The sequence below is a fragment of the Enterococcus infantis genome (genome assembly GCF_049166715.1).
Lineage (GTDB): Bacteria > Bacillota > Bacilli > Lactobacillales > Enterococcaceae > Enterococcus_C > Enterococcus_C leclercqii.
The window spans coordinates 115,343-157,319 of record NZ_JBMHFB010000009.1 but is presented as its reverse complement, the minus strand read 5'-3'; the positions used below and the strand labels follow the sequence as shown (position 1 = coordinate 157,319).

Genomic DNA, 41,977 nt, shown 5'->3' with positions numbered 1-41,977 from the left:
TCTTGGTGAGTGTGTTTTAGTCGACTTCATTCTATCAATTTGGGTATCTCTTTTTCTATACTTCGCATACAAAAAAGTGTTGGAAGAAAATCGGAGATTTTCCACCAACACTAAATATTGTAGAACCAAAAAAGACCGGGCCATCATCGGCTCGGTCTTTTTGAACTACCTCTATTCATCTATCAGAAAACGTTCGAAAATGTCATTTCCAATCAAAAGTCCCGTCTCGGTCAAGCGGATGCGGTCACCAGTTACTTCCAATAAACCAGCTTGTTGTTCTTCAGCCAAAACCTTTCCGTAAACCTCTTGAATGGAACGCTGAAATTTTTCAGCAAAGCGGCTGGCAGAGACCCCTTCTTTGAGTCGCAACCCTAAAAACATTTCTTCTTCCATCTGACTTTTTACAGTGAGGGTTTCTTCGTCATATACCGGCAACTTGTTTTCTCTAAGGGGACTCAAATAGTGCTGAATTGGCCCAAAATTTTTGTACCGTGTATCTCCTACATAACCACTAGCACCCGCTCCAAAACCAAAATAGTGCTCATTGTGCCAGTAGACTTTGTTATGCTCAGATTCTTTGCCAGCCAATGCAAAATTACTAATTTCGTATTGCTTGCGACCAGCCTTTTCCATCGCCAAAATCGTTTCTTCGAACATTTGGCTTTCTTCTTCTTGATCTGGCAGTGTCAACCGCCCTTGCCTTATCCAATTCATGAACATCGTCTTGTTTTCCAGAATCAGCGAATATAGTGAATAATGGGGTAGATCCAGCTCAATTGCCCGCTGCAGTGTCTCTCTAAAGCCTGCTAAGGTCTGACCCGGAAGCGCATAGATCAAATCAATGGAGACATTGCGAAAATCAGCTTTTTCCAAAAAGGCCATTGTTTCATAAACATCTGCTGAGGTATGTCGGCGACCAATTTTTTTCAGCAGCCGATCATCAAAGGTTTGGACTCCCATTGAGAGGCGGTTAACCTGATAATTTTGCATTACCGCAAGTTTATCAGCAGTCAAGTCCCCGGGATTTGCTTCAACTGTAAATTCTGTCACAGTCTCCATCGGAAAACGCTCGACAATTCCCGACAACAGCCGTTCCAATTGTTTTGCAGTCAATGATGTGGGTGTGCCTCCACCAACATAAAGAGTTGGTGCACTTTTGATCGGTGTCTTTTCCAGTTGCAGCGTCATTTCCCGCAACAGCATTTCGATATATTCATCCACTGGCTGGCCTTCCAAAAAAACTTTGTTGAAGTCGCAGTAGTAACAGATATGTTCACAAAAAGGGATGTGGATGTAAGCTGAGATATCCTGCCCTGTGTCATGGCTCATTTAATGTTCCTCGCAGTCCAAAAGATTTGCAGTTCAGTCTAGCATTATCTCAGACAAATAGCAATCTGCCGGCAGCTCATCAAACCTATCTAAAAACTTCCTGAATTTTACAGGTAGTGCATTGTTTTAGGAAATGAATCCTATCTTTTTGATAAAGACACATGTGACAATTTTTCATTCCAAGATACCAAATTTAAATCCTTTGTCTCGATAAAATTGAATGATTCGCGGTAACGCTGCGACAGTTACCTGCTTATCTGCAGCATCATGCATCAGCACTACTCGCAATTTGACATCCGGATATTCCGTAATTGATTTTTCCTGGTAGGCAACCATTTCGTCTGCCGTTTTAGGTCGGGTGCTCGCCGGTTCTGCATCCCCACTCATTGCATTCCAATCCACCCAGTGCAGCCCTTGAGCAGCCAGCGCATCATCAGCTTGCACCATATTATGCCAAGACATATGTCCTCCAGGATAGCGCCATGAAGTTGTTTGAAAATCTTGTCCCAGCTGTTTTTTCAACGCTGCTTGTGTATCTTCGGCTTCTTTTGCAATGCGGGAAGAATCTGCTGTCCTGCCAGGATACAACTTATCATAGTCATGATCAAAGCTGTGGATACCAATACTGTTGCCTTCTGAAATTTGTCGCTCAAGAATATCCTTCGTCTTGTCACCAATTGTATTGCCAACAACAAAGAAAGTAGCGTGAACTTGCTCTTTTTTCAAAACATCCAGAATTTGCGGCGTAACTTCATGATTGACTCCATCATCAAAGGTTAAAAAACAAAGGCGTTGACCGTCGTTGACTGCTCGTCCATCGACAACATCTTGAACCCATTTAGGATCATAAGCATAGTCTTTTGCAGCCTCGTTATGGTTTTTTCCTTTAGCCACGCGTAATTTTTTCGAATCTTTTGTTGCTGCCTCAACATCTTCATCATTGTCATTTGTTTTTGACGTTGTGGTTTCGGAGGCAGCTGTTTTTTCTTCTCGATCCTTGGTGGTATCAGAGGATGGCGCTTGTTCTTTTTTTACTTGGGCATTTCCTGTCTGATTTGCAGACAATTTGCCACGATTTGCTTGAAAAATGCCATATAATGCGACTGCGGCCAGCAATAAAACTACTGCGCCGATCAGAACTGGCGCTGCTTTTTGAAATGAATTCTGCTTTTTTCCATGTCTGCCATTGCGTTTGTTTTCCGACATCCCGACTCCTCACTTTCATGTAACTCAAGTATCTTGAAACTACCACTCGGGTTAGACTCGGGTCAACCGATAACAGCCGAAAATCACCTCAATATCCCCCAAAATCGGCTAACAGTTTTGCAAGGTCTTAAAAAAGCCCGCCTTTAGCCTGTTTGGTAGAAACTGATGGCAGCCAAAAAAACCGAGGTGCATTAGCACACTCGGTTTTTGGTCTAAGCTTATTCTATTTCTTCAATCGGATTTTCGATAAAGTAACGACGAGTCGCTGCTTCATCTTCTTGTAGTTGGTCGATCAGTCCTTGGGCGCCGTCGAATTTAACTTGCCCGCGGATCAGGTGCAACCAACTCACGCTGACCTGTTCGCCATAAATATCTTGATTGAAGTCCAGAACATAGATCTCCATCGTCAATTGACGACCTTCACCGAACGTATCGTTATGGCCAATCGAGCCCATTGCTGGATAGCGTTTCCCAGCGATAGTCATTTCACAGACATAGACACCTTCCATGGGCAATCGGGCGTAATGACTAAATTTGATATTGGCAGTGGGATAACCCAGCGTTCGTCCGCGAGCTTCCCCATGAACGACAACCCCATCGATACTGTAAGGATAACCCAATAAGTGGTTAACTTCTTCCATCCCACCGACTTCCAACAAGTCCCGAATCCGAGAAGAGCTGATCTTATCGCCCTCCTCAGTTTCTTTAGCGACCGTGATTACATCAAAGCGCCCCTTGGCATAGCCTGGCAAATGGGCCACATCAGCGATATCTTTGGGTCCATAAGTATAGTCAAACCCAGAGACTGCCGCTTGTGCGTGTAACCCCACGATGTATTGATCGACAAAATCTTGAGGTGGCAAATGGGCAAAGTCAGAAGTAAACTCAATTTCATACAAGTAATCGACGCCCAGCCATGCCATCAGTCGTTCTTTTTGCGACAGGCTGGTGAGATATTTCAAGTCTTCTTTTCCCATCTTTTTGAAAACAACAGAAGGATGGTGGTTAAACGTCATCACGGCTAATTTCACACCTAGTTCGTCTGCTTTTTTCTTCCCGGCTTGAATGACCTTTTGATGTCCTCGGTGAACACCGTCAAAAAAGCCTAGAACCAAAACGACTTTCTCCTTGGGAATTTCACTTTGATCATATGGGTGTCGGATTTTGATGATTTCCATTAGTTGTTCTCCATCTCCGTTCGCAATACTTTCAAGGGTTTTAACCCCTCTTTTTCTTTGGGATTTTTTTCATAAATGCTGACAGCAGTCTCTTTGTAAAACACTGCGATTGGTCCTGCAGGCATTTCCGGCAGTTGCAGTTCAGTGATGGTCAGTCGGCTACCGTTTTTAACTCGCTGCCACAGAGACTCATCAATGTCCACTCGCAGCATATCCTTCAGTGCATATTCCAAAGGCAGTAAAATTTCTGCCAGCTCCCCACGCTCAACTGCCTGGGCAACTTCTTCTAAAGTAACTGCACGGCTCTGATCAAAGCCCCCACTGGCAAGTCGTGTGAGATCTGTCATACAGGCCGCAACACCTAGCTTAGCCCCGGTATCCACTGCTAACGTTCTGACATAAGTCCCTTTGCCACATTCGACACGAAAACGCCACGACTGAGTCTGTCTTTCCTGATCATAAACGGGCTCACTGATTCGTTCAAAGGCGGCGATATTTGCCTTGCGCTGCGGTCGTTCCACACTCTCGCCGGCACGGGCATATTCGTAGAGTCGGCGACCATTTACTTTGACTGCAGAGTACATCGGCGGAATCTGAGTGATTTCTCCCAGAAAACCTGCCATCACCTCATCAATTGCTTCCACAGAAAAAGGTTCCTTAATCGGCGTCTCGTCAATCACTTGTCCATAACGATCTTCGGTATCCGTCGCATAGCCCAATGTGATCTCCCCTTCGTAGATCTTGCCACTGTCTTGCAAAAATTCAATCACTTTGGTCCCTTTTCCAACACAGATGGGCAACACACCATCCACCTCCGGATCAAGGGTCCCTCCGTGTCCAATTTTTTTCATATGTAATATTTTGCGCAACTTAAAGACACAGTCATGACTGGTCATGCCCCGCTCTTTCCACAAAGCCAAGATACCGTCCATCGGTAGCACCTTCCTTTCAACCTTGCTATTATAACAGAAAACTTCAAAAATAAACCGGCTTTCCCTTCTATTAAACCTGGATATTTAACTTTTTTTGAAAACTCTCCCCAAATCCTTTTCTGCAAAACTGAAAAGGGTCTGTGACAATAGTTGAATCACCGTCCTACAAAGCGAACAACACCAAACGTGAGCCCTCAAAAGCCGACGATCTTCCATTAACACCATTGGAAGATCGTCGGCTTTTCACTGCTAAAAATTTCAAAGGCTGACTAAACTTGATTTCATTAAGGGAAGTCAGCCTAATTCACTTTTTCTTGACACGTATGGTCATGTTCTTTCTTCGGACTAAGACATAAAGAGGGGCACAAATTTTTCTCATCTGTATACTTTTTATTAATTGTGGTTAAACATCCGCTGTTTAGCAACTGGAAATTACTTATTCACATTCCCTTTATTACTTATCCAGCGACCGTTACTGGAAATAGGCCAACAGCGTTCCAGCTGCGATTGCCGATCCGATAATCCCGGCAACGTTGGGACCCATGGCATGCATTAAGAGATAATTGGAAGGATCATTTTTGAGTCCTTCTTTATGCACGACTCGCGCTGCCATTGGAACTGCCGACACCCCCGCGGCACCAATCATCGGGTTGATTTGTCCTTTGGTAAGTTTACACATGAGTTTGCCAAACAATACGCCGGTTGCCGTTCCAATCGCAAAGGCGGCTAACCCTAAGAAAATAATCTTCAATGAGGTGACAGAAAGAAAAATGTCCGCTTCTGCTTTTGCCCCAACTGTCAACCCCAAAATAATCGTAATGATATACATCATTGCATTTTGCAGCGTTTCGGTAATCTTAGGAACCACTTGCGATTCTCGTACCAGATTGCCTAACATCAGACAACCAATCAATGTCGTGGCGGCAGGAACCACTAACGCCACAAAAATCGTAGTAAAGATAGGGAATAAAATTCGCTCCTTTTTAGTCACGGTCCGTTGCATGGTCATTTTGATCTTCCGCTCTTCAGCAGTCGTCAAGGCATTGATAATCGGTGGTTGAATAATCGGTACCAATGCCATGTAGGAATAAGCCGCAATGGCGATGACACTCAGTAAATGAGGAGCCAGCCGAGTCGTCAAATAAATAGCAGTTGGCCCATCTGCACCACCGATAATTCCCACTGCAGCAGCTTCCAGTCCAGTCATTCCCAAGGCAATAGCACCAAAGAATGCAGCAAAAATTCCAAACTGGGCCGCCGCCCCCAATAACAGGGTTTTGGGGTTGGCGATTAGCGGCCCAAAGTCCGTTGATGCTCCTAAACAGAGGAAGATCAACGGTGGATAGATTCCCAAATTGGTTCCTTGATACAAGTAATACAACAAGCCACCAGGTTCTACATCTGTGGGCCCAGCAAAAATCCCGGTAAAAGGCAGGTTCACCAGTAAGATTCCAAATGAAATTGGCAAAAGCAGGTAAGGTTCATATTCTTTGAAAATCGCTAAATACATAAAAATCAGTGCGATGGCAATCATTACCAGATGGCGCCAAGTCAATCCGGCAAATCCAGAAGTCTCCACCATGTTTCGCAAGATATCACCCATCTGAAGTCCCCCCGCCCGTTACCAATTTATGAATCAATTCCAGCGCTCCCCACAGCGCCATTAGTACCAGAAAGACGATACCCATCGAGACAATCGTGACCATTCCGGCTTCTAGCAGATCCATCTTCATCTTTTCTCACTCCTTCTTTGCTTTTTAAATGTTTTGCGATTTTGACGCAAAACATTATTCATTTGACTTCAACGCTTCAATCATATCCACCTTTTTCAGTTTGAAATACACTACAATACCGACTACTAAGGTAAAGAACAGCGTGATTAAGGTCGCATAGAGGTAGCTCAACGGATGAACATCCGGAGAAAACATCAGCATATCAAGTTCTACTGTCTGCAACACATACCGATGTTCGAAAAAGCCTAATACGAGTCCTGCCACGATCCCCAAGACTGTCAAAATGATATTTTCCCGGTAGATGTACATCGTCAGCTCGTTATTATAAAATCCTAAAACCTTAATCGTGGACAATTCTCTAATTCGCTCAGAAATATTGATGTTATTCAAGTTATACAATACGATCAATGCCAGAAGACCTGCAGAAATAATTAAAACCCAGACTACGATTGTCAACACGCCCACCGTATCGTCCAATGCATCAGAAGAATCCGATAAGAAGGTCACATTTACAACTTTTGGATTGGCCATCAGTTGGTTAGCAATCGCCGTTTGCTGCTTACTTGCAGGTTGGTGGTCAAACAATAGAAACTCACTGTTATATTGTGGTTCCTCGTGAAAGATTTCTTTGAAGTATTCTGGTGTCACATAAGCAAAATGTCCGACATAATTCTCAGCCACCGCGGAAACTTTTAATGAATATTCTTTACCTTCAGAAGACTTCAGCTGAAGCTTATCTCCCACTTCAATGGCAAAAAGAGCGGCTAATTTTTCATCAATGATGGCGCCATCGTCTGTTAATTGGTACTTTTCACCGGTTTTGCGATCGTTGAAAAGCAGGAAACTACCGGCATCCTCAGGCTTTTGTGGTACATAAACTGAAACATCTTGAGGATTTTGGCCTTCGCCAGATAAAGTCAGTGTTTGAGCAGAGATTGGCAATGCCTCTTTGAAACCATCCAATTTTTTTAATGCCTCTTCATAGTGTTGTGTCTGTTCATCTGTGCTGTGGTCATTAAAGGTAACCACTCCCTGATACTGCCAGAGCTTCTCAAACTGAAGCGGCACCATATCCCCTATGGAATCTCGCAGACCAAAACCAGTCACGATCATAGAGGTGCAACCGGCAATTCCAAAAATCGTCATCAACATCCGCGATTTATAGCGAAATAGATTACGAACCGTTACTTTTTGAATAAAGCTCATGCGCTGCCAGACCGGTGTGAGCCTTTCCAGCCAAACGCGACGCCCTGCTTTGGGGGCTTTTGGTCTTAAAAGAGCTGCAGCGGAACTGCGCAGATCCAACCGCAACGTCAAAAGCGCGATACCAACCGTACAAATGAGCGCTACAACAGTTGCAACAATGGTATACGACAAATACCAGGGAGTAGTGAATTCTTTCATATTGTATAGCTGGCCATAAGCATTCACGATAATTGTTGGAAACAGGTAAAAGCCTAGTGCCAAACCGGCGAGGGTTCCTAATAGTCCGGCTGTCAGTGAATACAAAATGAACTTTTGTGCGATTTCCGTATTTTTATAACCCAGCGCTTTGAAGGTGCCGATTTCGCTGCGCTTTTCTTCAATCATTCGAGTCATCGTCGTCAAACTGACCAATGCAGCAATCAAAAAGAAAATCACCGGAAAAACTGTAGCTAGACTGGAGATTCGATTGGCATTTTGTTTGTATTCCGTATACCCGGGATTGGTATCCCGATCAGAATAGAGATAATCCGCCGGTTTCATTTCCGCAAGCTGGCGGGTTTGATTTTTCAACTGCAGCTGAGCATCCAGCAATTTGGGCATATTTTCAGAGGTTTGCTCTTGATAGTGAGCAACATTTTTCTGGTATTCTGCCTCGCCGTTAGCCAACTCCTGTTTGGCTTCTGCCAACTGCTCTTCACCGGCGGCTTGTTGTTCTTGCAGAGTCTGACGTTGCTGTGCCAACTCTTCCCGGCCAGCTTGCAGCTGTTTGTCCGCTTCTTGCAACTGCTCTTCCACTTGCTTTAGCTGCTGTCCTTTTTCTGCCAGCACTTCGGGATTTAGTTTTGCTGCTTCTTCGGCGTATTCCGCTGCTTCTTTTTGCCATTTTTCTGCTTCGGCAGCGGTGGTCTTCGTGTATTCTCCAACCACGGTTTCAAAAGTTGATAGATCTGCTGCCTTACCGGACTGGCTCACTTTTGCCAATGCTGCTTGCAGCGCAGCATTATCAGGAAGTGAATTGACAATTTCTGTCCAAGCCCTCTGTTTAGCGGCGATGGTGTTTTCCATCTGGCTAGCGGCAACCTTTTTGGTAGTCACAATGTCTGCCAGCAAACTTTGCAACTGTTTCAATTCTTGCTGCAACTGCTCGGCGCCTTCTGTGACTTTGTCGATGTCACCTTGCTTTTCGAAAAACGCTTGTGACTGTTCATTGGCTTGATCCAACGCTTGCCACTGTTTGGTCAGCTCCTCTTGTTGGCTCTTCAGCTGACTCTGCTGTTGCTCCAATTGTGTCTGGGCCAAATCCAGTTGTTCTTGTCCCCGGGCAAGCGCCTCTTGCAGCGTTTGCTCTTTTTCTGTTAGTTGCGTCTTGCTATCATCCAGCTGTTTGCGAACTGCTTCAAGCTTTTCTGCACCGGTATCTAGCGCCTTTTCGCCTTCATCAATCTGCTTTTTGACATCCGTTAATTTTTCCTCAGCGGTTGCCTTCACTTCTTCTAACCGATCTTGGGGACGCTGTTTCAGTGTTTGTTTCAGGCTTTTGATTCCGTCATCCACGGCTGTTTGATAATCTTCTGAATACGCAGTTGCCGCCACAGCCTTTTTGAATGACACTAAGATTCTACTGTAGGTTTCGAGGTCAAGATCCGCACTTTGAACTACCGCAAAATAGTCAATAGTCCCACTCCCCACAGTCGTATTGCCCCGGTTCAGGTTTTCAATAAATTCCGGCGAATTCACGAACCCGACAACTTTCAGCTGGTGCTCTTTCAACTGATTTGGCAAATCGTCTGCCTTTTCAATTGTTAGCGTATCACCAATCTGATAATCTCCTTGTAATTGGGCTACCTGATCCAACGCTACTTCGCCAGCTTTTTCAGGGAGACGACCGGCGACGATTTTGTATTGATTCAACGAATCCTTGGCTTCATGACCGAAAAAGCGAATCACTTTGTTCAGCTTCGTCATGTTCAAATCCAGCATATACTGTGGCTGTGCCTGTTCAACCTGTGGATTTGCTTCTAAAAGTTGTTGATCAGTGTCCGTCAAACCCAGCGTAGAAATTACCGAAACATCTGCCAACTGCTGCCTTTGATAATAGTCGTTTGCTGCATTAATCATATCCGGTCCGGTTGCTCCGATTCCAACAAAAAAGGCGACACCTAAAAAGATGATCCCTAAAATTGATAGAAAACGAGTCGGAGAGTTGCGAACCTCTCTTATAGCAGTCTTCAATAAGGCACGTTTCTTCATTTTAGCCAACACCTACCATTCAATCGCCGAGATGGGCGTCGGAATTGGATTTTCTTCAATACTGCGGACCTTTGCATCATTGATACGGATGACACGATCTGCCATGGGAGCAATTGCCGAATTATGAGTAATGATCACTACGGTCGTCCCCATCCGACGCGAGGCATCCTCTAATAGTTGCAAGATCTGTTTTCCTGTCTCGTAATCCAAGGCACCGGTGGGTTCGTCACACAACAGCAGTTTTGGCTTTTTCGCCAAAGCTCTGGCAATCGTCACCCGTTGTTGCTCTCCACCGGAAAGTTGCGCAGGAAAATTATCCATTCGTTTTCCCAGGCCGACTTTCAGCAAGGTGTCTTCGGCATTTTCAGCATCCGCTACGATTTGAGCCGCCAGTTCGACATTTTCTTTTGCTGTTAAGTTTGGCACCAGATTATAAAATTGAAAGACAAATCCCACATCATTGCGCCGGTATTCAGTCAATTGTCGATCATTGAAATGGGAAATATCCGTGCCGTCAACCGCGACTGTTCCAGAATCACAGGTATCCATTCCCCCTAGAATATTCAAGACAGTGGATTTTCCTGCACCGCTGGGACCTAAGATTACAGCGATTTCCCCTTTCTCGATGCCAAAGCTCACTCGATCATTGGCGACGATAACTGTATCTCCCATATGATATTTTTTTACTTCGTCAATCACTTCGATATAACTCATTCAAATACCCTCTAATCTGTTTATTCTCTTACTTATAAGTGTAACATACCCTTTTATGATAGCGCTAACCTAAACTCCTCCATCGTTATTTAATGCACCTTATTCAAGAAGCTTGCAATTTTTGATACAGCTCGCTTAAGAAAATAACTAAATCAGTTCTTACTTTCAGCGAGGAATCTGTCATGCACCAAATTTCTTAATGGATTCCTTCACAAACTCTTTTGTATCGAGTCGTCAAATTTCTTTTTTCGCTAGTAATACCAGCCTTCAAAAGAAGACAATATAAAAAGCCTTCCGACAGCGCGTCGAAAGGCTTGCTTTCAATTGTAAATTTTATGCTTCGTAACGTTTTTCACCGTCTAAATAAGTTTCAGTCAATGTCATATCAGGAGCCAAGACGATGAAATCTGCATCACGGCCTTTAGCGATACTCCCACAACGGTGGTCAATCTTACAGCTAACTGCGGGTACCCAAGTAGCCATCATCACTGCTTGTTCTGGCGTTGCAATCCCCCAGTCAACAACGTTTTTCACAGCTTCTTTCAAACGCAGAATTGAACCTGCCAGATTGCCTTCTTTCAGACGAGCGGTCCCGTCTTTAACAACAACAGGGAATTCACCAAGAATGTAGTCTCCATCTGGCATACCACCAGCCATCATACAGTCAGTAATCAATGCGACATGGTCGTGGCCAGCTTTTTCCATCAGAACTTCTGCAGCTTGTGGATGTACATGGTGCCCATCACAAATCAGTTCACTGAAAACGTGTTGCAATGTTAATAACGCCCCAACCATTCCCGGTTCCCGATGGTTCAACCCCCGCATACCATTGTAGGCGTGAACAAATACACTTGCCCCGGCTTCGACAGCTTCAGTTGCTTCTTCCAGCGTCCCATTACTGTGACCCAATGCCACAACGACGCCTTCATCTGTCACACTTTTGACAAATTCTTTGACACCATTTCGTTCTGGAGCCAAAGCAATTTTCTTGATGATACCACCAGAAGCTTCTTGCCATTCATGGAAAGTAGCCAAATCCGGATCGCTGAAATAAGAAGGGTTTTGAGCGCCTTTGTGTTCTTCAGTGAAGAACGGGCCTTCAAAATAAATTCCTTGAATCTTAGCACCTGTTACGTCGTTTTGAACCGTACCAATAGTAGCTGCAACATCTTTCAAACGTTCTTTTGTTGAAGTCAATGTAGTCGGCAAAAATGATGTAACACCACATTCTAACAATCCTTCAGACATGACTTTCAAACCGTCTGCATCGTTATCCATCACATCGTGGTTTTTATACCCGTGAATATGGGTATCTACTAGTCCTGGTGCGATCCAGTAACCGGATTTATCAATTACTTCGCTCGTTGCTTCTGGTAATTCCTTAAAATAGTCACCGAATTTTCCGTCTACCAATTCCAAATAGCCGGCTCCGCGAGTATCAGAATTCATAAAAAATTTGTCTGCATACACAAAACGTCTCATGAGTAAACCGCTCCTTTATAAAAAATCTGTTGGGATAACCGGCAGAAAATATTTCCTCTAACCGGTCCGTCCTTCTTTCTTAAAGGTACTCCTAATTTTTTTTTAAGTCAAGAAAGGTCTACACCACTTTTGAAATTTTAAATGCTTCTGATATAATGCACATCCCCAGAAGCCTCAAAGTATTTTTTTGCTTCTCCGTCATTTCCCAGCTTTTCATAGATCAACCCTGCTAGTAAAAAAAGTTCATCTAAATAATAGTAGCTTTTCTGTTTTCGAGCAACCTCGATTCCCTCTTTGGCAATTTTTAACCCTTGTGAGTACTCCCCTTGATTATGTAAAAAATGGGCATAGTTATAAAAAACTTTGGCCGCCATATTGGACATTCGTTCCGGCGGAAGCTCATAAAAAAGCTGCAAACTATAGGCCAGATTTTCCCTGGCCGTCTGTTCTTGACCAAGTTCCTCGTATACCCGCCCGATGCAGCTGATCAGTTGAATTTCAGTGGCAGACACGTTGGCTTTTTCTAGGCGAAAAGTATAAGCCAGTCCTTGTTTGAGATCCTCTAGCGCTAGTTCGTGATCTTGGTCTTTAAAAAAGCGGCAACTCCCCAGATAGTAATAGTAAAGTTGTAGATCCATATCCAAATACAGATGATTTAAGAGATTGGGCTTTTCCAACAAGTGCTGCAGCTTGTCATAATCCTTATGAAAAAAGCAATATGCCATTTGTTCCAAGAGTTCATGGAGGTGCTGGACTTCTGTTGAATGCATCGACATCACTTGATCGATAGTCACACCCATTCGCTGGCACAATTGCGCCATGACCAACACATTCGGAATTTCACCGTCATTTTCTATTCGACTCAAAACACTTTGTGAGCAAATATTTTGTGACAACATTTTCTGGGTCATTTTCCGTTGTTTACGGATTGTTTTAATCACTTCACCGAAAGATAATTTTTCCTTTTCCACAGTTACGCCGCCTCCCCCAAAAATATGTAAAAATTACATGTTTCCTTTGTTCGTTTTATCACATAGTAATGTGCTTTTGATAGTCATTATTAAGTAGAACGACTATTAGAAATTTTTCAATCAACCTGTACCACATAAGAGCGTAGAGTCCTCGTTTTTATGAAGGTCCCTTCGCTTAGCCTTTTTGTCGAGGGAGTGATAGTTTCTGTTTTTAAAACTTCCCCCTGCTCACACAACTTTTCAATACAGGATGTTTTACTTCTGCTTACAAGCCCAGTATACTATTGCACTGCATTTGTAACCACTTACACATTTGTAATATCCTCGATTTTAAGTATCATCAACGCGAGAATACTTATTTTCCAAGGAAAATCCGGGATTTGACTAGTCGCACCACTTTAACTCCTTTTTAATAGTTCCAATACAAAACGATCAGATTCACTTATGTGTATTCGCATTTGCTCTTTTACGACTTTTCACACATACTATCGAAAAGTTCTTCATTTTATCGAGGGATTTTAAGTAGAGACTTGTATGTTTATGGGGGGTTTGTATGGAAGCAAAAGAGAACGTTATTTTTAAATGGCACGAACAAACATTTAAAGGACAGGTGGAACGAGAATATCAAAATGCTTTTCTAATCAATGTTATTGAACCTTACGACAAAGAAATTGCCGAGAAATTCGCCAACCGCGTCGTCGTGAGCAAAAAAGCTTGTCGAAACATTGACTGATACCTATCGAAAAATCAAAAAAAACCGCTTTTTCTGATCCTCGCTGCTCTACAGCTACAAGATCAAGAAAAAACGGTTTTTTCAATCTAGTCCTTATTGACGATAATCTGCCAAAAACGCCCGCATGCTTTGGGCTGTCTCTTTTAAATCATCCAACTTCGGCAGATAAACAATTCGAAAATGGTCCGGTTGCTGCCAGTTGAAGCCGCCCCCATGAACCAATAAAATATGGTGTTCATGTAAGAAGTCAAGAACAAATTGTTCATCGTTTGTTATATTGAATCGCTTGATATCCAATTTGGGAAAAATATAAAAGGCGGCTTTCGGTTTAACCGCAGAAAGACCCGGAATATCATTGATCGCATTGTAAATATATTCCCGCTGCTCATAAATCCTGCCTCCAGGCAACAGCAACTCATCAACACTTTGATAGCCACCCAAGGCAGTCTGAATGATCTGTTGCGACAAAACATTCGAACACAGGCGCATGGAAGACAACATGTTCAGCCCTTCAATATAGTCCTTGGCACCAGATTTATCACCGGAAAGCACCATCCAGCCCACCCGAAACCCTGCAACACGATGGGATTTTGATAAACCGTTTAACGTAACGACCATGCGATCCGGTGCTAAGGTAGCGATTGGGATATGCACCAGCCCATCCATCACTAAGCGGTCGTAGATTTCATCAGAAAAAATCAAAAGATCGTGTTCACGGGCGACATCCACGATTGCTTCCAAAATTTCTTTTGGATACAGAGCCCCGGTAGGATTGTTGGGATTGATCACAACGATAGCTTTCGTTTTGGCGGTTACTTTGCTGCGAATATCCTCGATGTCAGGGTACCATTCACTCTGCTCATCACAGATATAATGTACTGGTTTTCCTCCTGCTAATGACACAGAAGCCGTCCACAGCGGATAATCTGGTGTCGGCACTAAAACCTCATCACCATTGTTGCAAAGCCCTTGCATACACATCGTGATCAATTCGCTGACGCCGTTACCTGTATAAATATCATTGATTCCAACATTGGGAAAACCTTTCAACTGACAATATTGTTGAATTGCCTTGCGAGCAGCAAAGATTCCTTTTGACTCAGAATAGCCTTCTGATTCTCGAACATTCATGATCAAATCTCGTACAATCTCGTTTGGTGCTTCAAATCCAAAGGGTGCCGGATTTCCGGTATTCAGTTTCAGAATGCTGATTCCGGCTTCCTGCATCCGTTCGGCCTCTTCCAAAACCGGTCCACGAACATCATAGCTGACACCATCCAGCTTAGTTGACTTTTCAAAATGCTTCATCTGAAATCCCCCTTAACAGTTATGTTTTACTTTTAAATCTGATGCTGTCTTACTAAGTTTTCTATCGAGAAAAACCCCTCGATACGTCGATTGCTGTCTTCGAATTCACTAAGCACAATAACAGCGGTTGCTGATATCTTCCCGCTAATCGCAGCTTATACCAACTTTAATCGAGCTGTCGCAAAATTGCAACAAGCATTTCCAATTGTTCTTCTTGTCGACAAAAAACGACTCTGCCCTAATGGCAAAGTCGTTATCTGATTATTATGCGGAAGATGGGACTCGAACCCACACGAGCTTGCGCCCACAAGATCCTTAGTCTTGCTTGTCTGCCAATTCCAACACTTCCGCAACACTGTCCCTGTTATCTCAGCGACTTCATAATCTTACCAATGGCGACAGTCTTTGTCAAGGATAACTGTCAAAAAGCCCACTACTTTCTCTTAACGAGCCAGACTACTACTAAGAAACAGATGTGTTACACTATAGACAAAAGTCATAAGATGGTGAAAAGGAGGATTGTCCCTTGGATAAAAAACAATTTGACGGCGAGTTCAACTTCATCGGTATCTTAGCCGGAGTGGGGATCGGCTTGATTTGTGAGAATTTGCTTTATGGTCTGATGACAGGCATCATTCTTGGGATTGCTTTGGATTGGCTTGCAAATATCATCCTTTTATGGCTGGACCAAAAAAATGACAAAAATCAAAACTCTTGAAGAACCCCTTTGATCAAAAAGAAAATGAAATAGCAGCCAATTAAAAAAGAAAAAACAGACAAGTGCTTTCCCATAGTTTGAACTGTGGGCGCACCTGTCTGTTTTTTTTCTTACAAGACGGTTGGATCGAAACGATACGTCACCGCACCATCGTGGTGAGCCTCACCAACAAAATACTTGCGGTCTTCTCTTTTCAACCAAGCTTCTCGAAACAGCATAAACTGCTCATGAGAAACTTCAATTTGATCGATTTCACCGGATTTCAGTTTATCCAACTGCGTTTCGTAGGATTCCATAACATTTCCCTGCCTTTTTCAAGATTCCACTTTCGAGATAGCCATCTTCTCAGCGATCTTTTCTCGAAAAATAACCGTTCTTATCGGAATTGTCGGCTTCTTCAATCATTCCCGAAAGACTACGATCCAATACACTGCGTCGTCGTTCATCACTTGACACAGTTTCTTGCTTGCTATCAGCTGAAGTGTTTTTCGTATTTACAACTTCTTCAGCAGGAAACTTACTGACAGAAGGAGCATCTTCTTTTTTTTCCTGGTAAGCAGCTACTTCGGTATCAAAAGTCAAAAAGTTTTCCTTAGGCTTCTCCATTGAAGCGAGCAATTCCGCTTTAGAGACTTCCCCTTCTTTTTTCTCAGGAATCACTGAAGCCGGGATATACTTCGGTACAAAGTAGGAGCGCCCAGAATATTGCCGCTTCAAAGAACCATCTGCTCCACTGCGTTCCGCCCTGGTCGTGGGATTTCGTAGCGAAGACGTACGGGGCTCTTTGCCAAAAAGCGAGGTGCGGCCTACTGCATCGACCTCTACTGGCGCTTTCCGACTATAATCCGGCAAATTGTCACGGTGCTTTTTCAGCTCTTTTTTCTGATTAATCGTCAGTCCCTGTTTATCCATCGTTTCCCGTCGCGAACGCCGCAATGTACGATCTGGTGCTTCGGAGCGTTTTGAAAACGCACTTTCCCGTTTGCGTTCGACTGGATCTGGTTGACGATCGAAGTCTTTTTCATCCGTGATCAGCCAGCTCCGATCGTTAGCAAAGAGATTGCGCTTTTCCTCTCGCTGGATCTTGACTCCCTCGTCATCATTATAGGCAGGAAAGCGGTAGTGCTTCCGTCTGATATCTGAATAGTTGCTCATGCTCGTCATCCTTTGTTTCTGATTTCCCTCATTCTATCACAAAACTTCGCGATTCGCGGACTTTTAGCGCAAATCTTCAATCGAATCTCCCAGTAATCACATATGAATGATTGGCCATAATAAACTGCCCATCCAGCAACTCCTCTAAGCGCTCCTGGTCCAGAGGTAACTGACGGTAGCTGGCAAAGTCAGCTGCATTGATAACAACATCGACATCCAATGGGTTCAATACCGCCAAAACAAAATCAGTTTTATCGTAACGCAAAATACCAAACAGTTTTTCACTGAAGATCAAATCAAATTCGCCAGTTTGCAAGAGCCGATTCTCTCGTCGCAGTTTCAGCCAGCTTTGACAAGCTTGATAGCACACCTCATCGATGGTCTCCCAGGGGAAAAATTTGCGATTATCAGGATCTTTACCGCCAGTCAGGCCAGCTTCATCTCCGTAATAGACGCAAGGAACCCCCGGAAAAAGCACCAATAACGCAAAAGCCAAAGACAATTTGTCCCGATTGCCGCCCAACTGGGTCAAGATGCGCTCGGTATCGTGGGTCCCGACATTGTTCAAGCTGTTGTAAAAGACATCTTTGGGATAATTCTCCTGCAGCCGTGTAAAGTCCAGCGCGACATCTTTTGGCGCGCATTGTTCTGTCAACAAGGCAATCGTGGCGGTTCGCAGCGGATAGTTCATGACCCCTTGCAAGTGATTTCCTAAAATGTATTGCCGTCTCACACCATAAGAAATTTTATTTGAGGCATCCTCCCAAACTTCTCCCAACAAAATCTGGTCTGAAAAAGAGTCGAGATTTCCGCGAATCCCAGCGATAAAACCATCGGGTAGTTCATCGGCTACATCTAAACGCCATCCGTCCACCCCCAAATGGTTCCACTTGCTTAAAACACCGTCTTTTCCATAAATAAATTCCTGAAACTCTTCATTGTCTTTATCTACTTCTGGAAGATCTTTGACCCCCCACCAAGAGCGATAATCATTCGGGTAGGAGGTAAACGTGAACCACGGGAAATAACGACTGTGGATATTTTGATAGGCACCGACGTCTTCGCCATAAGTACCGTCGTAGTTGAAATAGCGACTATTGCGACCCACATGGCTAAACACACCATCCAAGATCACATGAAACCCTTCGTTGTGAAGAATTTCCAACAGCTCAGAAAATTCCGTTTCAGTACCAAGAATTCCGTCGACTTTCAGATAATCGGCTGTATCATAGCGATGATTGCTGCGGGCCTCAAAGATAGGATTCAAGTATAAGGCATTGACGCCTAATTCCTTTAGATAAGGAATCTTCTCTTTGATACCGGCAAAATTGCCTCCGTAAAAGTCCCAACGTAAAATTTCACCTTGTGTATCTTTAACATACAGTGGTTCATCAGTCACCTTGCCATATATAAACGTGTTTGGCTTGGGTGAGTTGATGCTCCCGTCTGGATTTCCGTTTCGAAAACGGTCAGGAAAAATTTGATAAAACACTGCTTCCCGATACCAGGCTGGCGGAGTTTCTGCCTTTTCAAAGCAGGTGACCTGATACTCTTTGATTTCTTCCAAGTGGTCCACCAAATGGCCATGACCATTTTCGCCACTCCAACAATAATATCGAATAAAGCGCTGTTGATTGTGAGCCAAATACTCCAACTCAAAATGATAAAAGTACAGCCCCTTGCCATCATTGAAAAAGAATTCAAACTCGTAAAATCCTTCTTCAGCTGGTTCCATTTGAATGCGATGGGTCTGCTTTCCTTCAGGAGTGATGATTAGAAAAACGCGGGCGATTCCAGGGTCGTCTGCTTGGATAGCAAAGCGGACAAAGGCCCCTTCGGCAACTGCACCGAAAGGACTTTTGAATTGCTTTTGCCATGGATTGAAATAGATTTTCCCCATCTTTTTTACCTCTTTTTCTTCGTGAAGGTTGCCACGGGTTCAATCTGCCAAATATCATCAGCATAGCGCATCACTGTGTCGTCTGAGGAGAAGCGACCTGCATTGGCGATATTAATCAAACTTATTTCCTGCCAACGGGTTTTGTCCGAATACAAACAATCGATCTTTTCCTGTGCTTCAACATACGACTGAAAATCCCGCAGCAGAAAATACTCATCATTGTACTTCAAAAGAGAGTCGTAAATTTCCTGTCCTTCAAAATGAATGTTGGGAATGGAGCCGTCAATGAAGGCATTCAAGACGCGCTGCAGGATAGGAGAGTCTTCATAAATTTTCAGCGCAGAATAGTCGTTGTTTTCATAGTAGGCATACACTTCTTCTTCTGTCAGACCGAAAATTACGATATTTTCGTCACCTACTGCATCACGAATTTCGACATTGGCTCCGTCTAGAGTAGCGACGGTAATTGAGCCATTTAACATCAGCTTCATATTGCTGGTTCCAGAAGCCTCTTTAGAAGCCAATGAGATTTGTTCACTGACATCTGCTGCCGGGATAATGTGCTCCGCCAAGGTCACATTATAATTTTCCAAAAAGACAATTTTGAGTTTGCCATCGATGTCCGGGTCATTGTTGATCAGATTTGCACATTCGTTGATGACCTTGATGATTGACTTGGCATAGGTATAACTTGGTGCAGCCTTGGCTCCAAAGATGAATACCCGAGGATTGATTGCTTTTTGGGGATCTTCTTTCAAATCAAAGTAAAGCTTCAAGATATGCAACAGATTCAGTAATTGCCGCTTGTAAGCGTGGAGCCTTTTGATCTGGACATCAAAAATAGCATTTGCTGAAACCTCGATTCCCGTTGTGTCTTTGATATAGCGGGCCAATGCTTTTTTGTTAACCAATTTTGCATCTGCCAACTTTTGTAAAACACTGGCATCATCGGCATAGTTTTTCAGCAATTTCAGGTCATCGCTGTCTTTGCGCCAGCTGGTACCGATTGTTTCATCCAAAACTGTTGACAGGGCTGGATTGGCTAATTGGGACCAGCGACGTTGGGCAATGCCATTAGTCTTGTTATTGAAGCGCTCCGGAAACAGGACATAAAAATCGTGCAAGACGACTTCTTTCAACAGATCAGAGTGAAGTTTCGCCACGCCATTGGTGCTGTGACTATAAATAATCGACAGATGCGCCATGTGTACCTGACCATTTTGAATAATGCGGGTTCGCTGAATCAGCTCATCATCATGGAAGCGACTGTACTCCTCCACAAACCTGCGATCCAATTCTTCAATAATCTGATACATACGCGGCAAGGTGGTTTTCATCAGCTCCACTGACCATTTTTCCAAAGCTTCTGCCATGATGGTGTGGTTAGTATAGCTCATGACCTTGGTGGTAACCGAAACAGCCTTTTCCCAACTCATGTCATACTCGTCCATCAAAATGCGCATCATCTCCGGAATACATAAAGCCGGATGGGTATCATTGATGTGAATCGCGATATACTCATTTAACAAAGTCAAAGGCTTATTCAATTTTTTGAAGTAGCGCATAATACTTTGTACCCCGGCCGAGACAAAGAAGTATTCTTGAGCTAAACGTACCAGTCGCCCCCGCTCGTTGGAATCATCTGGATACAAGACAGCTGTTAAGTCTTCAAACTGTCGTCGATCTTCAATGCTGCGGTATTTGTCTTCTTCAGATGCAGGAATCTCTACGCTCCACAAGCGCAATGTATTAACAATCTGATTTTCATAACCCAAAATGGCTGTATCATAGGGAACTGCCCGTAAGGTACGAACATCTTCGTAAACCGGCTTCAAACTACCGTCTGCCATTTCCTGCATCCAAACATTGCCACCAAAACGAACATCTACTGCCTTGGAATCTTTCCGCACCTCCCAGATATTACCGGTTCGCAGCCACTCATCCGGCAACTCAACTTGATAACCGTCAACAAAGCGCTGTTTGAACAGGCCATAATCATAGCGGATGCCGTTGCCATTGCCGGGCAGTCCACAAGAAGCGATGGAGTCCATAAAACAGGAAGCCAAACGACCCAAGCCCCCATTTCCCAAGGCCATATCTTTTTCTACTGCTACCAGATCATTTAAATCAATCGACAACTCTTCCAAGCCCTTTGTTACTGTGTCAAGGATTCCTAGATTCAACAAGTTGCTTTTCAGCATTTTTCCAGGTAAAAACTCAATGGAAAAATAGTAAACCTGTTTTTGCTCAGCGGTCAGATAATCTTTCCAGGTATCTGTCCAAGCGTTGGAATAGTATTTTTTTACCACGCTACCTAATACGTAAAACAATTCCTGGGGGGAGGCATCTTTGATATCCATTGCATATTTCTCTCTTAAACGCTGCTTCAACTCTTTTTGAAAACCTTTAACCGTCATTGTCATTTTCACCACTCCAATTGTCCGAGAATCACCGTTTTGGCCCATTGCCAAAAGTAGCACAACGTTGGCCACTTTCGGTTGTTTTATAAACGTACTTGTTTTCGAAAAAATGGTGACAAGGTCCTCACTTGTGCTGTAGCAGAAGTATTCGGATCATTGAGTAACAAAAGCGCTACATGCAGCAAATGCTACAGCTCTTTTCTCATTTGATCCGAACAAATCACTGCTGTTTTACAGCACAATGGACCCGTCGCCATTATTCGCTTATTTCATTTAATGTGTTAGTTGACACTTTGGTAAAGTGCTAAATACTCTTCACTGGCAGTCTGCCAACTAAAATCTGTTCTCATCGCCTGTTTCATCAGCCGCATCCACGCAGGCTGTGATTGATGGTACAAGGTGATTGCTTTTTCCATCGCCTTCATGCATTGATAGCTGGAGAAATCACTAAAACCAAAACCAGTTCCAGTACCAGTGACGGGATTGAAAGGAATTACGGTATCCTTCAACCCGCCGATTTCATGGACAACCGGCAAGGTACCATAGCGCATCGCCATCATTTGCGACAACCCACAAGGTTCAAAAGCAGAAGGCATTAAGAAAATATCTGCTCCGGCATACATCTGTTGTGCCAATTTGACATCAAAGGAAATGCTCACCGACAGCTTATCCGGATGCTGGGCTGCAAAATAACGGAAGCCTTGTTCAAAATCCGGATCACCAGTCCCTAAAAGCACCAGTTGGACATCTTGCAGCAATAAATTCGGCAGTTCTTCTAAAAGCAGATGGAACCCTTTTTGGCGAGTCAAACGACTGACGACTGCCATCAATGGCACATCCTCCCTTACTGGCAGGCCCATCGTTTGCTGCAGCTCCGCCTTGTTTGCTGCCTTGCCACTGAGATCGTCAGCGGAAAAATGATGGGTAATCAGCGGATCGGTTTCCGGATCATTTAGATCATAGTCGATTCCATTTAAGATTCCTGAAAGCTTACCCGACTCCATCCGCAAGATGATATCAAGACCCGCACCAAATTCCGGTGTTTTGATTTCTTCTGCATAGGAGGGACTTACCGTATTGACTCGGTCTGCGTACAAAATGCCCGCTTTCATAAAGTTCAAACAATTATTCATCCGCACAGTGCCATCTTCATAGCGCTCCATACCGACACCAAACCAATCAGCTAACTTGCCACCTTCATACCAGCCTTGAAACTCGATATTGTGGATTGTCAAAATTGTTTTGATACCGGAGTATGCTTTTATCCAACGATATTTTTCTTTGAGAAGAAATGGCAGCATCGCCGTGTGGTAATCATTGCTGTGTAGAATATCCGGCACAAATTCCAAACGCTCCATCGCTTCAATTACCGCTAATTGAAAGAAAGCATAGCGCTCCCCGTCATCTCCATAACCATATATTCCATCACGTCCAAAATAATACTGATTGTCAATGAAATAGTAGGTGACTTCGTTCAAAATGAGACGTTTCAACCCGCAATATTGCTTACGCCAGCCTACCGCCACTGTAAAGTTGAAGAGGTCTTCACATTTTTCTCGATACACCTCAGGCATCTTTTGATAAAAAGGTAGAATTACTCGGCAATCCACCTTTTTTTTGACCAGTTCTTTTGGCAGGGCAAAAGCCACATCCCCTAAGCCGCCGGTTTTAAAAAAAGGAGCACATTCTGCTGCTGCAAACAATACCTTCACGTTATTCGCCTCCATAAATATCCGAGATGACATGGCTGCCTTTTTTCAAGACGATTGGCTCTTCTTTTGTTCCAATGATTTTCACACCCGGTTCTACAACCACATTTTTATCTAAGATTGCATAACGGACGACAGCGCCTGCGCCAATCTGATTATTAGCCATTAGAATTGATGAATCTACCTGTGCTTGTGGTTTAATTTGTGTTTGGCGGGAAACCAATGAGTTTTTGACGCTGCCTTCAATTACGCTTCCGGAGGCAAACTGACTGTTCTCAACATCGGAGGCTTCAGAATAATAGGTCGGTACTTCATTTTTCAATTTGGTGTAGATTTTTTGACTGGAATACATCAGAGAATTGAATTTTTGCGTATCCAACATATCCATATTGGCTTGATAATAGGTCTTCATATCGTAAATATTGCTCAGGTAGCCAGTATATTCATAACTAGAGCTGTCAACTTCAGTAATCTTGGAACGCAGGAAGCTCTCCATGTTGACGGACTCCCCTTCATTTTGCCCTTTACGCAATGCATCGATCAAAGCTTGTGTTTGGACAATATAAATATCCGCACACAAATTATTCACTTCGCCTAAGATTGTATCCTGAGCAGAAATGGCTTTTTGAATCGTACCGTCTTCAGCGACATCCAATAATAGATCGCTTGGGTGAATGTTCTCTTTCCCAACTCGTTTGTACACGACTGTCATATCGTTGTTTTGCATTTGATGGATTTTCAACAATGCTCGCAAATCGATATTGCACAGCATTTTACTGCCCATGTAGACCGTGTATTCAGACTTAGACTTTTGCAAGTAGTCAATCACAGTGTCGTAATAGTGTTTGTCTTCTGCTTTACGTTTAAGGAAGTCTTGATAAACGTGGATGAAGAACCTGTTTTGAACCCCGTCCAGATTCCACTCTTTCCCGCCGCCGATATGGTCGAATACCGATTGCGTTTCATCTTCGTTAAAAACCATGAAAACAGTATTGATATTCGCATTGACAATACTGGACAGATTAAAATCAATCAAACGGTATTTGCAATCAAAGGGCAAGGTCGCTAAAGGACGCTTGTCAGTTAAAGGAAGTAAGCCTTTAAAGCGGTTCAAATTCCCCAAAATCGCACACATTTTATTAGTTCTCATCAACAGTCACTCCAATCACTTCTGAATAACCCACTACGGCGATTTCATCCGTTCCGTCGATCACGGCATTGTCCCCGATAATGGCATTTTCTCCCACAATCGTCCGGTGAATCCGAACATTTTTACCGATTGTCGCTCCCGGCATGATGACACTGTCACTGATTTGTGATCCTTCTTTAACTTGAACATCTTCGGAAAGAATCGTGTGGGAAATATCTCCCGCAATATAACAACCGTCAGTAATCAAAGAGTCTTTTACTGAACCCGTTGCAGTCAAAAAGTGCGGTGGTGAGATCGGATTTTTAGAATAAACACGCCAAGATTTATCACGGATATCCAATTCCATGTCTTGTTCGATAAATTCCATATTGGCTTCCCAAAGTGAATCGATGGTCCCTACATCTTTCCAATAGCCTTGGAAACGATAAGCAATGACATTTTCGCCACTTTCCAAATAAGATGGAATTACGTGTTTACCAAAGTCAATCATCTGTCCATCTTTACTGTAACTATTCATCAAGACATTGCGCAGACGGCCCCAATTAAAAATATAAATCCCCATGGAGGCCAAATTGTTTTTAGGCTCTTCAGGTTTTTCTTCAAACTCGATGATTCGATCATTCTCATCCGTATTCATAATCCCAAATCGGGAAGCTTCATGGATTGGTACTTCGATAACTGCCACTGACAATGAAGCGTTGTTCTTTTTATGATTCTCCAACATTTCTTCATAATCCATCTTATAGATGTGATCGCCAGAAAGGACTAGCACATACTGCGGATCCATTTGGTCGATATAAGCAATGTTCTGGTAGATTGCATGGGCTGTTCCTTCAAACCATTTGCTTCCTTCTGAACTGGAATAAGGCTGCAGGATTGTCACGCCGGAATTAATGCCATCCAATCCCCAGCTGGCGCCATTTCCAATATGGCTATTCAACGCCAGTGGTTGATATTGGGTCACGACGCCAACATTTTTGATGCCGGAATTGGCACAATTACTCAGAGTAAAGTCGATGATCCGGTAACGTCCTCCAAACGGCACCGCCGGCTTGGCAATATTTTTGGTAAGTTTTCCCAAGCGGGTCCCTTGACCTCCCGCCAGGATCATAGCTAACATTTCTGTTTTCATTTCTTCGGTGATGAGTTCTCACCTTTCCCCCTCTCGTTTTATTCGTTATCTGCTGATTTAGCAGTCACTTTTTTATCTTCTTCGTCGTTGCTTTTCGGGCCGGTTTGCGAGTATTCACCTCTTGCGGTCGAATAATCAATGCGCCCAGAGCGGGAAGAATCGTTTGAATCTGATGGTCGAATTGCTTGAAAGGTATATTTTCCGTGACACAATCTGGATTATTCTTAGTCCAGGTTCCACCAAATTCTTTCATTTCAGTGTTCAGCACCTCGGTATAAGTTCCTGGATAAGGGACTCCAACTGCGAAGTTTTGCCGTTCCACCGGTGCCAGATTTAAGACGATTACCAGAAAATCCTTCTTGGTCTTACCTTTACGGATAAAGGAAAGCACACAATCATCGGTATTGTCGGCATCAATAATTTCAATCGTATCCCAACTGTCTTCTTGTTCCCACAGCGCTTTTTCATTTTTATACAGCTGATTCAATGTGGCAGTGAAGTGCTGCATGTCTTTATTCAGCGGATCTTTAAGATCGACCCACTCCAGGCCATGATCATATTTCCACTCCAAAAATTGCCCCCATTCACTTCCCATAAAGAGCAGCTTTTTGCCGGGATGTGTAATCATATAGGTAAAGAGATTACGCAGCTGTGAAAACTGTTTGTAGCGATCACCCCACATTTTATGCATCAGGCTCTTTTTCCCGTGGACTACTTCGTCGTGAGACAATGGCAGGATATAGTTTTCATTGAGCATATACATGAAAGAAAAGGTCAGCAGATTAAAGTGATCTTTGCGATAGATGGGGTCCATTTCGTAAAAGCGGAGCACATCATTCATCCAGCCCATATTCCATTTGTAATCAAAGCCCAACGCACCCGTTTCAATCATCCCTGTCACTTTTGTTTCAGAAGAAGACTCTTCGGCAACCATAATTGTCTCGGGATGGGCCAGCTTCACAACCGCATTTAGCTTTTGCAGAAAATAGAAACCTTCAAAATTGCGATTACCGCCTTCGTGGTTGGGGGTCCAGGGCCCTTCGTCGTAATCCCGGTAGAGCATGTTAGAAACAGCATCTACCCGAATCCCATCCAAGTGATACATCTCGATCCAAAACATGGCACTTGAAATCAGAAAACTCTGGACTTGTGGCTTACCCAAATCAAAATTGATGGAGCCCCAGCGGATGTTTTTGGCCCGATCTGGATCTTCATATTCAAATGTCGGTGTCCCATCGTAATAAGGGAGGGTATCATCGTTAATGCAGAAGTGACCAGGCACCCAATCAACCAAGACACCGATATTGTTTTGATGACAGGCTTCTACAAAATCCTGAAATTCTTCTGGCGTGCCGTAATAAGAGCTAAGCGCGAAGTAACCAATCAGCTGGTATCCCCAACTCATTCCCAAAGGATGCTCCATCAGCGGCATGAATTCGATGTGGGTGTAGCCCATCTCCTTGACATAGGGAACCAATTCGCGAGTCAAATCAGCAAAGGAATACGGTGTGCCATCATCATGATGCTTCCAAGAACTGGCATGGACTTCATAAATGTTCATCGGTCGTTTAAACTGATTCGAGCGCTTTTTACGCCCCATCCACAAACCGTCTTTCCATTTCTTTTCAGGAATATCATAAACTACCGCAGCATCGTGGGGTCTTTTTTCAAAAAAGACTGCAAAAGGATCAATCTTAAAAATCTCGCGTCCATTTGCTTGACGAACTTTGAATTTGTACAACTGTCCTGTCACGGCAACGGCTGTAACAATCTCCCAAATGCCGGAGTCGTTTCGCCGCTGCATTGGCAAAGAATCATCCCAAGCGTTGAAATCACCCACCAGCCAAACTTGTTGTGCATTCGGTGCCCATACTCGGAAAACATACTCACCGGAGGAAAGCTTGTGACACCCTAAGAAATGCTGGGCATAGAAATTTTCACCGGATAAAAACCTGGCTTCTGCTTCGAGTACTTGTCCTTCAACTTCTTCAACCATACCATTTCCCTTTCTTTCTGCGTAATTCTGTCCAAAACATCCATTTCCCTAAAAAAGGTAGCAACAACACCTTCAACTGCGGGAACCAACGTTTTCTAATATAATAATAACATAATCTTAATCATTGGAAAGTATAAACCTTCAAAAAAGATAAAATTGTTCACTTGACTCAAAATCATTATTTATTCTCGTTTTCAAACCTTCGTAAATCAACCGCTTACATGTTAGTTTGCGGGTTTTATAAAGTTTCATCACTTTTCAGAATATTTCTTGTTGACGTTTTTTCAAACTTGTGCTAATTAATTAAAATTTATGTAGGAAAATCCATTATTCATTAAGAAAATAACACAGATTGACTTTATCTCAGTGAAAAATGTTGTAATTCAACAACAATAGCGATTTATAAGATTTTTCAATCATCTTACTGTAATGTCCATACCTTTTTTCTGAAAAAGACGCTTTGATTGTTTTCCCCTGCACCATAAGGTAAGGTAGAAACAAAGGAGTGTGGCTGTTTTGGATATAAAAATGCTAGGCATGATTTTTGGAATCAACTTTGTTTACGTTACTTTGAACACTTTACGATTTTTATTGACGATGAAAGGGTACCGAATCATTGCACCGCTTTTGAGCATGGTTGAGATTACCGTTTACATTTTGGGACTTTCGTTAGTGCTGGATCGCTTAGATGATCCGTTGAATCTTTTAGTTTATGCTCTTGGTTATGCCGTTGGAATCAGTGTTGGAATTAAAATTGAAGACCGGTTAGCGCTTGGCTATATTATGGTGACCGTCATCCTTCCTTCAGATAGCGAAGTCGACCGCCAAATGCCCGCAACACTTCGAGACCACGGTTATGGTGTTACGCAAAGTGTCGCCCAGGGATTGGAGGGGGAACGGATTTTATTGGAGATCCTCTCTTCTCGAAAAAATGAACAGGAGCTTTATCGATTGATTAAAGATATTGAAGCTCGGGCTTTTGTCATCTCCTATGAGCCAAAATATATTTCCGGTGGTTTTTGGACAAAGAAAGTCCGCAATCGTGATAAAAATGCTGTAAAATAACAAAATATGCATTTTTTTCGGGATTTGAAATACTTTTTCCACTTTTTTATTAGATGCTATCGACATTAACTTATCATTTTGTTATTATTTTGATATAAAATTCTCAGGAACTGAGGTCATAAAATGGAACAACCATCCACATCTGATAGCAAGCTTGGTTTACTCACAGTGACTAGCGGTCTTGTTGCTGTCGTTTTTTTTGTACTCTATCTAATACTGGCTAACCGCTATGCCGTCGATTTTTTGGAAATACAACTATTGCAGCATAATTTTTTCGATGAGAGTGCCTTGACGTTAGTTTTCAACCACCTCTTCATCTTGTTTGCCACGATTTTCAGCGGTTTTTTGTGGCGATATTACAAAGCCACAAAGAGCGATTCATTTCAAGAAGCTTCAGCTTTTTACTTTTTTGCATACGTCATCTTGCTGTTACGGACGTTTCTGTTTGTCTTCAATCCCGAATCTTTTCCATATATATTGGCAGCGGGACTACAAATTTTGATTACTCTGATTGCGATGTTGTTCTTTTTAATTTCCTTTTTGAACAATCGCCGATACTATTTCTTAGCCTTTTTAATGGCAGTCAATATGATGATGTATCTAGCCAGTGTGATTTACAGCGTCTTCACTGCTGAATTCATCTTACCGAATTTTGGCAGCATCCTGTCGGCGGTCTTCAATATCAGCTTTTTGACTTTGTTTACTTTAGTGCAAATCCGTAAAGAGAAAAAAGTTTTTACTCATCCCCACATCTCCTGATAAACGAACTATATTCTCGATAATTGCTGGCGGCGCAAATTATTTCAAAACTGTAGTCTGTTTTAGAGTAGTTGTTTTGTAATCGCAACTCGTTTCAGCCTTTCGCAAGTCATCCAACACGCAAAAAAGAGAGCATCGCGAACTGCGATGCTCTCTTTTTTGCGTGTAGAGAAGTATTATGCCTCTACAACTAATTCTTTGATTTCACCATTTGTATAGACCTTGTAGATGCACTCCATCTTTTTGTGAGTACTTGAAGCGATTACCAGGTAGTAATTGCCGTTGCTGTCAAAATCCATTTCACCAATTGTCTTGTATTGGAAACCTTCGACAGCGTATTTGCCATTTTTACGAATGTAGGCCGCCGCCTGAGAGCCTGAAACGATAAAGTTGGCCTCTACTAGCCAATCCAGCACAATAGGTACTACGGTTGATGCATTTACTTCTTTCTGTTTTTGGATGGCCAGCACAATTTCTGCGTCGGAAAAATTCGACTCATCAATTTGGCTCAATTTCAATTCTCTGCGAGCCTTTTCCACTTCCACCATCGAAACAAAAGTGATTAAATCACCTTGTTCTCGTTTATTCCCTTGCATTTCAACTGAGTTATTCTGTAGCTTTTCCAAATAAATGCCTCCTTTGATTCGTCTCTGCGATCCTGCAAAGAAAACAGTGATTGTTGGTCAGCTTATTGTTTTCACTGCTCCAAAATAAACTGTATCGGTTCGTTTTCTCTTGCACTTCACTCACTAATTAAAGTTTATCACGCATTTATTAGATTAACAACAATAACACTTACTATTTTCTCATTTTTGTCACCATTCTTTTTCAAAAGCCTACTTTATTTTGACCAACCACTGTTGCAGGCCTCCTGCATAAGCTTTACATAGCTCGCTATACATGCATATTTTTTCAAAATGAGATTTTGCTGTGACTATCTCTCTATTTATTGGTGATTCCAACGGGTCAGTTTTTATTAAATGCGGGATTTTAAGAAAAAAGCCATCACTTTCTGCAACAATTTCTGTCATTAAAAGAGCGTTTAGAAAAATTGAATCTCGTGGCTTTTTACCACGCAGCACACGGCTGACAATCCAGCCGGTTTGTTGCATGAAATAATCTTCATCCACATCTCCAATTAGTCGGCGTAAAGGAGCATAAACTTCTGGTTCAGACACTATTCGATTAGCTGAAAAATAACCTGCCAGATCTTTTTCCTGCAGGTCTCCCACACTTGCAGAACACAACGCCAAGTCCTCATCAGCCACACGACTATAACGAAGCAGCGTTGTCCCGTTTTCGACAAAGTAAGGGGCAAAGTTTTCTGTCAATGCGATGCGCTTTTCTTCGAAGATTCCCGCGATGGTTTCTGCTTCTTTTCCCCAAGCACCAAGAGTACTTTGAACCGCTTCACTTAAACGAATCTGCTCTTGTTCTTCTCGAGTGAAGACCGGCAGTGCCAAACGATAACGCCGTTCTTCACGAAGGATTAACCTAGCTTCGATGCAAGCTTCCAAGTATCTGGAAAATCCCGCTTCAGAAAAAACTTTCACCAGGTCCCGCAAAGTCACTTGGGGATGCTGATACAGATAATCACTTAAACTATCAAAATAGTGCTGGCGAGACAGGCGAATCTTTTGTTTATCAGATGCTTCACAGATCAATATCACGATCATTGACTCCTTTTCTAGTAAAAAAAGCCGCTCCCGTTAGCTTCATACCGCAACCACTGCAACCCTCTACCCAAAATTAAGGATAGGTGGATTGTCCGGTTCTAACGCTGTTGCCTAAACTCTAATGAGAAAAGCAGGCAGCAACGTTTGGCAGAATCTTCACAGGATCGACTCTCTGCTTTACTTTACAGCTTAAAATAGCTTGATTAGTTGTTAAAAGCCGCTGTTAATTGTGGGACAACTTGCTTTTTGCGAGAAACAACGCCCGGTAAAAGCGCACGATTATTCGTTAACGTGGTGTTAAAAGCTGTTTCAACTTTGGCAATCGGTTCGCCAGTTACCAGCAATTCAGAATTGCTGTTCAAGATATCCGTAGCAATCAACAAGAACAAGTCATAGCCTTTCTCTTCACTTTCAGCTTTCATAGCAGCTTCCAGCTCGGATTGGCGATCAAAGACTTCTTTCAAGTCAACAGTGTTCACTTGCGCAATCCGGACCGTCTTATCTGCCATTGGAAAACTCTTAGCATCTAAGTCCAACAATCCTTCTGCTGATTTATCAGACAAATTAGTCCCTGCCTTCAACATAGCCAGACCATAGCTTTCCAAGTCAACTTCAGCAATTTCAGCTAGTTTTTCAGCAGCGTTGACATCTTCAGGGGTACACGTCGGTGATTTGAACAGCAAAGTATCTGAAATGATGGCTGACAACATGATCCCGGCAATCTCTTTTGTGATTTCTGCTTCCATTTCCCGATACATTTTGTAGATAATTGTACTGGTACAGCCCACTGGTTCCGCACGGTAATACAATGGATTGGCAGTTTCAAAGTTAGCGATGCGGTGATGATCCACTACAGATAAAATATTCACCTCGGCAATATCAGAAACACTCTGCTGGAATTCATTGTGATCCACCAGCATAACATCGCTGGTTTCAGGTTTAACCGCAGTGATTACTCGTGGGGCAGTTAACTGGAAATGATCCAGTGCAAATTGCGTTTCTTCTGAAGGGGTACCTAACGCAACAGCTTCAGCATCCACGTCCATAGCTTTTTGCAGCTGAGCAAATGCGATGGCAGCCCCGATGGCATCGGTATCAGGATTTTGGTGACCAAAAATCAAAACTTTCGACATAATTTAAGTTCGCTCCTTTAGTTGAATTCTTAATTATCATAACAAAAAAAGAGAAAGAAAGAAATCATTCTTTCCCTCTCTTGTCGTTTTATCAGCGGGTCAAATAGCCGACATAATCTTCGGTATGAAGCAGTTTTTTCGCATTGTCTACCCGATCTTCTGTCGGTGGCAAGATACCTTCCAAAGGATAATCCAGATTCAGTTCTTCCCATTTGTATTTTCCCATCGTATGGTAAGGTAAAATTTCTACCTTATCGACATTGTTCAATGTCTTAATAAATGTATTTAGACGGATCAAGTATTCGTCGTAATCGCTGCGTTCCGGTACCAAAACGTGGCGGATCCAGACTGGTTTATTGATTTCAGATAAGTACTGTGCCATATCCAGAATGCTTTTATTGGATTGACGAGTCAGCATTTTATGGGCTTTTTCATCAATTTGTTTGATGTCAAACAAAAGCAGGTCCGTGTATGTCATCAACTCATTAAACTTGGAGAAGAAAGGTTCTTCTCTGGTAAAAGGCTGGCCACAAGTGTCCAAAGTTGTATTGATTCCTTGAGCTTTGGCTTTTTTGAAGAGATCGATCAAAAAGTCAATTTGCAGCAAGGGTTCGCCACCACTGACCGTGATTCCGCCTTTTTTTCCCCAGTAGCTTTGATAATGCAGCGCTTCTTCCAGGACATCGTCAGCCGTACGCTTGCGAGCTTTGGGATTTTGCAGCATCCAGGTATCCGGATTGTGACAGAATTGGCAGCGCATCTTGCATCCTTGTAAAAAGACGATAAAGCGCACGCCGGGGCCATCAACAGAGCCGAAGCTTTCGGTAGAATGTACGATTCCGTAGACCTCTTCTTGATTGGTTTTCTCAGACATCGATCTGATCCTCCTATATATAGTGATTCAAACACGGCAACAGCGCTTGAAATTAAAGATTTCAGTGAAATGCAAGGTTTCTCAGTGCGACAAACAATAAAATGTGAAGTCCCGCACAACCATTATAACAAAAGGCGGATGAACAATGTCCATCCGCCTTTTATGGGCTTGTTCGTTAAATCAGCTTACATGTGATCGTGGAATGTACGGCTGATAACATCCAATTGTTGTTCGCGAGTCAAGTCAATGAACTTAACTGCGTAACCGGATACTCGAATTGTGAAGTTTGCATATTCTTCTTTTTCCGGATGTTCCATCGCATCAATCAGTTTTTCTTTACCGAAGACGTTCACGTTCAAGTGATGAGCACCTTGATCGAAGTAACCATCCAAAACGTGAGTCAAGTTTTCGATTTGTTCATCTTCATCATGACCCAATGCGTCAGGGTTAATACTTTGAGTATTTGAAATACCATCCAATGCCAATTCATAAGGCAGTTTAGTCAAAGAGTTCAATGAAGCCAACAACCCGTGAGTTTCTGCTCCATATGAAGGGTTTGCGCCTGGTGCCAATGGTTCACCAGCAGGACGTCCGTCAGGCAATGCACCAGTTGCTTTTCCGTAAACCACGTTTGAAGTGATTGTCAAAATCGAAGTTGTCGGTTCTGAGTTACGGTAAGTGTGGTAGTGTTCCAATTTTTCCATGAAGGTCTTCAACAACCAAACTGCCAAGTCATCGGCACGATTGTCGTCGTTACCGTATTTAGGGAAGTCTCCTTCAATCTTGTAGTCAATTGCCAAGCCATTTTCGTCACGAACTGGGTAAACTTTTGCGTATTTGATAGCAGCCAATGAATCTACTACGTGAGAGAATCCGGCAATCCCCGTTGCAAACGTCCGTTTCAAATTACTATCCATCAATGCCAATTCAGCAGCTTCATAGTAATATTTGTCATGCATGTAGTGGATGCAGTTCAATGTATTTACATACATGCCTGCCAACCATTCCAACATGTCGTCATATTTTTCCATGACTTCATTAAAGTCCAAAGCATCGTCGCCAGTGATTCCACGATATTTAGGACCAACTTGTGTTTTGCTCTTTTCATCCACACCACCGTTGATCGCATACAACAAAGCTTTTGCCAAGTTAGCACGGGCACCAAAGAACTGCATTTCTTTACCGGTTTCTGTCGCAGACACACAACAGCAGATTGCGTAGTCGTCACGCCATACTGGACGCATCACATCGTCGTTTTCGTATTGGATTGAAGAAGTTTCGATAGAAATCTTGGCAGCGTAGTCTTTGAATGCTTGTGGCAAACGTGAAGAATACAAAACTGTCATGTTTGGTTCTGGTGAAGGACCCATGTTTTGCAAGGTACGCAAGAAGCGGAAGTCGTTTTTAGTTACCAACGTCCGGCCGTCCATACCCATACCAGCGATCGACAATGTTGCCCAAACCGGGTCGCCTGAGAACAATTCGTTGTAGCTAGGGATACGTGCGAATTTCACCATACGCAATTTCATTACTAAGTGGTCGATCAATTCTTGTGCTTCGTCTTCATTCAACAGTCCCCGTTGCAGATCCCGTTGGATGTAGATATCCAAGAAAGTAGAGATACGGCCGATAGACATTGCTGCCCCATTTTGTTCTTTAATAGCGGCCAAGTAACCGAAGTAAGTCCATTGAACGGCTTCACGAGCATTTTCAGCTGGACGAGAAATGTCAAAGCCATATGCTGCAGCCATCTCTTTCATGCGTTTCAATGCTTTGTATTGATCTGAGATTTCTTCACGAAGACGGATGTCTTCTTCTGTGAATTGACCGTGGCCACAGTTGGCATGGTCATGTTGTTTTTGTTCCATCAGGTAGTCGATACCGTACAAAGCAACCCGTCGGTAGTCACCAACGATCCGGCCCCGGCCGTAAGTATCCGGCAAACCAGTAATAATTTTCGCACGACGAGCGGCACGAATTTCTGGCGTATACACATCGAAAACACCTTGGTTATGTGTTTTGTGGTATTTATTGAAAATTTCAGTGTATTTAGGGTTTACATCATAGCCGTAGCTTTCCAATGCTTCTTCAGCCATCCGAATCCCACCATAAGGCATGAAGGCACGCTTCAATGGTTTGTCTGTTTGCAGACCAACGATTTTTTCTTCGTCTTTTAAGCTTTCATCGATATAACCGGCACCGTAAGCATTTGCTGCTGTAACAACATCTGCTTCCATATCCAAGACGCCACCGTTTTCGCGTTCTTGTTTTTGCAATCCTTGCAGTTTGCCCCACAGTTCGTTAGTCGCATCTGTTGGTTCTGCCAAGAAGTCTGCGCTGCCTTCATAAGGTGTGTAGTTTTCTTGAATGAAATCGCGAGTATCGATTCCTTCTTTCCAAAGCTTGCCTTTAAATCCGTCCCAGGCTGTTTTGTTCATTTCTTCAACGTTTGTTGCAGTTCCCATCAATGAACCCTCCTTAATTAACCGCTGTCAATTTATGTAACAGCTTTACGAAGATAGTATAACACATATCTTTTCCAATGCAAGTTTTTTCATGAAACTTGTTCAAAAAAACACGAGCCGTTGTCACTTAAAGTATAGGAAACGCTATATACCGGCCCTATTTACTTGTGCAAGGTTTGTTTTTCTTGGGACTTTTTTAAGCTTTTTATTGGTTTGGCTTACAACAAAAAACAGCCCACTGTATTGATACAGAAGGCTGTTTTTTAAACAGATTATATAACAGTTTCGGGATTTTTTTCTGGTAAGGCAGGATTTCGAAGTTCGTGGACAGCAATCAAAACGCCGCCAGCATTCTCATCAACCGCAAAAGAGCCGTTAGAGGTGCGTTCACCAATCGGGTATTTTTCGGTATTAATCTCGGTCAGTTGACCCTTTTGATTTTGTAAGAGTAGCCGTCGATCATCGCCAGCCCCCATATACAAGACGCGATGAGGATTTTTCTTCAGCTCCCGCAAAACCATCAAGCCTCGTTTTGCTCGGCCTAATGGATTGAGTTCTTGGGCCAGCATCCGCTTGACTGCTCCTCGTTGCGTCACGATCACAATCGGCGTATCCCCTTCAGATAAAACTAGCAACCCGTTGACAATAAAGTCTCCTTCTTTTAAATTCATGGACTTCACGCCGGCTGCTTTTGGTCCAACTACCGGTACTTCTGACAGTGGATACCGCAGTCCAAAACCACGATTGCTTACTAAAAAGACATCATCGTCTCGGCCTTCTTCCACTAGGTAGACTGCCAGCAGTTCATCTGTCTCATCCTTGAATTTAATCATCGTTAGTGGTCGACTCTTATAGGTCCGCCACGGTTCAAATTCAGTCATCTTTGTCTGTTTGATTAAACCATTTTTAGTAATCATCACAAAGTTTTTAGTCGGGTCCAGTTCTTTGAAACTGAAAACTTGTAAAATCGATTCATCAATCCCGAAGTTCATCATGGTTTGTGAAATATGTTCACCGATGTCCTTCCATTTTAAATCAGGCAATTCATGCACTGGTCGATAGATGACATTTCCTTTATCAGTAACGATCAACAAATGATCCAACGTATTGACTGCACCTGTGTATAAGACGAAATCGCCGTCTTTCATCCCCAGCTCTTCTGGTTTTGATGCTTGGTAGCTGCGCACACTGCTGCGTTTAAGGTAGCCTTCGTGGGTCACAGATACAACGACATCTTCTTGTGCCACTAAAACCTCTGTTTCAATCTTAATCTCAGTGATTTCATCTTCGATTCTAGTTAAACGTTTGTTTCCATATTGTTTTTTAATTTCCCGCAGTTCCTGCTTGATGACTTTTTTGAGCTCCCCTTCATCAGTCAGGATCTTATGGAGTTCGGTAATAGTGATAGCCAGCTCTTCAGCTTCTGCCCGTAAAGCGGTGATATCGGTATTGGTCAGGCGATACAGCTGCAAGTTGACAATCGCTTCTGCTTGTTCCTCGGTAAAGCCGTGTTGCATCACCAAGTTATTTTTGGCATCTTTTTTATCTTTACTTCCACGAATCGTAGCAATGACTTCATCCAAAATAGAAAGCGCCTTAATCAGACCTTCTACGATGTGTTGACGTTTTTGAGCTTTCGTCAGTTCAAAACGGCTGCGGCGGAGTACGACATCTTCTCGGTGACTGATATAACTCGTTAAGATCCGCAAAAGACCCACTTGCTCAGGGCGCAAGTCAGCGATTGCCACCATATTGAAGTTGTAGTTGATCTGAAGTTCGGTATTTTTGAACAAGTAGTTCAAGATTCCTTCTGCGTTGGCTTCTTTTTTCAATTCGACAACGATGCGTAAGCCGGTCCGATCTGTTTCGTCACGGACTTCGGCAATCCCGTCAATCTTTTTGTTCAGCCGGATCTCATCCATCTTCTTTACAAGGCTGGCTTTGTTCACTTCGTAAGGAATCTCAGTGATTACCAGCTGTTGTTTGCCGCCTTTCAATTCTTCAATAGCTGTCACTGAACGCAAAATTACTTTGCCCTTGCCGGTTTCGTACGCCTTGCGAATTTCTTCTTTGCCTTGCAAAATCCCACCGGTAGGAAAATCCGGGCCAGGAATGAATTCCATGATTTTTTCCAGCTTCGCAGTAGGATGGTCAATCAAATAAATAGTGCCGTCGATGACTTCTGCTAGATTATGAGTCGGTATTTCAGTAGCATACCCTGCTGAAATACCGGTAGAGCCGTTCACTAACAGATTGGGATATTTTGCTGGCAGTACAGTCGGTTCTTTTTCGGTATCATCAAAATTCCAAACAAGATCAACCGTTTCTTTTTCAATATCTGCCAGCAGCTCCCCACTGAGTTTAGACAAACGGGCTTCGGTATACCGCATAGCAGCTGGTGGATCGCCGTCCATGCTCCCGTTGTTCCCGTGCATTTCAATCAGAATCTCCCGCAGTTTCCAATCCTGACTCATTCGAACCATCGCTTCATAAATACTGCTGTCCCCATGGGGATGGTAATTCCCCATGATGTTCCCTACGGATTTGGCAGATTTACGAAAGGCTTTCTCGTAAGTATTACCGTCTTTGTTCATGGCAAATAGAATCCGGCGTTGCACCGGTTTCAACCCGTCGCGAATATCCGGCAATGCCCGCTCTTGAATGATATATTTTGAATAACGTCCGAAGCGATCACCCATGACCTCTTCTAATGTTAATTCTTGAATATTGTGTTTGTGTTCCAAAAAAAAGCCTCCGATCATAAGTTGCTAAAAGCCAGAATCCATAAAATACCGACAGTTGTGAATCTCCGACAGCTTGCTGCTTTAGTGGCAACTTGACATCAACTATCAAGATGCACAAAAATGCCTGTGAGGTCAGTCCAAGTCAAACAGACTGATTTCCTGATCTGTTTCTTCAGCTTCTGCTGCTGTTTTGACCTGCTGAATCTCCTGAGTCCGTTCCTCGTCGTAAAAGTCTGGCGTAGTGGTAGTGCTCTCTTCTTTTTTATCCAGGATACTGCCGTCTTCTTCCAACGTGAATTGGACGTGGCTTTCAATCCATTTACGCCGGGGTTCAACCTTGTCTCCCATTAGTGTCGTCACGCGGCGCTCTGCTTGAGCAGCATCTTCAATGCGCACCCGAATCAGCGTGCGGGTTTCAGGATCCATCGTTGTTTCCCATAACTGCTCCGCATTCATTTCACCTAGTCCTTTATATCGTTGCAGCATGTAGCCCTTACCGACTTTTTGAATCACAGATTGCAGCTCTTCATCGGTCCAAGCGTATTCCGTTACCGCCTTTTTGCCGACACCACGGGAAACTTTGTACAATGGTGGCAGTGCAATATAGACTTTGCCGGCTTCAATCAAAGGTTTCATATAACGATAAAAGAAAGTTAAAAGCAATACCTGGATGTGAGCACCATCGGTATCCGCATCGGTCATAATGATGACTTTGTCGTAGTTGGCATCGGCAATATCAAATTCAGGGCCCACTCCGGCACCAATCGTATAAATCATCGTATTGATTTCTTCATTTTTCAGGATGTCCTGCATCTTGGCTTTTTCTGTGTTGATAACTTTGCCTCGCAGCGGTAAAATCGCTTGAAATTTCCGATCCCGGCCTTGTTTTGCAGAACCGCCGGCAGAATCTCCTTCCACCAAAAACAATTCATTGCGTTTAGGGTTGCGGGACTGCGCCGGTGTCAGTTTTCCTGACAGCAAGGATTCGCCTTTTTTGCGTTTTTTTCCGCTGCGGCTTTCTTCTCGCGCTTTACGAGCTGCTTCTCTAGCTTCCCGTGCTTTGACGGCTTTGCGGACAAGCATTTGGCTCATTTCGCTATTTTCCTGCAAGAAAAAGCCCAGTTGTTCTCCTAAAACATTGTCCACCGCATTTCTTGCGATAGGCGTACCCAGTTTTTCTTTTGTTTGTCCTTCAAATTGCAGCAAGTTCTCCGGCACTCGGATAGAAAGCACTGCCGCCAGCCCCTCGCGAAAGTCAGAGCCTTCGAGATTGCGATCTTTTTCCTTCAAGAGACCGACTTTTCGAGCATATTCATTGAAAGCTTTCGTCATAGAGGCTTTTAGACCAGCTTCATGTGTCCCCCCGTCTTTGGTGCGGACATTGTTGACAAATGACAGGATATTTTCAGAATAACCGTCGTTGTATTGAAAGGCGATTTCCACTTCAATGCCGTCTCGTTCTCCGTTGAAGTAGATTACCGGTGTTAAGGTATCTTTTTCTTCGTTCAGGTAATCAACAAACTCCTTGATTCCTTCCTCAAAATGGAAAACTTCTTGAGTCGTTTCTTCTCCTCGCAAATCTGTCAACGTGATTTTGACGCCTCGCAACAAAAAGGCCGACTCCCGCAATCGTTCTGCCAAGACTTCATAGGAAAAACGGACTGTACTAAAAATAGTCTCATCTGGTAAAAAAGTCACCGTCGTTCCATTTGGCTTTCTTGTCTTCCCTAATTTTTTCAGCGTTCCAACCGCATGCCCGCCATTTTCAAAACGCTCTTCATATTCGACACCATCACGAACGATAGTCACTGTCAGTTGTTTGGAAAGGGCATTGACTACACTGGCACCCACACCGTGAAGTCCGCCCGAAGTCTTATAACCCCCTTGACCAAATTTTCCTCCGGCATGGAGCACTGTAAAAATAACCTCCACTGTAGGAATCCCAGATGCGTGCATTCCCACCGGCATCCCCCGTCCACTATCTGAAACCGTGACGCTATTGTCTTTATTCAAAGTAACTTCAATGTGATCACCAAATCCCGACAATGCTTCATCTACCGCATTATCGACGATTTCATATACTAAATGGTGCAGACCACGGCTGTCGGTAGAGCCAATGTACATGCCGGGACGTTTGCGTACCGCCTCAAGACCTTCCAAAACCTGGATTGAAGCATCGTTGTATTCATTATTATTTTTCGCCAAAGAAAACTCTCCTTCACTTCTTTTGCGCTTGATACGCCAGTTTTTATAATACTTCAAAAACGCTGCGAAAAAAAGAGAAAACCTGAAGCTGGTTGTTCCCTCCGGCCTTTCATGATAAAATTGCGTAGTTGTCACAGAGCTGTTAATCAATTATCTAAGTAAATGATCTACCAGAAAAACTTTAGGACCACTTTTTGAGGGCCTGTTTTGATTCAATTAATTAGAAAAGAGGCTTGCTATGAAAATCGCTGTTTTACTATTGGTCGCCTATCTGCTGGGCTCAATTCCCTCCGGTGTCTGGATCGGCAAAATTTTCTACAAAAAAGACATTCGCAACTTTGGCAGCGGCAATTCCGGGACCACCAATACCTTTCGCGTGCTAGGTAAACCTGCCGGGATCATTGTCCTTTTAATGGATATTTTAAAAGGAACCTTGGCTACTTGTCTGCCATTGCTCTTTCAAATTGACGGCATCAACCCACTGTGGTTCGGTGTTTGTGCCATTCTTGGCCACACGTTTCCGATTTTTGCCGGCTTCAAAGGCGGCAAAGCTGTGGCTACCAGCGCAGGGATGCTTCTAGGATATAACCCCGTTTTCTTTTTGTATTCTTGTGTAATCTTCGTAGTTTGCTTATATTTGACAAGTATGGTTTCACTATCCAGCATGATTGCAGCTGTTTTGATTACTCTTTCCACCGTCGTTCTGCCCTTTATCTGGCCTAAAGTCCTGCCAGATCACAACTGGCTTTTAACGGCCATTGCCACCGGAGTGACCCTTTTTATCTTCTATCGCCACCGGGAAAATATCCAGCGAATCAAAAAGGGGACTGAAAGTCGGGTGCCTTTTGGACTAAATAAAAAAGAATAATTGCTATATCAGACCTCGCGCCGTTAAAAAGCGCAAGGTCTTTTTTCATGTCCCATTCTTGAAACATTCCTTTGGGTAGCACTAGCACTCAACTTTAAATCACAACAAGACGGCTATCGCTGACCTTATCATGACAAGGTCAGCGATAGCCTATTTAATATCAGCGAAGCGTCAAAGCTATTTGACTGTTATCGCATATTTGGTTACAAAGGTTTCTTCAGGGCCTAATTTCTGAATTCCCAATTTATCTGCCAGCTCGCCGGTCGCGTCTATCGTATCCGCAATACCCGCCCACGGTTCAATGCAGATAAAAGGTGACTCTTTGGGATAAGGAGACCAAATGCCAAAATAAGGCATATTGTTGAAAGCAACACTGACGCTGTGAGGTGATTTGTCACTTGCAATTGTGATCTTAGTCAAGCCCTTTGATTCATAGATCAGTGCATCATTTTCAAACATTTCGTGGGTCAGCTTCAGATTTGTATTTGTCGCCCCCAATGTTTTTTGAGCTGCGTCAATAAAGCCGTCTTTTAAAGGCAACGTGATGCGGGATTTCATCGGTGAAAAAGCAAGATAGTAGTCTTCAAAAGTCAAATCTTCAGTTAAAGGTACATTGAATCCCGGATGGCCACCAATGGAAAACAGCAGCTCTTCAGAAGCAGGATTTTTCACTTCATAACGAACCTGTACGCCTTCTCCTCCCAGCTCATAATGAACGTAAAGCTCAAAATCAAAGGGATAAACTGCTTTGGTCTGAAGATCAGCTTTCAAACAGAACGTAACTGCTTCGCCGCTTTGTTCCACCAACTGGAAGTCCCGATCTCGAGCAAAACCATGCTGTGGCAAATGATACGTTTTTCCTTGGTAACGGTAGCTACCGTCCTTCAGGCTGCCGACAATAGGAAACAAGATTGGTGCATGGCGGCCCCAATAGGCTGGATCCGCTGTCCATAAATATTCCAAACC

Annotated in this window: 32 protein-coding genes and 1 tRNA gene (1 of these 33 only partly in view); 5 read left to right on the top strand and 28 right to left on the bottom strand. The window is 43.3% G+C overall.

Features of this window, described 5'->3' with window-relative positions; all coding sequences use genetic code 11:
* Nucleotides 1-171: 171 nt before the first annotated feature.
* The 10 genes from hemW to ACOMA8_RS11965 all read right to left on the bottom strand — a co-directional run bounded on the left by hemW (nucleotide 172) and on the right by ACOMA8_RS11965 (nucleotide 13,001).
* Nucleotides 172-1,329, bottom strand: coding sequence for a radical SAM family heme chaperone HemW (gene hemW, locus ACOMA8_RS12010; RefSeq protein WP_421371023.1), 1,158 nt, complete (start codon nucleotides 1,327-1,329; stop codon nucleotides 172-174).
* A gap of 174 nt (nucleotides 1,330-1,503) precedes the next feature.
* Nucleotides 1,504-2,535 carry a polysaccharide deacetylase family protein gene (locus tag ACOMA8_RS12005; RefSeq protein WP_421371021.1) on the bottom strand — a complete coding sequence of 344 codons (1,032 nt, stop codon included), beginning with the start codon at nucleotides 2,533-2,535 and terminating at the stop codon, nucleotides 1,504-1,506.
* A 218-nt stretch (nucleotides 2,536-2,753) separates the two neighbouring features.
* On the bottom strand, nucleotides 2,754-3,713 hold the full coding sequence (ribF, locus tag ACOMA8_RS12000) for a riboflavin biosynthesis protein RibF (RefSeq protein ID WP_161899638.1): 960 nt from the start codon (nucleotides 3,711-3,713) through the stop codon (nucleotides 2,754-2,756).
* Nucleotides 3,713-4,645, bottom strand: coding sequence for a tRNA pseudouridine(55) synthase TruB (gene truB / locus ACOMA8_RS11995; protein WP_161899637.1), 933 nt, complete (start codon nucleotides 4,643-4,645; stop codon nucleotides 3,713-3,715). The genes ribF and truB overlap by 1 nt, the downstream gene beginning before the upstream one ends.
* A gap of 472 nt (nucleotides 4,646-5,117) precedes the next feature.
* On the bottom strand, nucleotides 5,118-6,248 hold the full coding sequence (locus tag ACOMA8_RS11990; RefSeq protein WP_161899636.1) for a sodium ion-translocating decarboxylase subunit beta: 1,131 nt from the start codon (nucleotides 6,246-6,248) through the stop codon (nucleotides 5,118-5,120).
* The gene (locus tag ACOMA8_RS11985; RefSeq protein WP_161899635.1) at nucleotides 6,241-6,378 is read right to left on the bottom strand and encodes an OadG family protein; all 138 of its coding nucleotides are present in this window, start codon (nucleotides 6,376-6,378) and stop codon (nucleotides 6,241-6,243) included. The genes ACOMA8_RS11990 and ACOMA8_RS11985 overlap by 8 nt, the downstream gene beginning before the upstream one ends.
* Nucleotides 6,379-6,432: 54 nt before the next feature.
* The gene (locus tag ACOMA8_RS11980) at nucleotides 6,433-9,834 is read right to left on the bottom strand and encodes an FtsX-like permease family protein (RefSeq protein WP_421371018.1); all 3,402 of its coding nucleotides are present in this window, start codon (nucleotides 9,832-9,834) and stop codon (nucleotides 6,433-6,435) included.
* Nucleotides 9,835-9,846: 12 nt separating this feature from the next.
* Nucleotides 9,847-10,548 (bottom strand): ABC transporter ATP-binding protein, encoded by a 702-nt coding sequence (locus tag ACOMA8_RS11975; RefSeq protein ID WP_421371015.1) that lies wholly within the window; start codon nucleotides 10,546-10,548, stop codon nucleotides 9,847-9,849.
* A 333-nt stretch (nucleotides 10,549-10,881) separates the two neighbouring features.
* Nucleotides 10,882-12,030: an N-acetylglucosamine-6-phosphate deacetylase gene (gene nagA / locus ACOMA8_RS11970; RefSeq protein WP_161899632.1), complete on the bottom strand. Its 1,149-nt coding sequence runs from the start codon at nucleotides 12,028-12,030 to the stop codon at nucleotides 10,882-10,884.
* 137 nt (nucleotides 12,031-12,167) lie between these two features.
* Nucleotides 12,168-13,001: a helix-turn-helix domain-containing protein gene (locus tag ACOMA8_RS11965; RefSeq protein ID WP_421371013.1), complete on the bottom strand. Its 834-nt coding sequence runs from the start codon at nucleotides 12,999-13,001 to the stop codon at nucleotides 12,168-12,170.
* Between the two features lie 553 nt (nucleotides 13,002-13,554).
* On the opposite strand from ACOMA8_RS11965, the gene ACOMA8_RS11960 reads away from it, so the two are divergent.
* Entirely contained in the window at nucleotides 13,555-13,734 is a 180-nt protein-coding gene (locus tag ACOMA8_RS11960) for a DUF2187 domain-containing protein (RefSeq protein ID WP_161899630.1), read from the top strand.
* A 93-nt stretch (nucleotides 13,735-13,827) separates the two neighbouring features.
* Here the strand turns inward: ACOMA8_RS11960 and ACOMA8_RS11955 are convergent, their stop codons facing one another.
* Nucleotides 13,828-15,042, bottom strand: coding sequence for a pyridoxal phosphate-dependent aminotransferase (locus ACOMA8_RS11955; RefSeq protein ID WP_421371011.1), 1,215 nt, complete (start codon nucleotides 15,040-15,042; stop codon nucleotides 13,828-13,830).
* A 267-nt stretch (nucleotides 15,043-15,309) separates the two neighbouring features.
* Nucleotides 15,310-15,393 (bottom strand) — tRNA-Leu (locus tag ACOMA8_RS11950).
* A 175-nt stretch (nucleotides 15,394-15,568) separates the two neighbouring features.
* On the opposite strand from ACOMA8_RS11950, the gene ACOMA8_RS11945 reads away from it, so the two are divergent.
* Entirely contained in the window at nucleotides 15,569-15,760 is a 192-nt protein-coding gene (locus ACOMA8_RS11945) for a hypothetical protein (protein WP_421371008.1), read from the top strand.
* A gap of 110 nt (nucleotides 15,761-15,870) precedes the next feature.
* On the opposite strand, the gene ACOMA8_RS11940 is transcribed toward ACOMA8_RS11945, so the two are convergent.
* From ACOMA8_RS11940 to glgB, 8 genes are all read right to left on the bottom strand, one after another.
* Entirely contained in the window at nucleotides 15,871-16,056 is a 186-nt protein-coding gene (locus ACOMA8_RS11940) for a hypothetical protein (RefSeq protein WP_161899627.1), read from the bottom strand.
* A gap of 49 nt (nucleotides 16,057-16,105) precedes the next feature.
* Nucleotides 16,106-16,915, bottom strand: a complete 810-nt coding sequence (locus ACOMA8_RS11935) for a hypothetical protein (RefSeq protein ID WP_421371006.1) — start codon at nucleotides 16,913-16,915, stop codon at nucleotides 16,106-16,108.
* Nucleotides 16,916-16,991: 76 nt separating this feature from the next.
* The gene (locus ACOMA8_RS11930) at nucleotides 16,992-18,815 is read right to left on the bottom strand and encodes a glycoside hydrolase family 13 protein (protein ID WP_421371004.1); all 1,824 of its coding nucleotides are present in this window, start codon (nucleotides 18,813-18,815) and stop codon (nucleotides 16,992-16,994) included.
* Between the two features lie 5 nt (nucleotides 18,816-18,820).
* A complete protein-coding gene (locus ACOMA8_RS11925; protein ID WP_421371029.1) occupies nucleotides 18,821-21,232 on the bottom strand; it encodes a glycogen/starch/alpha-glucan phosphorylase in 2,412 nt (803 codons plus the stop codon).
* A gap of 284 nt (nucleotides 21,233-21,516) precedes the next feature.
* Nucleotides 21,517-22,947: a glycogen synthase GlgA gene (glgA, locus tag ACOMA8_RS11920; protein WP_421371002.1), complete on the bottom strand. Its 1,431-nt coding sequence runs from the start codon at nucleotides 22,945-22,947 to the stop codon at nucleotides 21,517-21,519.
* 1 nt (nucleotide 22,948) lies between these two features.
* Nucleotides 22,949-24,094, bottom strand: a complete 1,146-nt coding sequence (gene glgD / locus ACOMA8_RS11915; protein WP_161899622.1) for a glucose-1-phosphate adenylyltransferase subunit GlgD — start codon at nucleotides 24,092-24,094, stop codon at nucleotides 22,949-22,951.
* The gene (locus tag ACOMA8_RS11910) at nucleotides 24,084-25,226 is read right to left on the bottom strand and encodes a glucose-1-phosphate adenylyltransferase (protein ID WP_161899621.1); all 1,143 of its coding nucleotides are present in this window, start codon (nucleotides 25,224-25,226) and stop codon (nucleotides 24,084-24,086) included. The genes glgD and ACOMA8_RS11910 overlap by 11 nt, the downstream gene beginning before the upstream one ends.
* 64 nt (nucleotides 25,227-25,290) lie before the next feature.
* Nucleotides 25,291-27,222 (bottom strand): 1,4-alpha-glucan branching protein GlgB, encoded by a 1,932-nt coding sequence (gene glgB, locus ACOMA8_RS11905; protein ID WP_421370999.1) that lies wholly within the window; start codon nucleotides 27,220-27,222, stop codon nucleotides 25,291-25,293.
* Nucleotides 27,223-27,750: 528 nt separating this feature from the next.
* Between glgB and ACOMA8_RS11900 the strand changes: the two genes are divergently transcribed.
* Together ACOMA8_RS11900 and ACOMA8_RS11895 are read left to right on the top strand one after the other, a co-directional pair.
* Nucleotides 27,751-28,287, top strand: coding sequence for a DUF2179 domain-containing protein (locus ACOMA8_RS11900; RefSeq protein WP_202622195.1), 537 nt, complete (start codon nucleotides 27,751-27,753; stop codon nucleotides 28,285-28,287).
* Nucleotides 28,288-28,410: 123 nt separating this feature from the next.
* Complete coding sequence (locus ACOMA8_RS11895) at nucleotides 28,411-29,046, top strand: hypothetical protein (protein ID WP_421370997.1); 636 nt, start codon at nucleotides 28,411-28,413, stop codon at nucleotides 29,044-29,046.
* Nucleotides 29,047-29,222: 176 nt separating this feature from the next.
* Here the strand turns inward: ACOMA8_RS11895 and ACOMA8_RS11890 are convergent, their stop codons facing one another.
* The 7 genes from ACOMA8_RS11890 to parE all read right to left on the bottom strand — a co-directional run bounded on the left by ACOMA8_RS11890 (nucleotide 29,223) and on the right by parE (nucleotide 40,143).
* Nucleotides 29,223-29,672 carry a hypothetical protein gene (locus ACOMA8_RS11890; protein WP_237580433.1) on the bottom strand — a complete coding sequence of 150 codons (450 nt, stop codon included), beginning with the start codon at nucleotides 29,670-29,672 and terminating at the stop codon, nucleotides 29,223-29,225.
* Between the two features lie 210 nt (nucleotides 29,673-29,882).
* Nucleotides 29,883-30,716 carry a DUF1803 domain-containing protein gene (locus tag ACOMA8_RS11885; RefSeq protein ID WP_421370994.1) on the bottom strand — a complete coding sequence of 278 codons (834 nt, stop codon included), beginning with the start codon at nucleotides 30,714-30,716 and terminating at the stop codon, nucleotides 29,883-29,885.
* A gap of 209 nt (nucleotides 30,717-30,925) precedes the next feature.
* Nucleotides 30,926-31,855: a manganese-dependent inorganic pyrophosphatase gene (locus ACOMA8_RS11880; RefSeq protein ID WP_421370992.1), complete on the bottom strand. Its 930-nt coding sequence runs from the start codon at nucleotides 31,853-31,855 to the stop codon at nucleotides 30,926-30,928.
* A gap of 91 nt (nucleotides 31,856-31,946) precedes the next feature.
* Complete coding sequence (pflA, locus tag ACOMA8_RS11875) at nucleotides 31,947-32,729, bottom strand: pyruvate formate-lyase-activating protein (RefSeq protein ID WP_161899615.1); 783 nt, start codon at nucleotides 32,727-32,729, stop codon at nucleotides 31,947-31,949.
* A gap of 185 nt (nucleotides 32,730-32,914) precedes the next feature.
* Nucleotides 32,915-35,194 (bottom strand): formate C-acetyltransferase, encoded by a 2,280-nt coding sequence (gene pflB, locus ACOMA8_RS11870; protein WP_161899614.1) that lies wholly within the window; start codon nucleotides 35,192-35,194, stop codon nucleotides 32,915-32,917.
* 272 nt (nucleotides 35,195-35,466) lie between these two features.
* A complete protein-coding gene (parC, locus tag ACOMA8_RS11865; RefSeq protein ID WP_421370989.1) occupies nucleotides 35,467-37,938 on the bottom strand; it encodes a DNA topoisomerase IV subunit A in 2,472 nt (823 codons plus the stop codon).
* A gap of 132 nt (nucleotides 37,939-38,070) precedes the next feature.
* Entirely contained in the window at nucleotides 38,071-40,143 is a 2,073-nt protein-coding gene (gene parE, locus ACOMA8_RS11860; protein WP_161899612.1) for a DNA topoisomerase IV subunit B, read from the bottom strand.
* 238 nt (nucleotides 40,144-40,381) lie between these two features.
* Between parE and plsY the strand changes: the two genes are divergently transcribed.
* Nucleotides 40,382-41,011, top strand: a complete 630-nt coding sequence (plsY, locus tag ACOMA8_RS11855; protein WP_161899611.1) for a glycerol-3-phosphate 1-O-acyltransferase PlsY — start codon at nucleotides 40,382-40,384, stop codon at nucleotides 41,009-41,011.
* A gap of 177 nt (nucleotides 41,012-41,188) precedes the next feature.
* Here plsY and ACOMA8_RS11850 read toward each other — a convergent pair whose 3' ends face one another.
* Nucleotides 41,189-41,977: the 3' portion of an aldose 1-epimerase family protein gene (locus ACOMA8_RS11850; RefSeq protein ID WP_421370986.1), read on the bottom strand. Its footprint extends 87 nt past the window's final position; the window shows 789 of its 876 coding nt (coding positions 88-876); the start codon falls outside the window, past its right edge; its stop codon occupies nucleotides 41,189-41,191.

Bases quoted from the DNA above. Each gene is read 5' to 3' on its own strand.
- hemW (WP_421371023.1), bottom strand. From the start codon at position 1,329: ATGAGCCATGACACAGGGCAGGATATCTCAGCTTACATCCACATCCCT.
- ACOMA8_RS12005 (WP_421371021.1), bottom strand. From the start codon at position 2,535: ATGTCGGAAAACAAACGCAATGGCAGACATGGAAAAAAGCAGAATTCA.
- ribF (WP_161899638.1), bottom strand. From the start codon at position 3,713: ATGGAAATCATCAAAATCCGACACCCATATGATCAAAGTGAAATTCCC.
- truB (WP_161899637.1), bottom strand. From the start codon at position 4,645: ATGGACGGTATCTTGGCTTTGTGGAAAGAGCGGGGCATGACCAGTCAT.
- ACOMA8_RS11990 (WP_161899636.1), bottom strand. From the start codon at position 6,248: ATGGGTGATATCTTGCGAAACATGGTGGAGACTTCTGGATTTGCCGGA.
- ACOMA8_RS11985 (WP_161899635.1), bottom strand. From the start codon at position 6,378: ATGAAGATGGATCTGCTAGAAGCCGGAATGGTCACGATTGTCTCGATG.
- ACOMA8_RS11980 (WP_421371018.1), bottom strand. From the start codon at position 9,834: ATGAAGAAACGTGCCTTATTGAAGACTGCTATAAGAGAGGTTCGCAAC.
- ACOMA8_RS11975 (WP_421371015.1), bottom strand. From the start codon at position 10,548: ATGAGTTATATCGAAGTGATTGACGAAGTAAAAAAATATCATATGGGA.
- nagA (WP_161899632.1), bottom strand. From the start codon at position 12,030: ATGAGACGTTTTGTGTATGCAGACAAATTTTTTATGAATTCTGATACT.
- ACOMA8_RS11960 (WP_161899630.1), top strand. From the start codon at position 13,555: ATGGAAGCAAAAGAGAACGTTATTTTTAAATGGCACGAACAAACATTT.
- ACOMA8_RS11955 (WP_421371011.1), bottom strand. From the start codon at position 15,042: ATGAAGCATTTTGAAAAGTCAACTAAGCTGGATGGTGTCAGCTATGAT.
- ACOMA8_RS11940 (WP_161899627.1), bottom strand. From the start codon at position 16,056: ATGGAATCCTACGAAACGCAGTTGGATAAACTGAAATCCGGTGAAATC.
- ACOMA8_RS11935 (WP_421371006.1), bottom strand. From the start codon at position 16,915: ATGAGCAACTATTCAGATATCAGACGGAAGCACTACCGCTTTCCTGCC.
- ACOMA8_RS11930 (WP_421371004.1), bottom strand. From the start codon at position 18,815: ATGGGGAAAATCTATTTCAATCCATGGCAAAAGCAATTCAAAAGTCCT.
- ACOMA8_RS11925 (WP_421371029.1), bottom strand. From the start codon at position 21,232: ATGACGGTTAAAGGTTTTCAAAAAGAGTTGAAGCAGCGTTTAAGAGAG.
- glgD (WP_161899622.1), bottom strand. From the start codon at position 24,094: ATGAGAACTAATAAAATGTGTGCGATTTTGGGGAATTTGAACCGCTTT.
- ACOMA8_RS11910 (WP_161899621.1), bottom strand. From the start codon at position 25,226: ATGAAAACAGAAATGTTAGCTATGATCCTGGCGGGAGGTCAAGGGACC.
- glgB (WP_421370999.1), bottom strand. From the start codon at position 27,222: ATGGTTGAAGAAGTTGAAGGACAAGTACTCGAAGCAGAAGCCAGGTTT.
- ACOMA8_RS11900 (WP_202622195.1), top strand. From the start codon at position 27,751: ATGCTAGGCATGATTTTTGGAATCAACTTTGTTTACGTTACTTTGAAC.
- ACOMA8_RS11895 (WP_421370997.1), top strand. From the start codon at position 28,411: ATGGAACAACCATCCACATCTGATAGCAAGCTTGGTTTACTCACAGTG.
- ACOMA8_RS11880 (WP_421370992.1), bottom strand. From the start codon at position 31,855: ATGTCGAAAGTTTTGATTTTTGGTCACCAAAATCCTGATACCGATGCC.
- pflA (WP_161899615.1), bottom strand. From the start codon at position 32,729: ATGTCTGAGAAAACCAATCAAGAAGAGGTCTACGGAATCGTACATTCT.
- pflB (WP_161899614.1), bottom strand. From the start codon at position 35,194: ATGGGAACTGCAACAAACGTTGAAGAAATGAACAAAACAGCCTGGGAC.
- plsY (WP_161899611.1), top strand. From the start codon at position 40,382: ATGAAAATCGCTGTTTTACTATTGGTCGCCTATCTGCTGGGCTCAATT.